The sequence below is a fragment of the Amycolatopsis sp. NPDC057786 genome, from assembly GCF_042797905.1.
In the GTDB taxonomy this organism is placed as follows: Bacteria; Actinomycetota; Actinomycetes; order Mycobacteriales; family Pseudonocardiaceae; genus Amycolatopsis.
This window is the reverse complement of record NZ_JBHVKW010000035.1, coordinates 1-56,240: the sequence shown is the minus strand read 5'-3', so window position 1 is coordinate 56,240 and position 56,240 is coordinate 1. Positions and strand designations below refer to the sequence as shown.

The window sequence follows — 56,240 nt, the reverse complement described above, 5'->3', positions numbered from 1 at the left end:
CCAGAGCTTGTAGAAGTCGAACGGGCAGTCCGCCACGCCCTTGTCGCCTTCGTCCGCGTCCTGCACGCCGGTGTAGCCGCGGTGCAGCAGCTTGAAGATGTGGTTCTGCGACTGGTCGTAGGTGCGCGCGTCGCGGATCGCCGAAACCGACAGTTGCGCGTATTGGATCCCGTATTCCTCTTCGCCGGTTTCGCCGAGGGTGCGGCCGTCGAAGCCGATGATCGCGGAATGGCCGAAGTACGAGTACACGCCGTCGAACCCGGCGGCGTTGGCCACGGCGACGTAGCAGTTGTTGGCCCACGCCATCGCCTTGGCCATCAGGATCTGCTGCTCCTTGGCCGGGTACATGTAGCCCTGGCAGCGCACGATCAGCTCGGCGCCCTTCATCGCGCAGTCGCGCCAAATCTCGGGGTAGTTCCCGTCGTCGCAGATGATCAGCGAGATCTTCATGCCCTTCGGGCCGTCGCTGACGTAGGTGTCCTCGCCCGGGTACCAGCCTTCGATCGGGCACCACGGCAGGATCTTGCGGTACTTCTGGACGATCTCGCCGCGGTCGTTGATGAGCACGAGCGTGTTGTACGGCGGTTTGTCCGGGTGATCCTCGTGTCGCTCGCCGGTGATCGAGAAGACGCCCCAGGTCTGGGCTTCCCGGCACGCGGCCGCGAAGATCTCGGTCTCCTCACCGGGAATCGTCGCCGCGGTCTCGTACATTTCCTTCGGGTCGTACATGATGCCCTGCGTCGAATACTCGGGGAACACCACGAGATCCATGCCGGGGAGCCCGGACTTCATGCCCACCACCATTTCGGCGATCTTGCGGGCGTTGTCGAGCACCTCGGCCTTGGTGTGCAGTCGCGGCATCTTGTAGTTGACCACCGCGACACCGACCGTGTCCGGGCTGGCGGAAATGTCACCGTGTCGCATGAAGACTCCTTTTCTCCGAACGGTTTTTCAGGACGTCGAGGGATCCGGCGGCCGCGACCAGCGCCACCGCGATCGCGGCCGCCAGCAGTGCGGTGCCGCCGTCGCTGCGGTAGGCGCCGGTGAGGCCGAGGAAGGCGGGCACAGTGCACGTCGGCTGGCTGAGCAGCAGGACGGTCCAGCCGGTGAAGCGCGTCAGATGGTCTTTGCCGAGGCCGAGCACCAGGAAGAACAACGTCCACAGCAACGCCCAGGACAGCCAGATGACCCCGAACACCGGGTCGTTGCCGTGCCAGAAGGCGATTCCCGCGTACACCACGGCCGCGCCCGCCACGAACAGCGAGAACCAGCCGATGCCTTCGGGCTCCAGGCCGGCGAGGTTCGCGATGCCGACGTACAGATACGTGAAACCGAACAGGTACAGGCCGGACGCGGCGAGGATCGCGTCCGGATTCCCGTTCGCCTGGACGATCAGCACGGTCGGGGTGACGCACTGCAGCGCGCCGACGAACAGGTTCAGCACCGCCGCCGAACGCGGAGGTATCCGGCCGAGCAACATCAGGCCGTTGATCATCAAGGCGGCGCCGACGTAGAGCAGGCCCACGTTGCCCATGCTCACCTCCGCGAAACGTGCGTCACATGGAATAATTTCAAATGAAAGTAAGTGGTGTGCCGGGGCGAGTCAAGAGGGTGAAGTTCAGAGCCGGGTGAGGACTTCGAAGTCGTAGCCGTCGGCGATCGCGAGATGGACGTGCTGATCGGCCTGCCGCCCGCGGAACTCGATCGTGCCGCGCGGTCCGTGATAGGCGACGCCGTCGATCGCCGCGTTGAGCGCGGGGAGCTCCGACGTTCCCGCCCTGCCGACGAGTTCGGCCAGCGTGTGCAGTCCCTCGTAACAGGATTCGGCGGCGTTGTTCAAGGCCGGGGCGCCGGGGCCGTTGCGGCCCACGTAGCGGCCGAGGAGGTCCATCGCGTCGGCCGTGACCATCGACCGGAAGTAGGCGGCGGAGACGTAGAGGTTGCCGGTGGCGTTCGCGCCACTGGCGAGCAGCATGTTCTCCTCCATCAGCGGACTGAAGCGGACCAGCCGGTCGCTGAGCCCGTGTGCGGCGAAGGCCCGGTTGAACCGCACCGCGTCCTGTCCGACCAGCAACATGAGTACACCGTCGCTTGTGGACTGTTCCACCTTGCGGACCACAGTGGACATATCGCCCGCGCCGAGCCCGACGAACGCCTCGCCGGTGACGCGCAGATCGAGATCCTTGGCGTACTGGTGGATCGCGCGGGTCGACCGGTGCGGCCAGACGTAGTCGTCGCCGACGACGAACCAGCGCCGGGCGCCGAGGTGATCGCGCAGCCAGCGCAGTGCCGGCTCGATCTGGCAGCGCGGCGTCTCGCCCGTGCAGAAGATGCCCGAGCGGCGCTCGCCGCCTTCGTAGAGCGAGGTGTACACGTACGGCACCCTGTCGGCCACCACCGGCGCGAGCGCGTGCCGGATCGACGAGATATGCCAGCCGCTCACGGCGTCGACCCGCCCGTCGGCGACCAGGCGCCGCACTTCGTCGGCCACTCGCGCGGGAGTTCCGCCGCCGTCGACCACCTCGGCCTCGACCTGCCTGCCGAGGATGCCGCCGGATTCGTTGAGCTCGTGGACGGCCAGCTCCGTGATCGCCTCGCACGACGGGCCGAACAGTCCGGCCGGTCCCTGCAATGGGACCACCATGGCCACACGCCAGGTGTCGTCGCGGGGCCGGGTGGCGAGGCGTGGGGGCATGGCGCTCCGTGCGGTGGCCCGGTAAGGTCAAAGTGCTTTCACCTGGAAGTATTGCGAGGGTGTCCGGTTTTGGCAAGGGGACGGGATATGGGGACACGCGGCGTCACGACCGCCGGAACGTCGCTCACCGGCTCGCTCACCCGCGCCGCTCGTGCCGTCGCCGCCAGGGTGGAGCAGGTGCTCGCCAAGGAAGGTCTCACCCTGGACCAATGGCTGGTGCTGGACACGCTGAGCGGCAAGGGCGGCCTCGCCATGGCCGACCTCGCCGACCGGACGCTCGCCACCGCCCCGACGTTGACGAGGGTGGTCGACAAACTCGTGACCACCGCGCAGGCCTACCGCGAGGTCGACGCCGCCGACAGACGCCGCGTCCTCGTCCACCTCAGCGCCCGTGGCCGGGCGACGCACCGGCGCGTGGCCGCGAAGGTGGCGGACGTGGAAGCCCGGCTCGACGTGCCGGACGATGTGCTCGCGGCGCTGCAGGAGCTCGGCGACTGAAGATCAGGCGTGTTTCGGCCTGGCCAGCGCGACGATGCCGATGACCCCGGCGACGACTAGCGCGACGAACACGAACAGCGCGGCCACCACGAACACCACACGAAAGCCGGTGGCGTCCGAGAGCAGCCCGCCGAGAACCGGTGCGGCCACCAGTGCGAGGACGCCGAGGCCCGCCGTCACCCCGGTCGCGACGCCGCGACCGGTTCTGAGGCGCCGGATCAGCGCGACGGTCACGCCGAGGACGGCGCCCGCGCCGAGTCCGTTGAGCACCCGCCCGACCAGGAGCAGACCGCTGCTGGGCCCGAAGGCGACCACCAGCACGCCGAGGAGCATCAGGACGATCGCGGGCACGGTCACCGACGTCGGGAAGCGCGTGCCGAGCAGCAGCCCTGCCGGGAAGGCGATGGCGGCCGCGACGACGTACGCCACGAGACCGTTCAGCAGCAGCGACTGGCCGGACATGCCCAGATCGATCCGCAAGGCCGACTCACCGTCGAACCGGTAGATCACGGTGACCAGGAACAGGCCGATGAGCGCGGCGAACCCGGGCCCGATGACGAGCCACCAGGGAGGCGCGGCGGTCGGCTGCGAGTCGCGTTGCGTCGGCGTCGGCACGTACATGCGGACAACCTATAGCGCACGGCGAGGTGGACGGATCACTTCACGAAGACTTGCCGGTGTGACAGTGACCAACAACAGGGGCAAGATGTCACGGACCGCCACCGCTGGGGCATCCGGAGAGGCCCCAGCGGTGCGGAACGCTCGAACCTCGCGCGGATCCAAAGTGATCCGTTTGTGATCCTCGGACCGAACTGCGTTCGAGTTGCCTGGTCACACAGTGCGTGTGACCAGGCGCGACGTGCCCCCGGCAGGACTTGAACCTGCGACCTAGAGATTAGAAGGCTCTTGCTCTATCCAGCTGAGCTACGAGGGCCGACGTCGGCGACGTTGGGTGTCGCCCAGCATCGGCAGCTTAGCCGTCGCCAACCTGTCGATCGTTCGACACCGCCAGATCGTTTCAGGTCGAGCCCACCCTTTTTTGGAACGCCCGTGAGCGCGCCACGACGCGGGGTGACGCGCTCACGGGCCGGGGCCGCTTCGGGGGAGCGGCCCCTGGGTTCGCGCAGGTCGCGAGTCGACTCTCCCGCGAGCGACCGGCGCGAACCGTCGGGGTGGTCAGTCCCAGATCTTGAGGGCGCGGATCACGAACGGGCCCTGGGGTACGTAGGTGCCGCCACCCGGATAGGTGATGAAATCTCCCTCCGTGGTGCATTCCTCGCTCTGGTAAATCGTCACGTCCCTGCTGAGCCGGTTGACGAACGAATGCCCGTCGAAGCCTTCGGGTAAGGGAATGCATTCGTCGGGATTGGCGGTGCGCAGGTCGAATTTGTGCACCGCGCCGCCGTACGAATCCTCGCCCCAGACGCAGAACTCGCCCTTCTGGCAGGCGGGTTCGGGCGGCGCGGTGGTGGCGCTCGCGACTCCGGCGCTGGTCAGCAGGCCGGCCATGGCGAGCAGGAGCACGTGCGGGAGGCGGGCGCGCAGGTTCGTCAAACGTCGTTGCATGGCTGGGTTCTCCCCCGTGAATCGGCGGCTCGATCGCCGTCGGTGAATGTGTGATTCCACGATGGCGCGCGGGGAAGAGTTTGTCTGCCCGCATTTCTACTTCTGTGGATAAGTAGTTGTGCGCCGCTCGATCGGGGCGAGTTGTCCACATATCACCGGGGCGCCTTGCGCGTGCCGGAACCGGCTGCTACACGGGCGCGGTGGAATCCCGGACGACCAGTTCGGCCGGTACTTCGGCGGGCGCGGGGACCTTCTCCCCGCGCAGCAGGGCCAGCACCAGTTCGCCGGCCGCCCGTCCCTTGGCGGCCAGGTCCTGCCGGACCGTCGTCAGCGGTGGTTCGGACCATCGGGCGGGCGGGACGTCGTCGTAACCCACGACCGAAAGGTCGCCGGGGACCGACAGGCCGAGCTGTCTGGCGGCCGAAATCGCCGCCAGTGCCAGGAGATCCGACATGCACAGCAGCGCCGTCGGCCGTGGTCGCCGGTCAAGCAGGCCGAAAGCGCTCGGGAGGGCTCCTTCGACCGAGAGCCCGGACGCCTCCCAGATCGGCACGTCCGCCGCCGGGATCCCCGCCTCGGCCAGCGTCTCCAGGTAGCCGGCCATCCGTTCGCGGTTGTCGTGGAACCGGCTGTTCCCGGCCTCGACCACGCTCAGTTCGCCACCACGCGGCGCCGAGAGGCACTGCGCCGAGAAGATCCCGATCCGCCGGTGCCCGAGTTCCACCAGGTGCCGGGCCGCGGCGGCCGCCCCCGCCCGGTCCGCGACACCGATTCTCGCCGTACCGCGGATATGCGGCTGGTCGATCACCACCAGCGGCAGGCCCCGATCCCGGACCGCGGTCAGCGCCGGCGCGCCGTCGGCCAGCGAATACGCCACCGCGATGTCGGCCTGCGCGGTCAGGACCCGCTCCGCGCGCGGACCGCCGCTCTCGCCGTCGCCGGGCAGCAGCAGAAGGGCGTGGCCCTCGGGATCGACGACGGTCGAGAGCGCGTCGAGGGTGACCGACAACGCGGGATCCGAGAACGCCGTCGAAAGATTCGTGTCGAGCAGGACGGCGATCGCGCCGTTGCGGCTGGTGGCGAGGCTGCGGGCGGTCGGGTTCGGCCCCGCGTACCCGATCTTCTTGGCCGCGCGAAGGACCTCTTCCCGCAGCTGGGCGGACAGCTGGTCGGGCCGGTTGTAGGCGTTGGAGACGGTCGCGCGCGACACCCCGACGGCGTCGGCGACATCGTCCAACGTCGGCCTTCGTCGTCGGGTGCTGGTCACCGCGGCAGTCTAGTCCCGGCAAGGGCCGGTGGACTTTCTGAAGCGCTTAAGTCATTCTGGGCGAAGAGGAATCGAAAGGAGACTGGGGTCTATGCGTGACCGTACGGCCGTTTTCGTCGTGTTCGCGCTCAACGGGGCCGCGCTCGGCTCGTGGGCGCCGCGGACTCCGGCGTTGTCGGAACGAGTGGACGCCTCTCCGGGTGTCTTCGGGCTGGCCCTGCTGGGCGCCAGCGTCGGCATGCTGATCGCGGCGTCGGTGTCGGGGCGGCTGATCGAGCGGTACGGCGCCCGCGCGGTGGTCGCGGGCAGCACGGTCATCGCCTGCGCGGCGTTGCCGATGATCGGCTTCTCGACGTCGGTCGCCCTGCTCGCCGGGGCGTTGTTCGTGCTCGGGGCGAGTGTCGGCGCGCTCGACGTGGCGATGAACGTCGCCGGAGTCGAGGTGGAGCGCCGGTCCGGACGCGCGATCATGCCGATCCTGCACGCCGGGTTCAGCTTCGGGGCGTTGGCGGGCTCCGTCGCCGCGGGGTTCGCCGCGTCGCACCAGTGGTCGCCGGGGAGGCATCTCACGGTCGCCGCGCTGGCCGCTCTGGTGGTGCTCGCCTTCGTGATCGCCGCCGTACCCGGCGCTCGACCCGAACACGCCGAACCCGTCGAGAAGCCGCGAGTGGCGCCGATCAAACGTCCCGTTCTCTGGCTGCTCGCCGCCATCGCGCTGTTTTCGGCGATCGCGGAAGGAGCGAGTTCGGACTGGTCCGCCCTGCTGATGACGTCCGTGCACGGGGTCGGCGACGGCGCCGCCGCCTTCGCGTACTCGGGATTCGCCCTGGCCATGGCGCTCGCCAGGCTCGCGGGCGCCTGGCTTCAGAACCGTTTCGGTGCGACGCGGGCGCTCGCGGTGGGTGCAGGGATCGCCGCCGCCGGTCTCGTGCTCGCCGCGCTGGCCCCCGTTCCGGTGTTCGGGTTCGTCGGCTTCGCGCTGGCGGGTGCCGGGCTCGCCGCGGCCTTCCCGATCGCGTTGAGCCTCGCGGGCGCGTCGGGCAAACGCGCCGACGGGACGGGAGGCGAGCGCGAACTGGCCTTCGTCACGGCGATCGCCTACACCGGCTTCCTCGCGGGGCCGCCGCTGATCGGCGGGATCGCGCAGGTGACGTCGCTTTCGGTGTCGTTCCTGTTCGTCGGGCTGACCGCCGCGCTGATCGTGCCGTCCGCGGTGGCGGCGGCGCGGGCGGGGAAACGGGAGGCGGTGGCCCAACCCGTCGCCCGTTGACACCTCGGTAAACTGAAATGAATGCGCTTCGGTCGCTTTTTCAGTGAGGCTAATCCGGGAGGACGCTGATGCTCGGGAGCGGCAGAGGTATCCCGGCGCGGTTGGTGCGGACCACGTTGCCCTGGCTGGTGCTGGTCCCGGTGGCGTTCCGGCTGGCGATGCTGGCGCAGGCGCTGTGGGTGGCGGGCCCTGGGACGTCGGTGCTGTGGACGTTCGTGGCGCTGCAGCTGGTGTCCAACGTCGTCGCGGCCGTCTGGATCTTCCGCTGGTCCGCGGCCGGGACGCGGCTGGTTCCGTTGGTGGACAGCGCGTTCGCCGTGCTCTTCTGCGTCGGGGCCGCGCCGTTCGCGCAAAACACCGCGATCACGTCGATCACCTGGACCCACCTGATGGGCACGGTGATGATCTGGGCACTGCTGCGCGGCGCGACGGCCGGGGTACTGGCCATCGGGGCCGCGGTCGTACCGCACGTCCTGCTGGATCCGGCCTCCTCACCCGGTCTCCTGTTCACGCTCGTGACGGCGCTGGTGGTGTCGGTCGCGGTCGTCGGCCTGGTCGGCGCGTCGATGCGGTTCGCGGTCGGGTTCGGAGAGCAACAGGGCCGGGCCGCGAAACGCGAACGGCATCGCCGCGACGTCCATGACACCGTCCTGCAGGTGATGGAGTCGTTCGCGATCCCCGCGCCCGCCGACGAACTCGACCCGGCGGCCAGCCTCGACCGTGTCCGCCGCACCGCTCGCGCCCAGGCGATGCGCATCCGGATCAGCCTCGAACACGAATCCAGCGAAGGAATCGGACTGCATCAGCGGCTGCGGCTGCTCGCCGCCGAAATGGCCGCGGAAGGGCTGCGCGTCGAGGTCGTCGTCCAGGACGACGCCGCGCCGGAGCTTTCGGAGGAGGCGGCCATGGCGCTGCACGACTCCGCGAGGGAAGCCTTGCGCAACACGTTGAAGCACTCCGGGACAAGGCGGGCCGTCGTGAACATCGAAGAGATCGGCGGTGGGGTTTCCTTGACGGTGCGCGATCACGGCGCCGGTTTCGAGGTCGGGGCCCGGCGGCGCGGCTTCGGCCTCGAGAACTCGATCATCGCGCGGATGGCGGAGATCGGCGGATTCGCGCGGATCGAATCCAGCCCGGGGCTGGGAACGAGGGTGGTGCTCCTCGCTCCTTCAATCCTGAGTCTCCCCGTCGGGTGAGTCCCGCCACTGGCCGAACGGGCGGTCCAGCGTCCACTTGCCGTCCACCCGCTCCACGACGCGGTATTCGCACGTCTTCGGGTTGGACAGGGACTCGAACAGCTCGATGCTCCAGCCGAAGAGCCGTCGGCACAGCAAGCGGATGGTGAGCCCGTGTGAGACGACCAGCACGGTTTCGGGGTGATCTTCGCCGCACGCCGCCAGCTCGCTGAGGAACGCCGCGACCCGGTCGTCGACGTCCGCCCCGGACTCGCCGAACGGGAGCCGGTAGAAGAAGTGGCCGAACTCGTGGCGACGTTGTTTCTGGACCTCCTGCTCCAGCGGGTCCTGGAGGTTGCCCCAGTCCTGTTCCCGCAGCCTCGGCTCCGGCACGATCCGCTCGCAGGCGTCCCGGATGTCCAGCAGCCGCAACGTTTCCCGCGTCCGCAGATAGGGGCTGACGTAGACCGCCGTCCGCCGCCCGCCGAGGACCTCCTCGATCTCCGGCCCCGCCAGCTTCGCCTGCTCACGACCGGTGTCGGTCAGCGGCAGGGCGTGGTCGGGGATCCGGGTGTAGGCGAGTTCGTCGACGTTGCCGAGTGACTCGGCGTGCCTCAGCAGGATGATCCGCACGCCGCCATCTTGCCGGTTGCGCGTTCGGCATACCCTCGTGACGTGCCTTCAGACCCCGAGACGAAACCGGCCCCACCCGCGCGGAAGGCCGGTGTCCTGCCGCTGGTGTCGATCGGGGCGCTCCTGGCCGCGGTGGTGGCCGTCGGCCTCGTCGCGCTGACCGGTGGCGCCGGTTACGTCATCGCCGGACTCCCGGACCCGGGCCTGGTGACCCGCTACGGCATCACCGTCGTTCGAGTGCTGGCCGAGACGGCTTCGGTGCTTTGTGTGGGGTCGCTGCTGCTCGCCGCGTTCCTCGTCCCGCCGCAGAAATCCGGCACGCTCGCGGCCGACGGTTACGCGGCCATCCGTGTCGCCGGCGTCGCGGCGTGGGTCTGGTTCTTCGCGGCCGTCGCGTCGGTCTTCTTCTCCGCGGCCGACGGCGCGGGCCGCCCGTTCACCGAGGTGCTGTCGCCGCAGGTGCTGGTCGATCTCGTCGACGCCATCGAACAGCCGAAGGCCTGGCTGTTCACCGCGTTGATCGCGTTGCTGGTCGCGCTCGGCTGCCGTCTCGCGCTGACCTGGGGCTGGACGACGGTGGTCTTCTTCCTGTCCGTCGGCGGCCTGGTCCCGGTCGCGGTCACCGGGCACTCCGCGAGCGGCGGCTCGCACGACATGGCGACCAACAGCCTGCTGTACCACCTCGTCGCCGCCGCGTTGTGGGTCGGTGGGCTGGTGGCATTGCTGGCGCTCGGCTGGCGCCGCGGTGGGAACCTCAAGCTGGCCGCGACGCGGTTTTCCAAGCTGGCGCTGGTGTGCTGGATCGTGATGGCGGTCTCCGGCATCGTGAACGCGCTGGTGCGGATCAGGATCGCCGACCTGTTCACCACCGACTACGGCCTGCTGGTGGTCGCGAAGGTCGTCGCGCTGCTGCTGCTCGGTGTCTTCGGCCATCAGCAACGGCAGAAGGGCGTCGCCGGGCTGGTGAACGGCGCGGGCGGTGGTCAGCTGCTGCGGCTCGCCGCGGTCGAGGTGCTGATCATGTTCGTCACGATCGGCATCGCCACCGGGCTCGCGAAGACCCCGCCGCCGCAGGAATCGCTGACCCAGCCGTCGACGACGGAATTGCTGATCGGGTACGACCTCTACGGTCCGCCGACCGTCGTCCGGCTGCTCACGGACTGGCGGTTCGACCTCGTCTACGGCACTCTCGCGCTCGTTCTCGCCGGGCTGTACCTCGCCGGGGTGCGGCGGTTGCGGCGCCGCGGCGACACCTGGGCCACCGGCCGGACGGTCGCGTGGCTCGCGGGCTGTTTCGTCCTGCTGATCGCGACGTCGTCCGGTATCGGCCGGTACGCGCCCGCGATGTTCAGCGTGCACATGGGCAACCACATGTTGCTGTCCATGGTGGCTCCGGTGCTGTTCGTGCTCGGCGGGCCCGTGACGCTCGCGCTGCGCGCGCTGCCCACGGCTGGCAAGGATGCCCCGCCCGGACCGCGTGAATGGCTGCTCGCCTTCGTGCACTCGCCGCTGTCGCGGTTCCTGACGCATCCGATCGTCGCGCTGCTGCTGTTCGTCGGTTCCTTCTACGGCCTGTACTTCTCCGGCCTGTTCGATTCGGCGCTGAACTACCACTGGGCGCATCTGGCGATGAACGCGCACTTCCTGCTCGCCGGGTACGTCTTCTACTGGCCGGTGATCGGTGTCGACCCGGCGCCGCGACGGCTCCCGCCGCTGGGACGGCTGGGGATGATGTTCGCCGCCATGCCCTTCCACGCGTTCTTCGGGATCGCGCTGATGAGCATGCAGACCGTGCTCGGACAGGACTTCTACCGCGGGCTGAAACTGCCGTGGGTCACCGATCTCCTCACCGATCAGCGGCTCGGCGGCGGGATCGCGTGGGCGTCCGGTGAGCTGCCGGTGCTGTTGGTGCTCGTCGCGCTGCTGGTGCAGTGGGCGCGGCAGGACGAGCGGGAGGCGCGGCGACGGGACCGCCGCGAGGAGGCCTCCGGTGACGCGGATCTGAACGCCTACAACGCGATGCTGAAGAAACTCGCCGATCAGGGGCGGGGGCCGGATTCCGGCTCGTAGCGTTTTGGCCGCAACCGGACAACGGGGCGGCGGCGCGCGCCACGGTGGGAACCTGGGTTTCAGTGGCATCCGCGCCGTGCTCGACCACGCTCGTTACAGCGACATCCTGCGTTCCGTCGAACGGTCGTCGGGCGGTGTCACGAAGACCTACACCGCCGTGGTGGATCCGGGGCACGCCGAATGGCTCGGCACCCTCGAGGAACCGGCGGGCATCACCCAGCTCGGCAACGGCAAGGGTCCGGTTGACCGAGGCCGCGGTCGTGTATCTGCGGAATCCGCCGTCGCCGCTGTCGCTCTATGTCCAGGTGCAGGGCGACGAGCTGGTGGTCGATCTGGTGCCCTACAAACTGACACGCGATCGGTAGGGCCTCTACCACGCCTCGCCGACAAAGCACGGCCTTCCGGCCCGAGTTGTCCACAGGAAGCCCACACCGTCCGGAGTTGTCCACAGATCCGGTTTTCGTCCCTTTCCGCCCTTGAGGCCGAGGCACGCTGTGATCAAGGGAAACGCCGGGAAGGTCCCGGGACGAGGAGAAGGGCGAGTGTGATGGCGATGGGCGAAACGTGGGTGACCATGATCGGCAACCTGACCAGCGAACCGGTCCACCATCCGGAGCGGGGGCACGGGCACGACGTCGTGTCGTTCGGCTTGCGGAGTGTCGAACGCCGGTACGACAAGGAAAGAGGGGAGTGGGGCGAGGGACGGCAGCTCGCGGTCAAGGTCACCTGCTGGCGCAAGCTGGCGATGGCGGCGTTCTCCTGCCTGAGCAAGGGTGATCCGGTGATCGTGGCCGGGCGGCTGCGCGGCGCCGAGACCGCGGAGGAGATCCCGGCACCTCTGGGTCTACCTGAGCTTGAGGCCTTCTCCATCGGTCCCAACCTGGCGCGGTGCTCGGCCGAAATCCACCGGATGGGACGTGACCGGCCCAGAGCGATCCCGTCGGTGCCGCCGCCCACCGGGAATCCCATGGTCACCGCGCTGGAGGAGGCGCCGGTGGGCTGAGGTTCCGATGCTCGGTCAGTGATATCGGGCTGACTGTCGGTAGCTCGGTGGTGACCGCCGTCAAGGCCGCGATCGCCTCGCTCTACGATCGTTTGCATGGCCGAGTTCATCTACACCATGAAGAAGGTGCGCAAGACCGTCGGGGACAAGGTCATCCTCGACGACGTCAGCACCGCGTTCTACCCCGGCGCCAAGATCGGCGTGGTGGGGCCGAACGGCGCGGGTAAGTCCACCGTTCTGAAGATCATGGCGGGGATCGAGCAGGCCAGCAACGGCGAAGCCTTCCTCCAGCCTGGCGCCAGCGTCGGCATCCTCATGCAGGAGCCGGAGCTCAACGAGGAAAAGACCGTCCGCGAAAACGTCGAAGAGGGCCTTGGTGACATCAAGGTCAAGCTCAACCGCTTCAACGAGGTCGCCGAGCTCATGGCGACCGACTACAGCGACGAGCTGATGGAGGAGATGGGCAAGCTCCAGGAGGACCTCGACCACGCCGACGCGTGGGAGATCGACTCCGCGGTGGAGCAGGCGATGGACGCCCTGCGTTGCCCGCCGCCGGAAGAGCCGGTCACCCACCTCTCCGGTGGTGAGCGCCGCCGGGTCGCGCTGTGCAAGCTGCTCCTGTCCGCGCCCGACCTGCTGCTCCTCGACGAGCCCACCAACCATCTGGACGCCGAAAGCGTGCTGTGGCTGGAGCAGTTCCTGGCCAACTACGCCGGCGCCGTCCTCGCCGTCACCCACGACCGGTACTTCCTGGACAACGTCGCCGAGTGGATCATGGAGCTCGACCGCGGCCGCGTCGTCGGCTACGAGGGCAACTACTCGACGTACCTGGAGAAGAAGCGCGAGCGTCTCGAGGTCCAGGGCAAGAAGGACGCCAAGCTCGCCAAGCGGCTGAAGTCCGAACTCGAATGGGTCCGGTCCAACGCCAAGGCGCGCCAGACCAAGTCGCGGTCCCGGCTCGACCGCTACGAGGAGATGGCCGCGGAGGCGGACAAGCACCGCAAGCTCGACTTCGAAGAGATCCAGATCCCGCCGGGGCCCCGGCTGGGCAGCGTGGTCGTCGAGGTCGAGAAGCTGCGCAAGGGTTTCGACGACCGGGTGCTGATCGACGGGCTGTCGTTCGACCTGCCGCGCAACGGCATCGTCGGCGTGATCGGGCCGAACGGTGTCGGCAAGACGACCCTGTTCAAGACGATCGTCGGGCTCGAGGAGCCGGACGACGGCCGGGTCAAGATCGGCGAGACGGTCAAACTGTCCTATGTGGACCAGAACCGCGGCGGGATCGACCCGAAGAAGACGGTATGGGAGGTGGTTTCGGACAAGCTGGACTACATCCACGTCGGGCAGACCGAAATGCCCTCGCGTGCCTACGTCAGCGCGTTCGGTTTCAAGGGGCCGGACCAGCAGAAGCCGGCGGGCGTGCTCTCCGGTGGTGAGCGCAACCGGCTGAACCTGGCGCTGACCCTCAAGCAGGGCGGGAACCTGATCCTGCTCGACGAGCCGACGAACGACCTGGACGTCGAGACCCTGGGTTCGCTGGAGAACGCTCTCGAGCAGTTCCCCGGCTGTGCCGTGGTCATCTCGCACGACCGGTGGTTCCTCGACCGGGTCGCGACGCACATCCTCGCCTGGGAAGGCACGGACGAGAACCCCTCGCAATGGTTCTGGTTCGAAGGTAACTTCGAGGGCTACGAGAAGAACAAGGTCGAACGCCTCGGTGCCGAGGCGGCTCGTCCGCACCGCGTCACCCATCGCAAGCTGACCCGCGACTGAGGGCCGGGGGTTCCCCGTGGAAGCCAGCAAGCGCCAACGGCCGGGCTCGCCCACCACCATGGTGGGTGGGCGGACGGCTGCCACCGGGGGAACCCTGTCCGCTGTCGGCAGGCTGATCGAACGCGCGGACGCCCTGCACCTGAGGGCGCCCGAGCTCGCACTGGTCCTCGGGGAGCGCGCGGCCGCGCTCGCCGAGGCCGCCGGTGCCGACGAGCAGTGGATCCGCGCGGAGAGCCTGGTCGTGAGCGCCCGGGTACGGCTCGGTGGCCGTCCCCGGACGGTCGGCCGGGCCGTGGCCGCCCTGCGCGCCGCGGAACACGCGGGCTACGGCGACATCGCCGCCCGGCTGAGGATCGACCTGGCGGTCTGCGCGCGCAGCGTGGGCATCCCGCTGACGGGCCTGGCCGCGCTGCGTCCGCTGCTGGCGGATCCGGCGGTCTCGCCCGCGCACCGGGCGGAGGCGTTGTGTCACCTCGTGGGCTGTTTGGCGCAGTTCGGCCGCAAGGCGGAACTGGACCGGGTGCTCGCCGAGGCGGACAAGCTCGTGCTCGGTGACGGCTCGATGACCGCGGACTCCCAGTTGCTGATCCGCGCGCTGCTGCGGGTCGGGGTGTCGGCGCACCGTCGACGGCACGGTGACCTGACGTCGGCCGCCGACGCCGCGCGGACCGGGCTCGGCATGCTCGAAAAGCTCGGAAACCCGGACGACGGAGGTCTCGTCCGGATCCGGCTGATCCTGCAACTCGTCTGCACGTTGCTGGACCGGGGCGACACGGAGATGGCGCTGGAGGTCGCGCAGCCGATCCTCGACGCGCCCGTCCGTGCCGCCGGGATCGCGCCCGCCGCGTGGCTGCGGCTGGCGGTGGCCACTCGTGTCCTGTTGCCCGCGGGGTCAGGAGAAGCCGCGGGAATGCTCGTCCGTGAGGCGGTCGCCGGAGCCGAGGACCACAACCTGCACGCCGTCACGGCACGGCTGTGGCTGGAACTCGCGCAGATCGAGGAACGGCTCGGCCGCGCCGAGGAGGCCATCGGCTGCCTGCACCGTTCGCGTGCGGCCGAACATCTGCACGCCCGCGCGCGCAGGCAGGCGTGCAACGTCCTGGTCGGCGAATTCGGCGCGGCCGAGAACGCCGCCGTCGACCTCGACGACGTCCTGCGTGCCGTCGCCACGCGGCCGACCGCCGCCGCGGCGCCGGTGCCCGCGCCGGAACCGGCCGAGGTGACGGCCGTGATCCCGGCGATCGCCGCGGCGCCCCCGAAGCGGGCCGCTGCCGAGGCGCCGGTTCGTCGTGAGCCGCCGCGGCCCGCGCGGCAGAGCAGGCATGCGGAACCCGCCCCTGCGCGGCACACACCGGCCGAGCCTCCGCGCCCAGCCGTGGAGCGCCCGGTGGAACCTGCCGTGGCGCCGGTCGCGGCTCCGGTGGCAGAAAAGAGCGAAGCGCCGGTGCTGAAGCCGCCGTCCCGCCCCGAGCCAGTGAGGGAAGCGGTGGCGTCCGACAGCGACTGGCGCCGTCGGGTGCCCAAGAAGACCAAGCCGTCGATCAAGTTCGAGCCCAAGGCCGAACCCGTCGCGCCGAAACTGCTGCCGCCGCCGAAGCCGGAGCCCGCGCCGCGTCCTGAACCGGTGTCGCACGCCGAACCGGTGTCGCGTCCGGAACCGGAGCCCGGGCGCCGTCGCCGTCAGGAGGAGCCCGCGGCGCGCGAGCCCGTCGCTCCCGAACCCGCGATCGTCCTGCCGGAAGCCCCGGCTCCGGCCGCGCGGCGCCGGGCCGAGGAACCGGTGCCCGTGGCGGCGTCGGAAACCGTTCTGCCGGAACTGCTTCTCGCTCCCGAGCCCGCCGCCGAACCACGGCCGCGCGTGGCGGCGGAGACCCGTCCGCCGGGTACCGCCGCGCCGTTGTGGGAGAGCGACGAGTGGGCGGCCGAAGAGCGGGCGCGCCGGTCCTCGGCGCCGGTCTCGCGCAAGACCAGGCACGACGCCGAACACGGTTCGGTGGCGGCGAAATCGGTACTGGACCGGCTCGGGATCTCGAGCACGGGCGGGCAGGGCGGTGGCCGCCGTCGCGCGGACGGCGCCGCGGATCCGGTGCGCCCCGATGCCCTCACCGAAGAACGCGCCGACACCGGCCGTGCCCGCCGGGAGCAACCTCCGGTCGAGTACAGCGAACCCGCCGTCCCGCTCGCGCCGCCGCCTCGGGAGGACCCGGCGCCGTCGCCGGGAACCGGGACGGGGGAAACTCCTCGCCCGAGCGCCAAGGAAGAGGTCGCGGATCCGTGGCTGCCGCGATTGCGGATGCCGCCCGCGCTGGACCCGCTGACCGACACCGGCTCCTGGCGGCCGATCACGCCGTTCCCGGAGAGCTACGCCCGCGCGATCGCGGAGGACGAACCGCCGCCGGACGCCGGTCTCGCCGACTTGCTCGCCCGCGCGCTCGCGGAGCACCAGGCGGGCACGGCCAGTGCCGCCGCGCTCGTGAAACAGCTCGGCTCCCAGGACTCGGGAAAGCGCCCCGTCAACGGTCACGACCGCCACCGCGCCAACGGCAGCGACTGAGCCAGGGCGGTAGCAAAGGTCCCTTGCTCCCACCTCGGTGGAAGCTGACGTCGGCTTGAACGATTCAGCCAGCCCGCTGAGGTCGCCCGAAGCGGCACCGCGCGGCAATGGGTGCTGGTCACCCCGGTGCGGCGGGTCGCGGCAGGGCCCGGACAGACCGCCGATGTGACCCGCGAGTAGCTGAACCGATCACGGCGATTCCGGTATCTGAGCAGGGAAATCTTCGACGGCCGGGAAGGACCCGGCCTTGTGGAGCCGACTGTCCGGAGCTGTAGGTTGGGTCTGGGCCGGTACAGAGTCGTGCCGGTCGCGGTGTCAATCTCGCTACAGTGGAGAGTTGCCTCAATGAGCTCGACGGGAGTCTCGTCCCCGCCCGGAAAAGATGTCGGCACCGAGGATGGCGCCCGGCGCCGGTCGGCGAACCCGGAGCAGATCCGGGACGACCTGATCGACGCCGCCGCGGCATACGCCCCGGAGATCGGCGACTTGATCCGCTTGTACTACCGGCACATCCCCGCTGAAGAGATTCTCGGTGACGACCCGGTCGACCTGGTCGGCGCCGTCCGCTCGCATCTGCAGCTCGCGAAGGACCGGATGCCCGGCCGTCCCGCGGTGCGGCTGCTGAACCCGACGGGCCCCGAAGACGGCTGGACGCGCGAGGCCACCGTCGTGCAGGTCGTCACGGACGACATGCCGTACCTGGTGGATTCCGTCGCGGCCGAGTTCGCGCGGGACGGGGTGCAGGTGCAGCGCATCGTGCACCCGATCGTCGTGGTGAGCCGGGATCTGACCGGTGAGCTGCTGGAGGTCCACCCGGACGCCGACCCGGCGGAGCCGCCGTCGAATTCGGCGGCCGAGTCGTGGATGTACATCGAGATCGACCTGGTGACGGACCCGAACCGCGCCCGTGAGCTGGACAACCGGCTGTCGTCGGTGCTGGGTGACGTGCGCGAGGTCGTCGAAGACACCGACAGGATGGCGGAGACGGCGCGCCGTCTCGCCGACGAGCTGGACGGCAACCCGCCGCGGCTGCCGGCGCACGAGGTCGCGGAGGGCGCCCGGCTGCTGCGCTGGCTCGCCGACGGCCACTTCACCTTCCTCGGTTACCGCCGCTACGAGCTGGTCGACAACCCGCACCCGGACAGCGACGAGCCCGCCCTGCGCGCGGTGCTCGCGACCGGCCTTGGCGTGCTGCGCCAGGACAGCCTGGCCGCGCGCAGCCTCACCGCCGGTCCGGACACGGCGGCGTCCGCGCTCGCGCCGACGCTGCTGGTGCTGACCCAGGCGAGCGCGCCGTCCACGGTGCACCGCCCGGTGTATCCGTACTACGTCGGCGTGAAAACGTTCGACGACAAGGGGAACGTCACCGGCGAGCACCGGTTCCTCGGCATGTTCACCACCACCGCCCTGCACGAGAACGTGCTGGACATCCCGGTGGTCTGCAACCGGGTCCGCGAGGTCATCCACCGCGCGGGCTTCCCGATGGAGTCCTTCTCCGGCCAGCGGATGCTCGAAGTGCTGCAGAACTGGCCGCGCGCGGACCTGTTCTCGGCCGACACCGATTCCCTCTACTCGACGACGACGGGCGCGATCACGCTTTCGGATCGCAGACGGCTGCGCCTGTTCCTGCGCCGTGACCCGTACGGCCGTTTCTACTCGTGCCTCGTGTACCTCCCGCGTGACCGCTACACGACCCGTTCGCGGCTCGCGATGCAGGAGGTCCTGCTCGAAGAACTCGAAGGCACGCAACTGGAGTACAGCGCGCGTATCGGCGAGACCGTACTCGCGCAGGTGCACTTCATCGTGCACACCGATCCGACGCAGCGGTCCGAACCGGACACCCTCCGCATCCAGGAACGGCTCAACGAAGCCGTGCGCAGCTGGGACGACCGGATGGTCGAGGCGATCCTCGCCGAACGCCGCGGCCGCGCCGGGGACGGCGGCGCCGCGATCGGCCTGATGGGCGAAGAGTCCGCCGGTGAGCAGGGACAGCGGTTCGCCGCGGTGTTCCCCGAGGGCTACAAGGAGGACTTCACCGCGCTCGAGGCGCTCGCCGACCTCCGTGCCCTGGAGTCACTGACCGATGAGGGCGACCTGTCGATGTCGTTCTACCTGCCCGCCGACGCGGAGGCGGGGGAGCGGCGCTTCAAGCTGTACCTGCGTGGTGAGGGCGTCACCCTCTCCCAGGTGCTCCCGGTCCTGCAGCGGATGGGTGTCGAGGTCGTCGACGAGCGGCCCTACGAACTGCGCCGCGAGGACGGCGGCCGGTCGTGGATCTACGACTTCGGCCTGCGGATCGACCCGCAGGTCCTCGATCACGCGGACAGCGACCTCCGCACCCGCTTCCAGGACGCCTTCCACGCCGCCTGGCGCGGCGACTGCGAGGTCGACGGCTTCAACGGCCTCGTCCTGCGCGCCGGCCTCACCTGGCGCCAGGCGGCCATCCTGCGGGCCTATTCGCGGTACCTGCGCCAGACGAAGATCCCGTTCTCGCAGGAGTACATCGAGAACACCGTCCTCGCGCACACCGACATCGCCACCGCGCTGGTGCGGCTGTTCGAGACCCGCTTCGACCTCGCGCTCGGCGACGAGGCCCGCGCGTCGCAGGCCGAGCAGCTCACCACCGAGATCGGCAAGCTGGTCGACGAGGTGACGAGCCTCGACGAGGACCGGATCCTGCGACAGCTGATGTCGGTCATCCTCGCCACGCTGCGCACGAACTACCACGTCACCGACGAGGACGGGAACTCCCGCCCGTACCTGGCGCTCAAGCTCGACCCGAGCGCCGTGCCCGAACTGCCCGAGCCGCGGCCGAAGTACGAGATCTTCGTGTACTCGCCGCGGATCGAGGGTGTGCACCTGCGCTTCGGCGACGTCGCGCGAGGTGGCCTGCGGTGGTCCGACCGCCGGGAGGACTTCCGCACGGAGATCCTCGGCCTGGTCAAGGCGCAGGCGGTCAAGAACGCGGTCATCGTGCCGGTCGGCGCGAAGGGCGGCTTCGTCGTGAAGCGCCCGCCGACGGCCACCGGTGACCCGGGTCTGGACCGCGACGCCCAGCTGAACGAGGGCATCGCCTGCTACCGGATGTTCATCTCCGGCCTGCTGGACGTGACCGACAACCGCGTCGAGGGCAAGACCGTCCCGGCGCCGCGGGTGGTCCGCCACGACGGCGATGACAGCTACCTCGTGGTCGCGGCGGACAAGGGGACCGCGAAGTTCTCCGACATCGCGAACGAGGTCTCGGCGAACTACGGGTTCTGGCTCGGCGACGCCTTCGCGTCCGGTGGCTCGGTCGGCTACGACCACAAGGCCATGGGCATCACCGCGAAGGGTGCTTGGGAGAGCGTCAAACGCAACTTCCGCGAGCTGGGCAAGGACACCCAGACCGAGGACTTCACCGTCGTCGGCATCGGCGACATGATGGGCGACGTCTTCGGCAACGGCATGCTGCTCTCGGAGCACATCCGGCTGGTGGCCGCCTTCAACCACATGCACATCTTCCTCGACCCGAACCCCGATTCGGCGACGTCGTTCGCCGAGCGGCGCAGGCTGTTCGACCTGCCGCGGTCGTCGTGGGAGGACTACGACCGCTCGCTGATCAGCGAGGGCGGCGGGATCTACTCGCGGGCCGCGAAGACGATCCCGATCAGCCCGCAGGTCCGCGAGGCGCTCGGGCTCGCGGAGGACGTCACCGCGCTGGCGCCGAACGAGCTGATGCAGGCGATCCTGCTGGCCCCCGTCGAACTGTTGTGGAACGGCGGCATCGGCACCTACGTCAAGGCCGAGACCGAGTCCCACGCGGACGCGGGCGACAAGGCCAACGACGCCCTGCGTGTCAACGGGAAGCAGCTCCGCGTCAAGGTCGTCGGCGAGGGCGGCAACCTGGGCCTGACCCAGCTCGGCCGGATCGAGTTCGCCCGCGCGGGCGGCAAGATCAACACCGACGCGCTCGACAACTCGGCGGGCGTCGACTGCTCTGACCACGAGGTCAACATCAAGATCCTGCTGGATCACCTGATCGCGACCGGATCGCTGGACGCCGAGCAGCGCAACGAACTGCTGGAGCAGATGACCGACGAGGTCGGTGAGCTGGTGCTGGCCGACAACTACCGGCAGAACGCCGTGCTCGGGGTCAGCCGGGCGCACGCCGGGCCGATGGTCTCGGTGCACCAGCGGCTCGTCGCGGCGCTGGTCGCGAAGGGCGCTTTCGACCGCAAGCTCGAAGCGCTGCCGAGCTCGGCGGAGTTCCGCGCGCTGGAGAAGGCCGGCGAAGGCCTCACCTCGCCGGAGCTGGCGACGCTGCTCGCGCACGTCAAGCTCGACCTGAAGGACGAGCTGCTGGCGAGCGAGCTGCCGGACTCCGAGGTGTTCTCGCGTCGTCTGCCCGAGTACTTCCCGAAGCCGCTTCGGGAGCGCTTCGGCGACGCGATCTTCCAGCACCCGCTGAAGCGCGAGATCATCACGACGATGGTGGCCAACGAGGTCGTCGACGGCGCCGGGATCTCGTACGTCTTCCGCCTGATGGAGGAGATGAACGCGACCGCGACCGACGCCGTCCGCGCGTACGCCGTGGTCACCCACGTGTACGACCTCCCGTCGCTGTGGGCCCAGATCGACGCGCTGGACAACGTCGTGCCGACCGAGGTCGCGGACGAGATGATGCTGGAGACCCGCAGGCTGCTCGACCGGGCCGCCCGCTGGTTCCTCACCAACCGGCCGCAGCCGCTGGCCCCGCTCGCCGAGATCAACCGGTTCGGCCGCGTCGTCGGCGAGCTGGCCCCGCGGGCGCACGACCTGCTTCGCGGTGTCGAGCGCGCTTCGGTGGACGCGAACACCGAGCGCCTGATCGAGAAGGGCGTCCCGGCGGAACTCGCCGGACGGGTGGCGCTGCTGCTGCACACCTACGGCCTGCTCGACGTCACCGACGTCGCGGAGCTGGCCGAGCAGCAGGTGGGGATCGACGCGGTGCACACCCCGGCGGAGACCGCGGGCCTGTACTACGCGCTTTCCGACCACCTCGGCATCGACAAGATGCTGACGTCGATCAGTGGTCTCGAACGCGGCAACCGCTGGCACGCGCTCGCGCGGCTGGCGCTGCGGGACGACGTCTACGGTTCCTTGCGGACGATCACGCTGGACGCGTTGCGGCACAGCGATTCGGGAACCGACCCGGACGAGAAGATCGCCCACTGGGAGAAGACGAACGCCTCACGGTTGCAGCGGGCTCGCGTCGCACTGGACGAGATCAGCAAGTCCGGCAAGCTCGACCTGGCGACGCTGTCGGTGGCGGCGAGGCAGATCCGGAGCACGGTGAGGTAGTGGCGTACATTTCCCTCGTCCGGCCACGCTGGTCGGATATGGACGTCTACGGGCACGTCAACCACGCGAATCTGGTGACCCTGCTCGAAGAGGCACGGATCCCCTTGCTGTTCGGGGACGCCGTCCGCGCGGGGCTCACCGAACTGCCCAAGGGCATCGTGGTGGTGAAGCTGGCCGTCCATTACCGTTCGCCGATCGTGGTGTCCGATCAGGACATCCGGGTGGAGATCTCGTTGAAGGACTTGAAGCACGCCAGCTTCACCCTCGGTTACCGGGTGCACGGCGGCCCGGCCGAGGCCGACAAGGTCGCGGTCACCGCCGAGACGGTGCTCGCGCCGTTCGACACCGCGTCGGAGCGGCCCCGGCGGCTGACCGAGGACGAACGTGCCTTCCTGGAGAAAGGGTTCGCGGATGCCTGAACTCGTCATCCCGGACGCGGGCGACCGCGAAACGCTCGGCGCGTTCGTGGCCAGGGCGGTCCGGCTCGACCAGAACACGCTGGTGCGGTTGCGGCAGCGCGGTGACGGCGTCGTCGAGGCGTGGACCACGACCCCGTTCGAGGTCCTCGCCACCAGGGCGGTCGCCGGCGACATCACGCCGTCGGACGTCACCGTGTCGGGGAACGAGCTGCTCGCCGCGCTGACCGTGGCAGGCGGCGAGCGGATGGATCCGGGCCCGGCCCGCGACCTGATGTGGCATTCCGAGCTGCCCGCCCCCGGCCGCTGGCAGCTGGTGGACGAGCTGCCGGCGACGGTGATCTCGGAGCTGGCCGATCGGGGCGTCACACTGGCCCGCGACAACGTCGGCCCGCACGGCAACCCGCCCGCCTCGCTGATGGACCAGACGGTGCTCACCGTTTCGGGCAACGAGCAGGAGATCAAGGTCCAGATGCGGTGCCTGTTCGCCCTGTCGGGAATGGGTTTCGTGGACTCGTCGATCGACGGCGACGTCGTCCGGGTGACCGCGACGGATTCGTGGATGCGCATCGACGCGCGGTACGGCGCGGTCCTCAAACGCCGTCACGCGCTCCTGCCGCTGCTGTTCTGACGGCTTTCTTACCGCTTCGCGCCGCGGGTGGCTTAAGGCCGCCCGCGGTGTCAGGCTGTCTCCATGAGCGACAAGGACGGGGAAGACCCGACGGCGGATTTCCTCGCCGAAGTCCGGCCGGAGGAGACCCCGTGGCGGACCGAGCGCCCGCCGGGTGAGGAGGCGCCGGAACGCGCCGAACGTCCGGAGAAGTGGGGCCGCGCCAAATCCGCCGGACGGGCCGCGGCGAAGGCCGCGCCCTACGTCCAGGCCGCCGCGCTGGCGACCTGGATCGTCTCGGGCACCCTCGACGACTCAGCCGACTCCGACGACGCCGGGTTCGACATGGGCTCCTCCGGCGACGCCTGACCCGCGAGGGATCAGAGCTTTCCGCGCATGGTCTTCATCCGCTCGATCTCGGCGGACTGCCCGGTGATGACCTCCTGCGCCATCTCCTGCGCCTTGATCTCCACACCCTTGCCGAGCTGGGCTTCGGCCATGGTCAGCGCGCCTTGGTGGTGCGCGATCATCAGGTCGAGGAACAGCTTTTCGAACGCCACCCCGTTCGCCGCGCGCAGGTCCGCGAGCTGGGCCTCGGTCGCCATACCCGGCATGAGCGCGTGGTCGTGCCCGCCGTGGCCCGCGTGTCCTTCGCCCGGCACCGGCTTGCCGCGGTCGGACAGCCAGGTCTTCATCATCGTGACCTCGCCGTCCTGCGCGACCGAGATCCGCCCGGCGATCGCCCGGATCTGCTCGTTCGCGGTCTTGCCCGGCACCAGCTCGGTCATCACCTTCGCCTGCTGGTGGTGGGGGATCATCATCGTCATGTACTCGACGTCGGCCTCGTTCGGCTGATCGCGGTTCACGGGGGCGGGGGAGCCGGTGCCCGCCTGCTCGCCGGGCTTTCCCGGCACGATCACCGGAGCACTTTGGGCCGGTTGCGCCGGGGTTTCGTCGCCCGTGCAGCCCGAGACTACGAAAGCAGCGGCGACCAGTGCCGATGTCAAACTATTTCTCATCCTGGGAGTTCCTCCGTTGGTCGGTATCTGTTGAGCCTAAATAAGGAATAAGGTGCGCGTAAAGCTGGGTGGAAGGAGAGCCATATCGTGCTGCAGCCTGGGCTGAAACGCCGCTTGACCAGGGTCTTCGTGTCGGCGGCCGCAGTCGCCGCCCTCGGGGCCTCCAGCGCGCTCGCCGCGCCGGCCGTCATCGCCGAACCGTCGGCGACCGCGATTCCCGGCGTGGACGAGATCGTCCACAGCCCCAACCTCCGGTCGATCGCGAACGTCCCGCAGCAGGGACCGTTCACCAAGGACTCGACCGGCACCGACATCGCGTTCACCAAGGGCCACGCGATCGTCGGCACCTACGACGGTTTCAACGTCTTCGACGTCCGCAACCCGTACCGCCCGAAGATCGTCAGCCAGGTCCTGTGCCCCGGCGGGCAGAACGACGTGTCGGTCTCCGGTGACCTGCTCTTCCTGTCGACCGACTCGTCGCGCAGCGACAACTCGTGCACCAGTGTCTCGAAGCCCGCCTCGGACAAGACGTCGTGGGAGGGCATCAAGATCTTCGACATCTCGAACCTCGCGGCGCCCAAGTACGTCGCGGCGATCGAGACGGACTGCGGTTCGCACACCAACACCCTGGTGCCGGACAAGCGCGGCAAGGACGTCTACATCTACGTCTCGTCGTACGCGCCGGCGGCCAACCTGCCCGACTGCCAGCCGCCGCACGACAAGCTGTCGATCATCAAGGTCCCCGTGAAGGACCCGGCGAAGGCTTCGCTCGTCGCGACGCCGGTGATGTTCCCGGCCGCCGACGGCGGCGGCAACCCCGGCGGTCCGAACCCCGACGGCACCCGCCGGTCGGAGACCACCGGCTGCCACGACCTGACGGCGCTGCCGGAGAAGGATCTGATGGCCGGTGCCTGCATGGGCGACGGTGTCCTGATCGACATCTCCGACCCGATCAAGCCGCGGGTCATCAACCGCGTGCAGGACAACGTGAACTTCGCGTTCTGGCACAGCGCCACCTTCAACAACGACGCCACCAAGGTCGTCTTCACCGACGAGCTCGGCGGCGGCGGGATGGCGACCTGCCTGGAGAAGTTCGGCCCCACTCGCGGCGCCAACGGCATCTACCAGATCACCGGCCGCGGCGACGACCGCAAGCTGGAGTTCATCAGCTACTACAAGATCCCGCGTCTGCAGTCCGAGACCGAGAACTGCGTGGCGCACAACGGTTCGCTGATCCCGGTGCCGGGCAAGGACATCATGGTCCAGTCCTGGTACCAGGGCGGCATCTCGGTGTGGGACTTCACCGACGCGAAGAACCCGAAGGAGATCGCGTTCTGGGAGCGTGGCCCGCTCTCGAACGAGAAGCTCGTCGGCGGCGGGACGTGGTCGGCGTACTGGTACAACGGCCACATCTACTCGTCCGACATCGTGAAGGGCCTGGACGTCCTGGACCTCAACGACCGGCGGACCTTCCCGGCGAAGCTCGTCCGGCAGAACGAGTTCAACGCCCAGACGCAGTACAAGCTGCACCCGGGCTTCAACAAGTGATCCACTAGCGTGAGATGAAAGGTCCTTTCCTTGCAAAATTTGCAAGGAAAGGACCTTTCATTGCGTTCGTGAGAGCGCTCAGACGAGCCAGGCGGCCGCGTCCGGCGGCAGTTTCCCGTTCACCAGCGGGACGCTCGACAGCAGCACCTCGCCCGGCGGCAGCGCGATCGGGCTCGCCGACGTGTTCAGCGCGCACACCAGCCCGCCGCCGCGCCGCCGGAACGCGAAACACCCCGCTGGCGCGCCGTACCATTCGAGGTCGTCGCCGCTGAAGGCCTTGTGCGACTTGCGGATCTCGATCGCCCGCCGGTACAGCGACAGCGTCGACGCCGGATCCTCCAGCTGTGCCTCCACGGTCACTGATGCCCACGAAGCGGGCATCGGCAGCCACGTGCGCGGATTGCGCGAGAACCCGAACGGCGGCAGGTCACCTTCCCACGGCAGCGGCACCCGTGACGCGTCTCGGCCGAACTCGGCGCCGGAGGTCTTGGCGCGCGGGTCCGCGAGTGCTTCCGGCGGGAGGTCGACGTTGCCGAGCCCCAGTTCTTCGCCGTTGTACAGGTAGACCGCCCCTGGCAGCGCGAGCTCGACGAGCGCCATCGCCCGCGCGCGCCGGACGCCGCGTTCACCGTCGCCGTAGCGGCTGACCTGCCGCCAGACGTCATGGTTGCCCAACGTCCAGGTGGCGGGCGCTCCGGCGGACTTCGGCACCGCCAGCGACCGCTCGATGGCCGTCCGCAGCGCGTCCGCGTCGAAATGCGTGAGCACGAGCCGGAAGTTGAATGCCAGGTGCAGTTCGTCGGGCCGCAGGTAGCGCGCGAGACGTTCTTCGTCGGTCACCCAGATCTCGCCGACGGCCATGGTGCCCGGGTACTCGTCGAGCACCTTGCGGATCATCTGGTGGATCTCGTGGACGCGGTCGTTGTCGAACCGCGGATCGTAGAACTCGCTCGGCCCGAGCGCGTTCACCCGAGGGTCCATATCCGGCAGGCCAGGCGGTTTCGCCATGCCGTGCGCGACGTCGACGCGGAAGCCGTCCACGCCGTGGTCCAGCCAGAACCGCAGGGTCCGCTCCAGATCGGCGGCGACTTCGTGGTTGGTCCAGTTCAGATCCGGTTGCTGGGGCGAGAACAGATGCAGGTACCACTGGCCGTCCGGGACCCGCGTCCACGCCGGGCCGCCGAACGCGCTGACCCAGTTGTTCGGCGGCTGGTCGCCGCGTGGGCCGAGCCCGTCACGGAAGATGTAGCGATCCCGTTCCGGGCTGCCCGGCGGCGCCGCCATCGCCGATTTGAACCAGGCGTGGGTGTTGCTGGTGTGGTTGGGGACGACGTCGACGGTGACCTTGATCCCGCGTTTGTGCGCCTCGGTCAGCAGGACGTCGAAATCGCCGAGGGTGCCGAACATCGGGTCGACGTCGCGCGGGTCGGCGATGTCGTACCCGTGGTCGGCCATGGGGGAGCGGTAGAACGGTGTCAGCCACAGCGCGTCGACTCCGAGCAGCTCCAGATACCCGAGCTTGCCGCGGATGCCTTCGAGGTCACCGACGCCGTCCCCGTCCGAATCGGCGAACGAGCGTACGTAAACCTGGTAGAAGACCGCTTTGGCCCACCAAGCCACGTCGCGTTCCATCACACGAAGCTGTTCATCATGCTGTTGGCGGCCATCTCCAGGTACGCCCACAGCTGCGAGCGGTACGGCTCCTCGATGTTCTCCTCGTCGACCGCGATCTTGATGCAGCGCAGCCAGGCGTCGCGTTCGATCGGGCCGATCTTGAACGGAGCGTGCCGCATCCGCAGCCGCGGGTGGCCGCGCTGGTCCGAGTAGGTGTGCGGGCCGCCCCAGTACTGCATGAGGAACAGCCGGAAACGCTCCTCGGCCGGGCCGAGGTCCTCCTCGGGGTACAGCGGGCGAAGCACCTCGTCGACCGCCACTTCGGCGTAGAACCGCGCGACGATCCGGGTGAAGACCGGTTCACCGCCGATCGCTTCGTACAGGGTGGTGGGGTCAGGTTCGGTCACGGACACAGCTCCATTCTGCCCTTGTCCTACTGGGCCGCGGGGCCGGACGACATAAAGCGCCCCAGTGGCGGCTCGAAGCCGGCTTCGTCGAGCGCGGCGAGCAGATGCGCACGCAGCGCGCGCTGCACGGCCCACTGCTTGCCGGGCCGGACCTTCACCGTCAGGCGGAGCTTGATGCTCTCGGGGGTGACGGTCTCCACGCCGAGCATCTCCGGCGGCTCCAGCACGTTCGGTGCGAGCCCTTCGCTCTCCAGGAGCGTCTTCGCCTTGTCGGCCATCAGCTCGGTGGCCTTCTCGACGTCGGCCGAGTAGCTGAGCGGGACGTCGACGACGGCCACCGCGAAGCCCTGGCTCGAGTTGCCGACCCGCAGCACCTCGCCGTTGCGGACGTACCAGACGGTGCCGTTGATGTCACGCAAGGTGGTGATCCGGAGGCCGACGGCCTCGACGGTGCCGGACGCCTCGCCGACGTCGACGACGTCACCGACGCCGTACTGGTCCTCGATCATCATGAACATGCCGGACAGGAAGTCCTTGACCAGGTTCTGCGCGCCGAATCCGAGCGCCACGCCGACGATGCCCGCCGAAGCGATGATCGGCGCCAGGTCGATGCCCAGTTCGCCGAGCACCAGGATGAACGCGAGGCCGTAGATCAGGAACGTCGCCATCGACTTGAGCACCGAGCCGATGGTGGCGGCGCGCTGACGGCGCCGTTCCATCACCGCCGACCCGAGCACCTCGGGAGCCTTCTCCCGCAGCGGTCTCAACAGGGCGGGCAACTTCGAGGAACCACCGTTCGGCATCCGCGTCACGCGGTTGATCAGGCGTCGCACCAGATACCGCAGCAGGAACGCCACGGCGACGATCATCAGGATCCTCAGCGGCTTCGTCAGCAGCCAGCCCGCCGACGCGGAGAGCCATTCGTTCTTTGTGACCTGGAACACCTGGTAGCACAGGCTGCCGGCCTCGCGGGTGCAGGCCGGGGGTTCGGTGGGCAGCAGGTTCACGGAGAGGAAATGTCCTTTCGTACTCGGCGGGGACCGGTCACGCCGCTCGTCCCCGGCGGATGCGAATCGGCCAACATCATGTGGCCGCCGGGTCGCGTGCATGTGACACGTCCAGTAACACACGTGCACTTTGGGGCTGATCTGTGGTCGACTATGCCTGCACCGGTGGAGGTGGTCGAGTGCCAGACCGACAACCCATCCCCCTCGGCGTCCCGAGCCAAGCCTTGGCCGGACAGGCGCCGGAGGTCGTGTTGCGCGCCCATCCGGGAGGTGCCCCCTCGCACGGGGCTCCACCGGGCGGGCCGGGAACGCGGCCAGGGGGTGTTGCCCGCCCGCCCGGACAGCGTAGAGGGCGGGACCCGTCGACCACGGCGGCACCCACCACGAATTCGTGGGGCCGCAGACGGGTATTGCTGTTGAACGCCACGTTCGAACCGCTCACGGCGCTGCCGTTGCGGCGGGCGGTGGTCCTCGTGATGTGCGGCAAGGCCGAGGTGGTGCACGGCGACCCGGCGGGGCTCGAACTGCACGCCGCCACGGTCTCGTTGCCCGTGCCTTCGGTGATCCGGCTGAGCACCTACGTGCGCGTGCCCTACCGCGCGCAGGTGCCGCTGACCCGGGCCGGGCTGATGCACCGCGATCGGTACCGCTGCGCCTACTGCGGAGGGCGGGCCGAGACGATCGACCATGTCGTCCCGCGCAGTCGCGGTGGCCCCCACAGCTGGACGAACTGCGTGGCCTGTTGCGCCAAGTGCAACCACCGGAAGGCGGACAAGCTGCTTTCCGAGATCGGCTGGCGCCTGCGCGTCGTGCCGAGGGCCCCACACGGGCCGCACTGGCGGCTGCTCGCGCATTCGAAGGAGGCCGACCCGTTGTGGCGGCCGTACCTGGGAACCGCGGCCTGATCAAATCGTGAACACGTCGGCGCCCCGGCTGCCTTTCGGCGGCCGGGGCGGGCCGATGATGCCGTGGTGGAGCTCGTTACGAGTACGCCGTCCCCTACTTAGCCGGTCGTGCTCGAGCTCAGGCGGCGAGCGAGAAGTCGCTCTGGCAGGTGACGCGGGTGCCACGGGTGACACGGGTGCCGCGAGTGACACGCGTGCCGCAGGTGACGCGCGTTCCGGCGGTCACGCGGGTGCCGCGCGTGACGCGGGTTCCACGGGTGACACGGGTGCCGGCGGTGACCCGGGTGCCTCGGGTGACGCGCGTTCCGCGGGTGACGCGGGTGCCGGCGGTGACCCGCGTACCGCGAGTGACACGAGTACCGCGCGTAACCCGTGTGCCCGCCGTCACACGCGTACCGGGGACGAATTCAATTTCGAAGAGTGACGAAATGTCGTCGGTGATCGCCTGGCCGGGTGTCTGGGTGCTCTGCATGACATGTCCTCCTGCGACCGGTGCGTTACCTGCTGGGGTGGGGGAGCTGGGCGCAAGGCCCGTACAGGTGAAAAAGCTACGAGGATTTCAAGGCGGCGACAAGGCGACAGCGCCGGGTGCGGCCGCCCGTACGTTGAGTTGCAACCTTTCGGCCTTGCGGGCTTCGCCCCAACGTGGGAGCGCTTTCGCGGCAAGCGGCGGACGGCCCCCTCCGGACGACGAGCGGTAGGTGCCGTGCGAGCGGGTGCGGTCGCGCGCCATCGGATACGCTCACGCGCGTGAACCTTGTCGAGACGATCCTGGTCTTCGCGGTGATCCCCTTGGTCATCTACGCGCTTTGCGGGGTGGCCACGCTGCGGTCGAAGGGCGCGGGCGTCGCCCGGTACCGGCCGGGGCAGCCGTGGGAGTACCCGGCCATGTGGTGGAGCGCCAACCCCGACGGAGTCGGCGCCAGGCATTCGCACGCGGGCGGCGCGACCGCCGTCGGTGCGGCGGACGGAACTTCGGTGACGGGAGGCGCTCGTGGCAACTGGTGAACTGACCCATTCGTCCACCGCTGTTGACGAAGAGCCCGGTTACGGCGCCGCCGTTACTTCGAGCGGCCGGATTTCCGCCGCCAAGATGTACGAACCGGCTGGTCCGAACAGCCCATTCACGACCCAGCAGCTTGCCCGGCTGGACGAGGCGCTGACCCTGGCCAGCCGCGAGACCGGCCTGGACTTCAGCGTGTACCTCGGCGACCTCGGCGAGGACACCCGCGTCACCGCCGAAGGCCTGCTGAGCTCGACCGACAACCCGGCCGACGGCGTGATCGTCGCCGTTTCGCCCGGTCAGCGCGTCATCGAGATCGTGACGGGCTCGCAGGCCCGGTACCGCCTGCCTGACCGCGGCGCGAAGCTCGCCGTGGCCAGCATGGTCGCTTCCTTCAAGGAAGGCGACCTCATCGGTGGGCTCGTGAACGCCCTCCGCATGCTGAGCGACCAGGCGGGCGCTCCGCAGCACTGACGCTCTCAAGTGCTATGAAAGGTCCTTTCCTTGCAAATTTTGCAAGGAAAGGACCTTTCATAGCGTTACGGGACTAGACCCCGGCCTGCGAGTCGAACTCACGGGCGGCCAGCGCCCGCACGATCCCGGCCCGGCCCTCCGACACGAGACGGCGCAGCGCCGCCGGGTGCTCCCCGGCCAGCCACTCGTCCGAGGCCTCCACCGTCGACGGCTCGACGGCCCACGACGGGTACAGCCCGACGACGGTCGGCTGCGCCCGCTCGCTCGAGCGCCGCTGCCACACCTCGTCGATGACCTCGAAGTAGCGCTTCACGTAGCCGCCGAGCAGGTGCTTCTGACCCGGGTGGGAGAAGCCGGTGATGAGCGAGTCGCTGACCGCGTTGGGCAGCTCGTCGTCGTACACCGCCCGCTGCCACGCGTCGGCCTTCGCCTCCTCGGTCGGCCGCAGCGCCCGCGAGCGCTCGGCCTGACGCCGTCCGGCCGCCGTGTCGTCCTTGGTGAGTTCCGCGTCGATCTCGGGATTCTCCGCCTTGCCGTGCGCGACCAGCGCGTGCAGCAGGCGCCAGCGCAGGTCGGTGTCGACGGTCAGGCCCTCCAGCGGCGCCGTGCCGTCGAGCCAGCCCGCGATGATCGCCAGCGTCTTGTCGTCGAGCACGCAGCCGGCGAGCGAGTTCACGAACGCCAGCTGGTGGTCCGAGCCTGCCTCGGCGCCCTGCGCCAGCTCCAGCAGCCGCGAGGAGAACTCCGGCCAGCCCTTGTCCGCCGCCCACGCCGGGCTCGCGTACGAGTTCAGCGCCGTCTGCGCCTGCAGCAGCAGCCGCTGCACCACGCCGACCTCGGTCTCGGTGTGCACGCCGCGCTGCACCAGGGTGACGAAGTCGCGTGCCTTGAGCTCGGCCTCGCGCGTCATCTCCCACGCCGCCGACCAGCACAGCGTGCGGGGCAGCGGTTCGGTGATGTCGGCGATGCGGTCGATCAGCGTGGTCAGCGACGCCGGGTCGAGCCGCATCGTGCAGTAGGTCAGGTCGTCGTCGTTGACCAGCACGAGCTTGCCCGCCGGGAGACCGATCAGCCCCGGCACCTCGGTGCGCTCACCGTCGACGTCGAGTTCGACGCGGTGCTTGCGGACGATCTTGCCGTCCTCGTCCTCGTCGTAGACGCCGACCGCGACCCGGTGCGTGCGCAGCTCACCGGCACCCGGCTTGGCGCCGGTCTGGGTGACGGCGAACGAGGTGTACGTGCCGTCGGCGCCGACCTCGTAGCGCGGGCTCAGCGAGTTGAGACCGGTGGTCTCCAGCCACTGCGCGCTCCACCACGACAGGTCGCGGCCCGAGGCCTCTTCCAGCGCGCCCAGCAGGTCCGCCAGGGTCGCGTTGCCCCAGGCGTGCTTGCCGAAGTAGACCTTGAGGCCTTCGAGGAAGTACTCGACCCCGACGTAGGCGACGAGCTGCTTGAGCACGCTCGCGCCCTTGGCGTAGGTGATGCCGTCGAAGTTCACCTCGACCGCGTGCAGGTCGACGATGTCCGCGGCGATCGGATGCGTCGAGGGCAGCTGGTCCTGCCGGTACGCCCACGACTTCTCGATGTTCGCGAAGCTGGTCCACGCGTTCTTGTACTCGGTCGCCTCGGCCTGTGCCAGCACGCTCGCGAAGGTCGCGAACGACTCGTTCAGCCACAGGTCGTCCCACCAGCGCATGGTGACCAGGTCGCCGAACCACATGTGCGCCATCTCGTGCAGCAGCGTCTCGGCGCGGCGCTCGTAGGCGTAGCGGGTGACGCGGCTGCGGAAGACGTAGTCCTCCAGGAACGTGACCGCGCCGGCGTTCTCCATCGCTCCCGCGTTGAACTCCGGCACGAACAGCTGGTCGTACTTGGAGAACGGGTACGGGGTGGCGAACTTCTCGTGGTAGAAGGCGAAACCCTGCTTGGTCTCGGTGAACAGCTTGTCCGCGTCCATATGCTCGGCGAGCGAGGCGCGGCAGTAGATGCCCAGCGGGATGGTGCGGTGCTCGTCGGTGAATTCGTCGCGCCACTCGCTGTACGGGCCCGCGATCAGCGCGACCAGGTAGGTCGAGATCCGCTCGGACACCTTGAACACGGTGCGGACGGCCCCTTCCGGGGTCTCCTCGGCCGACTCGACCAGCGCGTTCGAAATGACCTTCCAGTCCTTCGGCGCGATCACGGTGAGCCGGTACACCGACTTGAGGTCGGGCTGGTCGAAGCAGGCGAACATACGCTTCGCGTCCGCGGTCTCGAACTGCGTGTAGAGGTAGACGCCATCGTCGACCGGGTCGACGAACCGGTGCAGGCCCTCGCCGGTGTTCATGTACCGGCAGACCGCGTCCACGACGAGCTCGTTCGACCCGGCGAGCGCGGGCAGCTCGACGCCCTTGTCCTCGACGTACCCGCTGACGTCGAGTTCCGTCCCGTTGAGGACGGCCGACTCGATCCCCTCGGCGACGATGTCGACCCACGACGTCTCGCCGCTTCTGGCGCTGGCGAACTTGATCGTCGTCTTCGACGTGAAGGTCTTCTCACCGGGACCGCCGCGGCCGTCGGTCAGATCCAGCTCGATGTCGTAGGACTCGACGTCGAGCAGCTCCGCGCGCAGCTTGGCTTGGTCTCGGGTCAGGTTGGGGGCGGGCACTGGCACCTCTGGTCATCGGTATCGGTTTTGGTTTCCAACTACAGGCATCCAATCATGTCGGGGCCCGTGCTGACGACGGGAACAACGCCGACGGCCGCGATGTTGGCTCGCTGTGTAGCACCCTGTGTGCGTACCGGCCCACCCAAGACGATGGCACTGGGAGAACCTGATGACCGCCCCGTCCGAGAAGACCAAGGTCGACTTCTACTTCGATCCGATCTGCCCCTTCGCCTGGATCAGCTCGCGCTGGATCCTCGAAGTGGAGAAGCACCGCGACCTCGACCTGAGGTTCCGGATCATGAGCCTGTCCGAGCTCAACAGCGGCCGTGAGGACCTGCCTGAGCAGTACAAGGAGCTCCTGGACCGCGGCTGGGGCCCCGTCCGCGTCGCCACCGCGCTCGCCCAGAAGAACGGCGAGGAGGCGCTGCGCGACTTCTACACGGAGTTCGGCACGCGCCACCACAACCAGGGCGACAAGGACATCCCGAAGGTCATCAAGGAGACCCTCGAAGCCATCGGCGCCCCGGCCGAACTGGCCGAGGCCGCGGAGTCGGCCGAGTACGACGAAGCGCTGAAAAAGAGTCACTACGAAGGTATGAATCCGGTCGGAATGGACGTCGGCACCCCGACCATCCACATCGACGGCGTCGCCTTCTTCGGCCCGGTGCTCAGCTCGATCCCGCGTGGCGAGGACGCCGTCAAGGTCTTCGACGGCGCCCGCGCGCTGGCGAGCTACCCGGACTTCTTCGAGCTGAAGCGCACCCGGTCCGGTGAGCTGAACTTCGACTAAGGCGTTTCCAGGGCGGCCTTGGTGACATCGCCGGGGTAGGGGGACCTCGCGACGGCTTCGTCCGTCGTGAGGTCCCTCGCCGCGATCCCGGTTTTGAGCGCGACGAGTTCACGTAACCCGTCGCGGTGCTTCTCGATGAACGCGGTGTCGACGGGGTCCCCGTGCCCGGCCACGATGATCTTCGGCTCCAGCGCGAGGATCGCGTCCATCACGCTGGGCCACTCGGCCAGGAAACTGCCGTCGTTGAACGAGAACGCGCTGAAGCCCGCTTCGGCGTTCTCGACGGCGTCGCCCGCGTAGACGACTCCCGCGTCGGGCACGTGTACGAACAGGTCGTGATCGGTGTGCGCCCGGCCGAGGAACCGCAGCACGGCGGTGCGGCCGCCGAGGTCGATTTCGGCGCTCTCGGTGACCGGCTTGTCCGGCAGGGTGATCTCGGTGCGCTCCAGCGCCTCCGCCATCTCCGGGCGATTCTCGCCGAGATAGTGCTGGATCCACTTATGCCGCGCGCCCTCGCCGTAGGTGGTCAGCTCGGTCAAGCACCCTTCGTGCGCCCAGACGTCGCACGGCAGGAACGCCGTCGTGCCGAAGGCGTGATCGAAATGCGCGTGGGTGTAGACGACCGACCACGGCAGCGGCGTGATCTCCCGTACCGCCGCGGCCAGCTCGGCGCCCTGGTCGACGTCGCCGCGGACGTCGACGACCAGGCAGCGCTCACTGCCCACGACGAGGCCGACGGTCAGGTCCAGCTCCTCGTAACGGCGGGCGTACACGCCGTCCGCGAGTTCGAGCCAAGTCACGAATCCTCCAGAATTCCGTTGCGCAGCACCGGAACCGTGCCGCTCGTGTCTCGCATCGCGGCGAGTGTCACGTCGTTCGCGTGCCCGGCCGCGGCGAGCTCGCGTCCTGAAGAACACTCTGTCAGTGCTTCGGCGATGTCGATCGCTTTTGCCGCGGCGGCGGCGAGACGGGCTTCGGCGGACAGGCGGCCGTAGCCGTCCAGCGCCGCGACGATCGCACCCGCGCCGAGCTGGTCCTCGACGCATGGCCTCAGCGGCCCGAACGTCGTGGCTTCGGGGTGGATGTCGATGCCCCAGCGTTCGCCTGCCGGGATGACGCCGATCGGGCGCCCGTTCGCCAGCTCCGCCGCGCGGGCGGCGACGGCGGTCGCGTTGCGCAGGCATCCCGCCAGCACGACGGCACCGGTCGTGGCGGCGGCGTCGCACAGCGTGGCGCCGTTGGGTGAGGGGAGCGCCAGGAGCGTGCCGGAAGGGATTTCCGTCACAGACGAAGGTCGCAAGGACCAGTGTTTTTCACCCGCGAGGATGGCGCCTCGCGCCTTCGCGGTCTCTTCGCCGCGCTGATCGCGCCAGCGGACCGGCAGCACGCGGCCGCCGTTGCCGAGCACGAGATCCGTTGTGGTGCAGAAGGAAAGCACGTCGACGATGACGAGAACGGCACAGTCCGCGCCCAGGGCGGTGACACCCTCGCTTCCCCATTCGAGTCCGATGTCCACCCCCACAGCATGCTCGCCCCGGAACGTGATGGCAGACTCCGCGCTGTGCGTGTTTACCTTGGCTCTGACCATGCCGGTTTCGAACTGAAGAACCACCTCGTGGCCCACCTCAAGGAGCAGGGCCACGACGTCGAGGACGTCGGTCCCTTCGTCTACGACGCGGCCGACGACTACCCCGCTTTCTGCATCGAGGCGGCCCGCCGCGTCGTCGCGGACGAGGGCAGCCTCGGCATCGTCGTCGGCGGCTCCGGCAACGGCGAGCAGATCGCGGCCAACAAGGTGAAGGGCGCTCGCGCCGGCCTCGCGTGGAGCGTCGAGACCGCGAAGCTCACCCGCGAGCACAACCACGCCCAGCTGATCGGCGTCGGCGCGCGGATGCACACCACCGAAGAGGCCACGGAGATCGTCGAGGCGTTCCTCGCGACCCCGCCGAGCCCGGACGAGCGCCACGGCCGCCGCGTCCAGCAGATCCTGGACTACGAGAACACCGGCTGGCCGCCGCCGCTGCCCGAGCACTGACATGCCCGAGGGGCACACGCTCCATCGCTTGGCACGTCTGCACAAACGCCGTTTCGCCGGTCGCCCGGTCGGGGTGAGCAGCCCGCAAGGACGGTTCGCCACCGAAGCGTCCCGTTTGGACGGCCGGGTGCTGGTGAAGGCCGAGGCGTACGGGAAGCACCTGTTCCACGACTACGGTCCACACGGGACGGTGCACGTCCACCTCGGCCTCTACGGCACGTTCTCCGACGTGCCGCTGCCCGCGCTGGAACCGGTGGGGCAGGTGCGGATGCGGCTGATCGGCCTGACACATTCGGCCGACCTGCGCGGCCCGAACCAGTGCGAACTCCTGGACGGGCCCCAGGTCGACGCGATCAAGGCGCGGCTGGGGCCGGATCCGCTGCGCCGTGACGCGAAGCCGGACAAGGCGTGGGAGCGGATCTCGCGGTCGAAGACGTCGATCGCGGCATTGCTGATGGACCAGTCGGTGCTGGCGGGCGTCGGCAACGTGTATCGCGCCGAAGTGTTGTTCCGGCACGGTGTCGCCCCGCTCGTCCCCGGCCGCGCGCTCGATCGCGGGCTGTGGGAAGACATGTGGGCGGATCTCGTGACGCTGATGCGGCACGGTGTCCGGGTGGGACGGATCGACACGGTCGCGCCGGAGCATCTGCCCGAGGTCACGGGCCGCGCGCCGCGGCAGGATCGGCACGGGGGCGAGGTGTACGTCTACCGGCGCGAGGGGATGCCTTGTCTCGTGTGCGGGACGGCGGTGCTGCGGAGCGATCTGGCGGCGCGGAACCTCTTCTGGTGCCCGACCTGTCAGCCCGCCTGACGAGCCACCGCCCCCGCCGCTCATCAACGTTGCGAAAGCCACTTTCGCGACGTTGAAGGTTGTGAAAGTGGCTTTCGCGACATCTTTGGGTTCGGCCCGGCGAGCGCACTCTCGACGGTGCCCGAACGCCATGAAAGGTCCTTTCCTTGCAAATTTTGCAAGGAAAGGACCTTTCATGGCGCTTGAGGGACGAGCAGCGGGGCTAGAAGTCGAAGCCTCCGCCGTCGAACCCGCCGCCATCGAAGCCGCCGCCGTCGAACCCACCGGCGTCCCCGCCCATGTCTCCGCCCGCGTCGCCGCCGGCGTCACCGGCACCGGCGTCCTCCTGCCCCGCGTCATAGCCCGACTCCCAGGCCGACGCGCTCGCGATCCCCGCCATACCGGAGAACATCGCGCTGAACAGCAGCATCGAACCGAGGCCCCAGGCACCGGCGACGAGCGCGGGCTTCCACCACGGCTCGCTGTACCAGCCCTGCGGCACCGGACGGCCTGCCACGCGACCGCCGGGGTAGTAGTGCGGCGTCCGCTGGCTCGGGTCCGGCGAAGCCTCGTAGTGCTCGCCTTCGACGTCGACCGAGCGGTACTCGGTGACCTTGCCCGCCCGGTCGCGCTCTTCGCTGCCGGGCAGGTCCGGACCGGGGTCCATGCCCATCGCGAGGCGGGCCGCGCGGACGTAGTAGAGCCCTTCGATGGCGGTCTCGCGCACCAGCCGGGCCTGTTCGATGGTCTGCGCCTGCTCCATCTGGGAGCCGGCCGCGGTGAAGCGTTCGGACGCGTCCGCCATCGCCTGCTGGGAGGCGGTGTCCGTGCCGGTGAGGTTCATGACCTGACCGCCGAGCCGCTCGACGAGGCGCCGCGCGTCGGCCTTCGCGTCGTCCAGCCGGCGCTTCTTGGCCGCCGCCTGGGATTTCGCGAAGTAGATGCCGCCGCCGACCACGACGACGAGGAGCACGATCAGGAAGATCGCGGTGCCCATGGGTTCACTCCAGGAATCGTTCGGCCTTTGCCCGGATCAACGCCGAGCGCCCGCCGGTGGTTCCCGTGGACACTGGCGGGGGAAACTAGAACACGTTATAGTTCGGCTCCATGAAGTTCACCCTGTCGATCGCGATGAACCCGCTCGATCAGCTGGGCGAGCTCGCCCGTGCGGCCGAAGAGGCGGGTTTCTCCTCGATCGCGCTCCCCGATTCCCTGTTCTATTCCGAAACGGTCTCCGCCGACTACCCGTACACGCCCGACGGCAGCCGCTTCTGGACCGAGGAGACGCCCTGGGCGGATCCACTGATCGCGGCCGCGTCGATGGGCGCGGTCACCGAGAGGCTCACGTTCTACACGTCCGTGCTCAAACTCGGCTCCCGCAATCCGGTCCTGCTCGCCCGCCAGGTCAACTCGGTCGCCGCGCTGACCGGCGGCCGCTTCGGACTCGGGCTCGGCGTCGGCTGGTCGCCGGAGGAGTTCCGCTGGTGCGGCGCGCCGTACGAGCAGCGCGGCAAGCGTGTGGACGAGGCCATCGAGGTGCTGCGCCTGATCCTCGACGGCGGGATGGTCGAGTTCCACGGCGAATTCTTCGACTTCGACAAGCTCCGCATGAGCCCGACGCCGCCGTCGCGGGTGCCGTTCTACATCGGCGGGCATACCGACGTGGCGCTGCGCCGGGCCGCACGCGTCGCCGACGGCTGGTCGTCGGCGATGATGAAGTTCGACGACCTCCGCGACACGATCGCCAAACTGCGCGGGCTGCTGGCCGACCAGGGCCGCGCCGGCGATCCCTTCGAGTACCAGGCCGTCTGCATCGACAAGTTCGGTCTCGACGGCTACCGCGAGCAGGGCGACATCGGCGTCACCGACATCATCACCATGCCGTGGGTGTTCGACGGCCTCGGTTTCGACGCCGAAGTCGGCCCCAAGCTCGATTCCATCAAGAAGTTCGGCGACGAGATCATCGCGAAGATCGGAGACTGAACCATGGGTGTCGACGTCTGCTGGGATCCGGCCGCCGCGCAGCCGCCCGCGCGCCAGGCCGCGTTCCGCTCGATGACCGCCGTCACCGCCGGGGACAAGGCCGCCTGGCTCGCGCTTTTCGCGGGAGACGCAGTCGTCGAGGATCCGGTCGGCCCGTCGATGTTCGACGAGGAGGGCAAAGGACATCACGGCCAGGACGGGATCAGCGCGTTCTGGGACAAGACGATCGCGAACGTCGAACGCTTCCGGTTCACCATCCGCGATTCGCACGCGGCCGGTGACGAGGTCGCGAACGTCGGCACGATCACGACGTACCTGCCCGGCGGCTACCGCGTCGACACCGACGGCGTGTTCGTCTACCGGGTACGCGAAGACGGGCTGATCGTGTCGATGCGCGCGTTCTGGGAAACCGAGCGCGCCATGGCCACCGCCCGGAAGGCCGAGGAGTGACCCGCGGGTAGGTTCCACGCCATGCGGATCGGCGTGGTCAAGGTCGTGGTCCTGGTGGTGGGGTTCTACGCCTTGGGCACGCTGATCTTCCTCCTGCTCGCCTTCGGTGGCGGCTTCCTGCTGGCCGGGATCGACAACGTCCCGCTGTTCATCCTCGCCGGGCTCAGCCTCGGCTTGCTGTTCGGAACCGGGGTCGCGGCGCTCCTGCCGTTGCGCCCGGCGCCTTTCGTGCCGAAGGGGGTTCCGCTCTATCGCGACGACGCCCCTGAGTTGTGGGCGACCCTCACCGAACTGGCGGAGGCGATCGGCACCCGGCTGCCGGACCAGGTCTGGCTCACCGCCGGGCCGGGGGCATCGGTCGTCGAGGAAGCGCGGCTGTTCGGGCTGAAACCCGGTCGCCGGTTCCTGTCGGTCGGCCTTCCGACGCTCCAAGCGTTCACCCGTGCCCAGGCTCGCGCCGTGCTGGCGCACGAGTTCGCCCACTACGGGCAGCTCGACGGCCGGACCAGCGTGACCGGTTATCGCTCCCACGTCGCCGTCGCGCGGATGCTCGACCGCTTTCCCCGAAGCACGATCAACCCGCTGGCGTGGCTGTTCCGCGGCTACGCGCGACTGTTCGTCCTCACCCAGCGGGTGGCGAGCCGCCGTCGTGAATACGGGGCCGACCAGGTCATGGGCCAGCTCGCAGGGCGGGCCTCCGCGCACTCGGCGTTGCGGCTGCACGCGCGGCTCGACGGGGAATGGACGCGGTATCTCGGCGTCCAGGTCGAACCCGGGGCGGCGGTCGAGATGGCCCCAGACGACGTCTACGGCGGTTTCGCCAGAATGCTCGAAGCGCGGCGCGAATGGTTGGCCACCGTCGACGAGCCCCTTCGGCTCCCCTCGCGCTGGGACACCCACCCGCCGACGTCGGAACGGCTGTGGGCCTTGGAAACCGCGCCCGACAAGTCCGATGTGGACGAACGGCCGGCACTGGGCCTGCTCGCCGACCCCGTCCGGGCCGCCGCCCGGCTCGAAGAGGCATCGTTCGACTTCGGTGGGCGCCGTCGTCTCCCCTGGGACACCTACCCGCGCGAGGCGGCCTTGGCGCGGCTGAAGGTCGAAGCCGAGGCCGCGTACCGGGCCATCGCCCGGGCGTCGGGGCAGCCAGGCGGCAGCCTCGAAGCGCTTCTCACGTTGTCCGGGGAGGATGTCCCGGAAGACGGGGTCATGGCCGCCGTCGTCCTGGCGGCCCTGGACGCGGGCACGATGCGCTTCGTGCATCGGTGGGACGACGAACCGGATTTCGTCCTCGCCGACGGCTCTTTCCTGGACTTCGATCTCGTCGAGGATCTGCTGATCGGCGAACCCGACCAGGTCGCGCGTGCCCGCGCGGCTTTGGCGAAGCTGGGCATCGACCCGGCGGCCGCGAACGGCGGGACGGAACGGCTCTCGCCGGGGGAGGCGCCGGTGCTCGGCGGGCTCGCGAACGTGAACTTCGACGATTCGCCCGGCCATCTGGTCATCACCGAACGCGGCCTGATCTACTCGCCCGACCCGGAGGCCGAGTCCGGCTCCGGGAAGGACGCACTGCTCGCGCTGATGGCACAGGCCCCGTTCGCGGTCGCCGCCAGGGCCGGCGCGGTATGGCTGCCGTACGAGGAGTTCTCACGCGTGGAGAAGCAGCGTGACATCCCGCTCAAGGCGACCGTGACCCTCTACGACGGTACCGAGCACCGGATCCACGCCGTCTACACCGGCTACGTTCACGAGAAGTCGCACGAAACGATCCTCCGGGTGCTCAGGTGAGCCGCTCCGCGCGCCGCGTCAGGTACTGCTTCTCGGGTTCGCTCGCGGTCTTGCCGGCGGCCCGGAGGTAGGCCTCGCGCGCGGCGCCGGTGTCGCCTGCCAGCTCCAGCAGATGCCCTCGCACGGATTCGAGCCGGTGGGTCTGGCTCATCCGGCTGTCGTCGTCGAGCGTGGTCAGCAGTTCGAGGCCCGCTTCCGGCCCGTTGACCTCGGCGACCGCGACGGCGCGGTTGAGCGTGACGACCGGGCCGGGCGACACCTTCTCGAGCACGTCGTAGAGCGCGAGGATCTGCGACCAGTCCGTGTCGGCCGCGGTGGGCGCCTCGTCGTGGACGGCGGCGATCGCGGCCTGCACCTGGTACGGCCCGACCGGGCCCGCCTCCAAGGCCTCGCTCACCAGCGACACCCCTTCGGCGATCATTTCCGCGTTCCAGCGCGAACGGTCCTGCTCGGCGAGGGGGACGAGCGAGCCGTCCTCGCCGGCGCGGGCGGCGCGGCGGGCGTCGGTCAGCACCATGAGCGCGAGCAGGCCGGTGACCTCGTCCTCGTCCGGCATGAGCCGCCGGAGCAGCCGGGTCAGCCGGATCGCCTCGGCGGTCAGGTCCGCGCGGTGCAGGTCGGGGCCGCCGCTGGTCGTGTAGCCCTCGTTGAAGATCAGGTACAGGACCTGGAGGACGACTCGGAGCCGTTCGGCCAGTTCCCCGGCGGGTGGCAGGACGAACTCGGCGCCCGCCTTCTTGATGGTCTGTTTCGCCCGGCTGATCCGCTGGGCCAGCGTCGATTCCGGGACGAGGAAAGCGTTCGCGATCTCGCCCGTGGTCAGGCCGCCGACGGCGCGCAGGGTGAGCGCCAGTTGTGACGGCGGGGACAGGGAAGGGTGACAGCACAGGAAAAGGATGGTGAGCGTATCGTCCGAAGTGGACGGTTCGCCCGGCCCGGCCAGGTCCATCAGCGCGTTGTTCTCCTCGCGCCGCCGTCGCGCGCTCTCGCTGCGCCACTCGTCCACCAGCCGCCGTGAGGCGACCGTCGCGAGCCACGACTTCGGGCTGTCCGGGATGCCCTGCTCCGGCCATTGCTGCGCGGCGGAGAGCAGAGCTTCCTGTACGGCGTCCTCACAGGCGTCGAACTGCCCGTGTTTGCGTACCAGCAACCCGATGACCTGCGGGGCCAGCTCCCGCAGGAGCGCTTCCACCTGACGATCGTCCTTCACGACGCCAGTCTTACCTCATTCAGTCCTCTGGATGCGTGGTCAGGCCTTCAATCGCCGGATGAACCGGGCGCTGCGCTCGCAATGGTCCTCGTAGCCCCGCGCGCGATAGAAGGCGTGCGCGGCGGTCCGGTGGCGGGAACTGGTGACCTCCATGGTGTCGCAACCCAGGCGTCGCGCCTCCGCCTCGGCGGCCGCGACCAGCTCGCGTCCAATGCCCGACCCTCGGCGGGTTTCGTCCACCACCAAGGCCACGATCCGCCCGCCGGAGCCCGGCCGCTCCAGCAGCGGGATCGCGACCACCGCGACGACGCCGACCACCGTGCCGTCCGCCTCGGCGACGAACGCGGCACCCTCGGGATGGCGGGCCCACCGCTCGAGTCGGCCGCGTACGTCCTCCACGTCGTTGTCCGGGTAACCCAGCTCGGTGAGGAGCGCGGTCACGGCGGGGGCGTCGGCGCTGAGGGCGTGGCGGATCTCCATGATCGCCATTAAAGCGGAGGGTCACGGAGTGATCGGCCGCTGACTCGGAGTGAGGGGTGTGTGGAAATAGGGACGCTGAGTGTCCCTATTTCCACACACGTGTCGTGATCGGCCCGGTCGCGCGGATCTCGGGTCATCCAACGCTACAAAATCCACACACTCGACCTTGATCAGGTCCATCGTGGCCTCGTCGAGTGACAACCGGCGCCCGCGAGGCAAACGAAACCGTCGAAGCGGAGGGTCGCTGAGCGCATCGCCGACCCTCGAACCGGCACGGCCAAGCCGAACACCGGTGAACTCGCAGGTCGAAGACCTTGAGTCGGGCTGACAGGATTTGAACCTGCGACCCTCCGCTCCCAAAGCGGATGCGCTACCAAGCTGCGCCACAGCCCGTGGCTTCCCCGATCTCCCGGGGGGTGTGCGCACAGCCTAGCGGGTCACGCTAAGCTGTTTTCGCACCCGGTACTCCGGGGGCACGCGGGTGTAGCTCAATGGTAGAGCCCTAGTCTTCCAAACTAGCTACGCGGGTTCGATTCCCGTCACCCGCTCCACAGCTCCGCATCCGAACCCGCAGGCGCCTGGCCTGCGGGTTCTTTCGTGTCCTGCGAAGCATCGGCGCTTTCGCGTGACTGGATGGACGACACACGTGACTGGACGACGACTCGCGGCGGAACCCGGGCCGCGGTCGTGTCGTCCATCCAGACACGCGTGTCGTCCGCTGGATCACGTGTGTCGTCCAATCGGTCACGCGAAAGGCAACGACCACATGGACCGAAGGCTCAGTCCGCGCCGACGTCCGAGGAGTCCGACGGCGCCACGGCCTGCGAGAGGCCACTGGAGGCGGCGTCCGCCTCGAGGTGCGCGGCGATCAGGTCCAGCAGCTTGTCCGTGTCGACCGGCTTGGTCACGTAGTCGTCCGCGCCCGAAGCGAGCGTCCGCGCCTTGTCCTCCGCGGTCGCTTTCGCCGTGACGGCGATCACGGGCAGGTCTTCGTGCGCGGCCTCGGCGCGGATCGCGGTGATCGTGGCGTTGCCGTCCAGTTCGGGCATCATCACGTCCATCAGGACGAGCGCGGTGTCCTCGTGGCGTTCCAGTGCCCGGATTCCGGCGACGCCGGTCTCGGCGTAGATGACCTCCAGCCCGTTGCGCTCCAACACGGCGGCCAACGCGAAGACGTTCCGGAGGTCGTCGTCGACGATCAGGATCTTCTCGCCGTGGAACCGCTGTGACGGCGCGGAGGGGGCCACCTGCGGCACGGCCATGATCAGCGGGACGCCGCCTCCCGCGGCGGTGGTCGGGACCACCAGGTTCGCGGCGCTCACCGGCAGGTACAGCGTGAACGTGCTGCCCTTGCCGGGTTCGCTGCGGACGCGGAGTTCGCCGCCGAGCAGTTCCGTCAGCTGCTGGCTGATCGAGAGCCCCAGCCCGGTGCCGCCGTACTTGCGGCTGGTGGTGCCGTCGGCCTGGCGGAACGCGTCGAAGATGATCGCGAGCTTGTCCGGTGCGATGCCGATCCCGGTGTCCTCGACGGCGAACGCGAGGACGCCGGGGGCGTTGCGGAGCGAGTCGGCTTCGACCTCGCCCGGATCGGCCATCCGGATGTGCAGGCGCACGCCGCCCTCGTCGGTGAACTTCGCCGCGTTGGACAGCAGGTTCCGCAGCACCTGCTGCACGCGGTGTTCGTCGGTGTGGATCGACGAAGGTACCGGCGGGTCGATCAGGACGGCGAACTCCAGGCCCTTGTCCGAGGTGAGCGGACGGCAGATCGATTCGACGTACTCGACCAGTTCGGGCAGCGTGACGTCGGACATCTGCAGGTCCAGATGACCGGCCTCGACCTTGGCCATGTCGAGGATGTCGTTGATCAGCTGTTGCAGGTCGCTGCCCGCCGAGTAGATCGTCCGCGCGAACTGGACCTGCTTCTCCGTCAGATTCCCGTCCGGGTTCTCGGACAGCAGTTTCGCGAGGATCAGCGCGCTGTTGAGCGGGGTCCGCAGCTCGTGCGACATGTTCGCCATGAACTCGGACTTGTACTGCGACGCCATGGTCAGCTGCCCGGCACGCTCTTCGAGTTCCTGCCGCGCCTGTTCGATCTCGCTGTTCTTGACCTCGATGTCGCGGTTCTGCTGCGCCAGCAGCGCCGCCTTCTCCGCGAGATCCGTGTTGGACCGGCGCAGTTCCCGTTGCTGTGCCTGCAACTGCTCGGACCGGGCGCGCAGTTCCTGTGCCAGGCGCTGGGATTCGGTCAGCAGCGCCTCGGTGCGCGAGTTCGACTGGATGGTGCTGACGTTGACCGCGATGGTCTCCTTCAGCTGCTCCAGCAGGTCGATGTGGACGGTGCTGAAGGCGTTGATGGTCGCCAGTTCCAGCACCCCGAGCACCTCGCCCTGGAACAGCACCGGCAGCACGATCACGTTGACCGGCGCGGCCGAACCCAGTCCCGAGGAGATGAGCGCGTACTCCGGCGGGGCCTCGTGGACCAGTATCGTGCGGCGGTCGACGGCGGCCTGCCCGATGAGCGACTCGCCGGGGGAGAACCGCAGCCCGGTCTGGGATTTCGCCAGCCCGTAGGTCGCGATGCTCTCCAGGACCACCTCTTCCTGTTCGTCCTCACGGGCGAGGAAGAACGCGCCCTGCTGCGCGGACACGAGCGGGGTCAGCTCGGACAGGATCAGCGACGCCACCGACGCGAGGTCCCGGTGGCCCTGCATGAGCGCCGACAGCCTGGCCAGGTTGGTCTTGAGCCAGTCCTGCTCGCGGTTCGCCCGGGTGGTCTCCTTCAGGTTCGCGATCATCTGGTTGATGTTGTCCTTGAGCTCGGCCACCTCCCCGGACGCGTCGACGGTGATGTGCCGGGTCAGATCGCCCGCGGTCACCGCGGTCGCCACCTGCGCGATCGCCCGCACCTGGGTGGTCAGGTTGCCGGCCAGCTGGTTCACGCTTTCGGTGAGCCGCGACCACGTGCCCGCGACACCGGGCACCTCCGCCTGGCCGCCGAGTGTGCCGTCGGTGCCGACCTCGCGGGCGACACGCGTGACCTCGGAGGCGAAGGCCGAGAGCTGGTCGACCATCGTGTTGATGGTGGTCTTGAGTTCGAGGATCTCGCCGCGCGCGTCGATGTCGATCTTCTTCGACAGATCGCCCTGCGCCACCGCGGTGGTCACGGTCGCGATGCTGCGGACCTGGCCGGTCAGGTTGTCGGCCATGACGTTCACGTTGTCCGTCAACGCCTTCCACGTGCCCGCCACGTTCGGCACGCGGGCCTGGCCGCCGAGGATGCCTTCCGTACCCACCTCGCGGGCGACCCGGGTGACCTCGTCGGCGAACGCGCGCAGCGTCTCGACCATGCTGTTGATCGTCTCGGCGAGGACCGCGACCTCGCCCTGCGCGTCGATCGAGATCTTCTTCGACAGGTCGCCGTTCGCCACCGCCGTCGTCACCGTGGCGATGCTCCGCACCTGGTCGGTGAGGTTGGTGGCCATGACGTTGACGTTGTCCGTCAGGTCCTTCCAGGTCCCGGCGACGCCGCGCACCTGCGCCTGGCCGCCGAGCTTGCCCTCGGTGCCGACCTCGCGGGAAACCCGCGTGACTTCGTCGGCGAAGGCCGAGAGCTGGTCGACCATGATGTTGACGGTGTTCTTGAGCTCCAGGATCTCGCCGCGCGCGTCGACGATGATCTTCTGCGTCAGGTCGCCCTTCGCGACGGCGGTGGTCACCTGGGCGATGTTGCGGACCTGGTCGGTCAGGTTCTTCGCCATGAAGTTGACGTTGTCGGTGAGGTCCTTCCAGGTCCCGGCCACGCCGGGCACCTGCGCCTGACCGCCGAGCCTGCCGTCGCTGCCGACCTCGCGGGCGACGCGGGTGACCTCGTCGGCGAACGCCGACAGCTGATCCACCATGGTGTTCAGCGTGTTCTTCAGTTCGAGGATCTCGCCCTTGGCATCGACGGCGATCTTCTGCGAGAGATCGCCCTTCGCCACCGCCGTCGCCACCTGGGCGATGTTGCGGACCTGCGCGGTGAGGTTGTTCGCCATGAAGTTGACCGACCCGGTGAGGTCGCGCCAGGTCCCGGCGACACCCGGCACCTGCGCCTGGCCGCCGAGCTGGCCTTCCGTGCCGACCTCGCGCGCCACCCGCGTGACTTCGTCGGCGAACGACGAGAGCTGGTCGACCATCGTGTTGACGGTCGTCTTCAGTTCGAGGATCTCGCCGCGCGCGTCGACCGTGATCTTCTGCGTCAGGTCGCCCTTCGCCACCGCCGTGGTGACCTGGGCGATGTTGCGGACCTGGTCGGTCAGGTTGTCCGCCATCTGGTTCACCGAGTCGGTGAGCCCGCGCCACGTGCCCGCCACGCCCGGCACGGTCGCCTGACCGCCGAGACGGCCTTCGCTGCCGACCTCGCGCGCCACCCGCGTGACCTCGTCCGCGAACGACGACAGCTGGTCGACCATCGTGTTCAGCGTGTTCTTGAGTTCGAGGATCTCGCCCTTGGCGTCGACGTTGATCTTCTGCGAGAGGTCGCCCTGCGCGACCGCGGTGGCCACCTGGGCGATGTTGCGGACCTGGTCGGTCAGGTTGTCCGCCATCAGGTTCACCGAGTCGGTGAGGTCGCGCCACGTGCCCGCGGCGCCGGGGACCTGCGCCTGGCCGCCGAGACGGCCTTCGCTACCCACCTCGCGGGACACCCTGGTCACTTCGTCGGCGAACGACGAGAGCTGGTCGACCATGATGTTGACGGTGTTCTTGAGCTCCAGGATCTCGCCGCGCGCGTCGACGTTGATCTTCTGGGTCAGGTCGCCCCGTGCCACCGCGGTGGTCACCTGGGCGATGTTGCGCACCTGGTCGGTCAGGTTGCTGGCCATGACGTTGACGTTGTCGGTGAGATCACGCCAGGTGCCCGCCACACCGGGGACCTCGGCCTGGCCGCCGAGCCGTCCTTCGGTGGCGATCTCGCGGGCCACCCTGGTGACCTCGGTCGCGAACCGCGAAAGCTGCTTGATCAGGCCGTTGACCGTCTTCGCGACCTCGGCGAACTGACCCTGCAGCGGCCGCCCGCCGACTTCCAGCGGCATCGGCTCGGACAGATCGCCCTCGGCGACCGCCCCGAGGACGCGGTTGAGCTCGGCCGTGGGCCTGCTCACGTCCTCGATCAGCCCGTTGACGACGTCGACCGCGGTGGCCCAGCCGCCGGGGCCGATCTCGGCCGCCACCCGCTCGGTCAGCCTGCCTTCCTTGCCGACCGCCTCGCGGACGCGCAGGAGTTCGGTCACCAGCCGCTGGTTCCGTTCGGCGATGTCGTTGAAGGCGCCCGCGAGCTGGGCCGCGAGCCCGTCCCCGTGCGCCACCAGCCGCCGCCGGAAGTTGCCGTCCCCGAGGTCACGAGCCGCCGCGAGCAGGCGTTCCAGGGACGCTTCGTCCACCTGGCCGCCACCACCTTCCACGGGGATCCGGTCCCTTTGGGAGTGCTGTGTCATCTGTGTCGACCCTCTCCACCACGCATGCCAAGCCATGGTCGTCGCATCAGCGTGCCATGATTCGACCTACACTTCGAGCCAGTCCGCCCGCTCACACTGCGCTACCCGCAAGGCAGGAGGAGGTCCGGGAATGGTGTCACGGCCCGCCCCGGCCTCGACGTCGCTCCCCTCGGAGTCGTCGCCCCCGACGAGCGAGGGAGCCCTGCCCGAATCCGGGCGGTTCTGGCGTGAGCTGCTCGAAGACGTCCGTGACGCGGTGCTCGTGCAGGACGTCGGCGGCGCGCTGCGCTGGTCGAATCCCGCCGCTCGTGAGCTGTTCGGCGGCGGCCGCCCGGTGCTCACCGCTGAAGGCCCCGACGTCGGGCATGTCGAGCACACCGGCCGCCGGTTCCCGGCCCGGATCCGGACGTTGCCCGGCGGCTGGCACGCGTGGACGGTGACGTCCGCGGTCGCGGCCGACGGCCCGCGCGTGGACGGTTTTCTCGCCGCTTCGGCGCCCCGGCTCGCCTCCGCGCGGGGCCGTCACGGGACGGCGAAGGTGATCGCCGAGGTCGCCGCGGCCGAACTCGCCGACTGTGTCTTCGTGCTGCTGCCGACCACTCGCGGCCGGTGGGAGTGGTGGAGCTGCGATCACCGCACCACCCACGGGCACGGCCGGATCAGGCGCGTCCCCGCCCAACTGGCGCCGGTGCTCGCCGGCACCTTCGCCTCCACGGACGAACTAGAGGCGAAGGCGGTCCCGGAGGAGGAGATCGCGACCCTGCCCGCGATCGTCGCGGAACGGCTCGCCGTCCATTCGTCGGTGACCGTGGTCTCACTGGGCTTCGACGGCGGAGCCGGGGTCACCGGCGCGGTGGTGCTCGGCAGGCGCGGCGCGCCCGCGTTCGGCGAGGACCACCCGCGAGCGGTGACCGAGTTCGCCCGCGCCGCCGGGACGGCACTGGCGAACGCGCACCGCTACGCCCGCCAGGAAGAGGCCACCCGCGGCCTGGAGACCACGCTGCGCCCGACGCCGCCCCCGGACGTCGACGGCGCCAAGTTCGACGTCTGGTACGAGCCCTCGGGTGGCCTGCTCGACGTCGGCGGTGACTTCTACGATGTCCTGCCGCGGGAAGGCGGCGGCGCGATGGTCGTCCTCGGCGACGTCTGCGGCAAGGGTGCCGAGGCGGCCGCCCTCACCGGCCGGGTCCGGCAGACCCTCGCCGCGCTCGACCTCGTCGAGCACGACAACACGACGTTGCTGAGCCTGCTGAACTCCCTGCTCATCACCGGCGGCAGCGGCCGGTTCGCCACGCTGGTGCTCGGTTCGGTGCTGGCGGGCGAAGACGGTCTCGGCGTGACCTTGGCCTCCGGCGGGCATCCCGCGCCGCTGGTGGTGCGCCGCCGCGGCGGGGTCGACGAGATCACCCTGCCCGGCACACTCGTCGGGATCTCCCCGCAGGCCCGGTTCGCCGAGACGGCCATCCGGCTGGCCGAGGGCGACGTCTGCCTGCTCTACACCGACGGGATCACCGAAGCGCGGCACCACGAGCGGCCGTCGGACCTGTTCGGGGACGAACGGCTGCGCGACCTGCTGTCCGGGTGCCAGGGGCTGTCCGGCCGCGAGGTCGTCGCGCGGATCCGTTCCGCGGTGCGGGAATGGCTCGGCAGCGGGGCGCACGACGACATCGCCGTCCTCGCCATCGAAGCCTCACGACCCGTTCAGTAGCCGCACCACCGCCCGCTCCACGATGGCGCGGGCTTCGTCGGGGTCGGTCGCTTTCGCGGCCCGCCGTACCGCTCGTTCGACGGTCCGGTCCCGCCGGTACGCCTCGATCACCCGTGGGTCCACATAGGACCGTCGAGCCACGACAGGTGTATTCCCCAGCCCTTCGGCGACTTCCGCCATCACGGCCTTCTCGACCCGCTTCAACCCTCGTTCGCTGGAAGGCTTTTCGGTGTCCGCGAAGGCCGAAGCGGCCAGGACGGTGGCGTTCCAGGTGCGCAGATCCTTGGCGGTGAAACCGTCGCCGACGATTTCCCGGAGCCGGTCGTTGATGTCGTCGGCCTTCACCTCGTGCCAGCCGTCACCGTTGCGGTAGGCGAGCAGGCGCACGTCGCCGCCCCTCGCTCGGCGGAGGGAGCGGACCAGCCGCGCCAGTGCCTCGTCCCGCAGCCGGACCTTCCGCTGGATGCCGTGCTTCGCGGGGTAGTCGCACACCAGGCATTCACCGCGGAGTTCGACGTGCTCGCACAGCAACGTCGCCACCCCGTGGGTGCCGTGCTCGTCGGCGTAGCTCTCGCCGCCGGTGCGGAAGACCCCGAGATCGATCATGCGCAGGGCGCCGGCGAGCACGCGTTCCCGCTTCAGGCCGCGCGAGCCGAGGTCCTCCCGGACCGCTTCGCGCAGCTTGGGCAGCTTTCGCGCCAGTGCGAGGACACGCTCGTGTTTCTCCTCGTCCCTGGTCCGTCGCCATTCGGGGTGATAGAGGTACTGCTTCCGCCCGGCGTCGTCGATCCCGACCGCCTGGATGTGGGCGTTCTCGTGCGGGGAGATCCACACGCGCCGCCACGCGGGCGGTATCGCGAGCGCGTTGATCCGCTCGATGGTCTCCCCGTCCTTCAGCGGCTCGCCTTCCGGGGTCAGATAGCCGAAGCCGCGACCTCTGCGCCGCCTCCGGATACCGGGGGACGCCAGGTCCGCTCGCCGAAGTCGCATGCGGGCAGATACCCGCCGCGGCGGGAGTTCATACCCATGGTTCGGCGGTCGCGGTCCGGGGTAGTCCGAAAGCGACTACGACCTCAGGAGGGAACCCGATGGCGACATCGCTGAACGGACGCCGCGTGGCCATTCTCGCCGCGGACGGCGTGGAACAGGTCGAACTGGTCGAGCCGCGCAAGGCGGTCACCGACGCCGGGGCGACGGCCGAAGTCGTCTCGCTGGAGCCCGGCGAGATCCAGGCCATGAACGGCGACATCGACAAGGCGGAGAAGTTCACCGTCGACCGGGTCGTCAAGGACGTCACGGTCGCCGACTTCGACGCGCTCGTGCTGCCCGGCGGCACGATGAACCCGGACAACCTGCGGGCCGACGAGGACGCGGTCCGCTTCGTGCGCGACTTCGTGAACAGCGGCAAACCCGTCGGCGTGATCTGCCACGGGCCGTGGACGCTGGTCGAGGCCGACGTCGTCCGCGGCCGCACGCTCACGTCGTACCCCAGTGTGCGCACCGACATCCGCAACGCCGGCGGCACCGTCGTCGACCAGGAGGTCGTCGTCGACGGCAACCTGACGTCGAGCCGCAATCCGGACGATCTGCCCGCGTTCTGCGCCGCGATCGTTGCCGGATTCGCCGGGTAAACGAGTGGCGCGCGTCACAGAACTGAGGGATCGTGGGTGACGGAGGAGGAGGTGCCGCCATGACCGTGCATGCCAGACGCTACGGCCGTTGGTGCCGTGAGCATTTCGAGACCGAGCACGAGCCGGAACGCCCGCGGCCCGCGGAGACCACGGCCGCCCCGGAGGTCACCGACGCCCAGGCCGAGCAGGCCCAGGCGGGTGACGCCCCGGAGGGGGAGCCGGGCTCGCTCAACTGAGTGATCGCCGGTACCAGACCCGCTTCGGGCCGGGGAGGCCGATCCGCGAGACCAGGTCGGTCACCACGCCGCCGATGATCAGCCACAGCAACGCGGCGAGACCGTCGTTGAACAGGGTGCGGAGTTTGAGGCCCTCGGGGGTGAACAGGTTCCGCAGTCCGAGCGAGACGGCGCGCGACCACTGGTCGATCAGCTGCGCGAAGCCGTTGCGCGGATTGGCCTCGCCGAACACGAGCAGGATGTGCACGATCAGCACCAGTGCGAAGATCCAGCACACCGCGTGGACGACGGCGTTGACGACACGCACGACGCGGATCCTGGCGGGTGTCTGTTCGACGATCTCTTCCTGCGGCTCTCGCGGGTCGTTGATGTAGGTCATCGCCGTCTCCCATCATCGTCCACAGTGGACACCCTGCTGCGCGGGTCGCTCAGCCGGGCGGCCCTGGCCTGCTGGTCTTCGTCGGCGGGCCGGGCCGGGTCTTGCTCGGCTTACCCGAGGTGCTCTGCCGGTCGCCGGCGGCGGTCGTATCCCTCAGCGCCGAGGTGGCCTCGGTGTTTTCGGTGGTGCCGGTCGGATCCGCGCCGGACGCCGGCACCGCTTCGGTGACCACGACCGTGTCGTTGCTCGCCTTCGGACCGCTGGTCGGCACTTCGACGGCCTCCGAAGACTGCACGCCCCGGCCGACCACCGGGGTGGACGAGCCGGTCACCACCGGGGGAAGCATCCCCTCGGGCTGGACCGGCGCGGGCGCCCCCGTCTGGTTGGCCGCCAGCAGGACACCGATGGTGATCGCGGCGGCGGGCGCGCTGATGGCGGCGACCACGGCCGCCCGTTTGCGGGCGGCCGGTGCCAGACGCACGACCTTCGTCCCGGTGGAATCCTCCAGCAGGATCCGCGAGATCGCCGCTGCCGTCGGCCGCTGCGACGGCTTCCGCGCGGTCATCCCGCGCAACAAGGTCGTCATGGTCACCGACAGTCCAGCGGGGATCCGGGGCGGACGGTGCAGCCGCCCGACCGCTGCCTCGACCGGTGTCCCGGTGTACTCCCGCTCCCCGGACAGGCATTCGAGCAGAACGAGGCCGAGTGAATAGATGTCGGCCGGCGGGCCGACGTTCTCGCCGCGGACCTGTTCGGGCGCCATGTACGCCGCCGTGCCGACGACGCCGCCGGTCTCGGTCACCCTGGTCGCGTCGAAGGCGTGTGCCACGCCGAAGTCACCGATCAACGGGCCGTCGTCGGCGATCAGGATGTTCGCCGGTTTCAGGTCACGGTGGGTGATGCCGTGCGCGTGCACGTGGGCGAGCGCGTCGGTCAGCCGGGCGGCCAGTTCGACGACCTCGTCCTGGGGGAGCGGGCCCGAGCGCAGGTGCTGGGCCAGGTTCGGGCCTTCGACCAGGCGCATCGTGAGGTAGGTGTAGCCGTCGTCGGAGCCCGCGTCGTACAGCGGGACGAGCCCGGGGTGGCGGACCGCGCTGAGGGTCTGGATCTCCTGCTCCCGGCGGCGCTCGTCCCTGGCCATCGTGTCCGCGTGGAACAGTTTCAGCGCGACTTCGCGTCCTTCGCGCAGGTCCCAGGCGCGGAACACGCGCGCGGTCGCGCCGCGGCCGAGCAGCTCCCCGACCTCGTACCGGCCGGCGAGTTTGCGCGGCAGATGGTCCGGGTCGTGGACGTTCAGGCTGAACCGGCGCTGAGTGGTGCCGGGGTCCTCTTCCTCATCACCACCCGCACGCGCAGCCGCGTCGTCCATCGGTGCTACCTCCGTCTCACCGGCCGAACGCCGTATACCCGGTCCGGCCCCGGGTGAAACAAGGCTTGCGAGCGTACCGGAGATGAACAGGGGGTTCACCTCGAACGACGGGCAACCCCGGCGGGGTCCGGACGTCTCGTGGTCATGAAGCCGAACCGGTGGGCCGCGCTCGCCACCACCGCACTGACCGTCCTGGCCGCCTTCGCCCCGCCCGCCGCCGCCGATTCGGCTGTGCCCCAGGGTTTCGCCCCCGCATCGACGAGCTGGACCGGGCCGCTGCGCGGCTTCGTCCTCGGTTTTTCCCCGTGTGGCAAGCCGGGATGGTGCGCGTCCCTGCTGTCGACGACCGACGGCGGGCAGCGGTGGCGCCGCGTGGGCGAGCCGCCGATTTCCTTGCCGGACAACCACAATCAGGTCAAACTCACGGTGACCGACGAACGCGACGCGTTCCTCACCGACGGCACCAGGCTGCTCGCCAGCCACGACGGCGGCGTCAAGTGGTCCGAGGTCCGCCTCGCCGGGGTCCGGGAACCGTTCCATCTTTCGAAGATCACCGAATCGGGACCGCGTGTGTTCGCGATGGTCACCGGATTCGGCACGCCGTCGACGACGACGCTGTACGCCGGTATCTCCGGCACGCGGACGCTCCTGCCGGTCCCGGGATTCTCCGTGACCGGTTCCTCGACCTACGGCGACATCGCCACCAGCGGCGGGGTCCAGGTTTCGATGGGGGCGGATTACCGCGTCCAGCGGTACTGGACGTCTTCGGACGGTCTGACCTTCGCGGCCGCGCCCGCGCCTTGCCCGGCGGACAGTTCGGCTTCGCTGAGCGGAGTCCGGCGGGGGCAGGTGCTGGCGCTGTGCAGCGGGGGGCCGGGCACGCCGCAGCCGGGGTCGACCGTCCGGCGGCTGTGGCGCGCGCCGAAGCTCGGCGGGCACTTCACCGCGACGGCGCAGGCGCCCACCCTCGGGATCAACCAGAGCTTCAGCGCGGCTTCGCCCTCGGCGGCGACGGTCGCGGCGGAAGGCGGCGGCACCGGATTCCTGCACAGTACCGCCGACGGCGGATCGACCTGGAAGACGACCGTGCTCAGCGGCCGCGGCGTCTGCCTCAACGATCTGGACTTCCCGGACGAGCGGGTCGGCGTGGTCGTGGACGGCCTGCCCGACGCCGAAGGCGGATCGGCCGTGTACCGCACCACCGATGGCGGAGTCACGTGGCGTGAGCTCGTCTTCGGGTGATCGTCGCAGGTGGGCAAGGCCCTTGGGGAGGTTCACTTGAATGCACGCCATGTCGTAATCTGTGTACGGTCCGTCGATGTCGAGGGAGCCGTGGGCGCGTTCGCGCGGCCCGTGCGCGGCTGAAGGGTGGAACGTGTCCATGACTTCGGACGAGGTCCGGTCTGTGCCGAGGCGCCCGCTTCCCCTCGACTACAGCAAGCCCAACCTCGCCCGGATGAAGGACGTCCTTCTCGGCGGGCACGACCACTACGAGGTCGACAGGCGGGCGGTCGAGGACCTGCTCGCCCTCGCCCCCGACGCCGCGGCGATGGCCAAGGAATTCCGCTCCTGGGCGAACCGGGTGGTCCGCTTCCTCGCCGGCGCCCGCGGCATCGACCAGTTCCTCGACCTCGGCTCCGGCCTGCCCACCTCGGAGAACACGCATCAGGCGGCGCAGCGGTACAACCCGGACGCGCTGGTCGTCTACGTCGACCACGACCCGGTCGTCCAGGCGCACGGGCTGGCGCTGCTGGAGGACCTCCTCGTCCACGTGAGCGGCGCGGATCTGACCGATCCGGCGCGGACCCTCGCCGATCCGGTGGTCGCCGGGCATATCGAGTTCGACCGCCCGGTCGCGGTGATCCTGAACTCGGTGCTGCACCACATCGAAGACCTCGGCCGGGCACAGGCCGTCGTCCGCGCCTACGTCGACGCGATCGCGCCGGGCTCCTACGTGCTGATCACCCACGACTTCACCCCGGGCGAGGGCGCGCGCGGGGCGCTCGCCAGGAAGCTCGACGACCTCATGGCGAGCACCGGGCACCGCACCGTGCACCGCGGCCGCGCCGAGATCGAGTCGCTGTTCGACGGGCTGGAGATCCTCGAGCCGGGCGTCGTCCACCTGCACGAATGGTGGCCGGAGGGCCCGCGGCTCGCCCCGCTGACCGAGCTGAACCACCTGAGCCTCGGCGGTGTGGGGATCAAGCCTTAGGGCGTTGTCGGGGCTCGCCACTGGCCCGCGTGTCGCGAAAGCCACTTTCGGGACATCAGACGTCGCGAACGTGGCTTTCGCGACGTGCGTGAAGGGCCGTCCCCCCCGGGAGGGGTGCGACGGTCGGCGCAGGCTTGCCACTTGCGGTTGTGTTGCGAAAGCCACTTTCGCAACCTTCAACGTTGCGAAAGTGGCTTTCGCAACGGGCGTGAAGGTGGGCCCGACACAAAAC

General features: G+C 69.4%; 49 protein-coding genes and 3 tRNA genes (1 of these 52 running past the window's edge). 28 read left to right on the top strand and 24 right to left on the bottom strand.

Annotation, left to right across the window (positions count from 1 at the left end):
• The 3 genes from ACFVM3_RS19715 to ACFVM3_RS19705 form a co-directional block, all read right to left on the bottom strand.
• Positions 1–924 carry the 5' portion of an aliphatic amidase gene (locus tag ACFVM3_RS19715; RefSeq protein ID WP_378440484.1) on the bottom strand. 75 nt of this gene lie to the left of the window's left edge, so the window shows 924 of its 999 coding nt (coding positions 1–924); its start codon is at positions 922–924; the stop codon falls past the left edge of the window.
• Entirely contained in the window at positions 911–1,534 is a 624-nt protein-coding gene (locus ACFVM3_RS19710; RefSeq protein ID WP_378440482.1) for an AmiS/UreI family transporter, read from the bottom strand. The genes ACFVM3_RS19715 and ACFVM3_RS19710 overlap by 14 nt, the downstream gene beginning before the upstream one ends.
• 84 nt (positions 1,535–1,618) lie before the next feature.
• Entirely contained in the window at positions 1,619–2,695 is a 1,077-nt protein-coding gene (locus tag ACFVM3_RS19705; RefSeq protein ID WP_378440480.1) for a substrate-binding domain-containing protein, read from the bottom strand.
• Between the two features lie 87 nt (positions 2,696–2,782).
• Here ACFVM3_RS19705 and ACFVM3_RS19700 point away from each other — a divergent pair, with 87 nt between their 5' ends.
• Positions 2,783–3,193: a MarR family transcriptional regulator gene (locus ACFVM3_RS19700; RefSeq protein WP_378440478.1), complete on the top strand. Its 411-nt coding sequence runs from the start codon at positions 2,783–2,785 to the stop codon at positions 3,191–3,193.
• A gap of 3 nt (positions 3,194–3,196) precedes the next feature.
• On the opposite strand, the gene ACFVM3_RS19695 is transcribed toward ACFVM3_RS19700, so the two are convergent.
• The 4 genes from ACFVM3_RS19695 to ACFVM3_RS19680 form a co-directional block, all read right to left on the bottom strand.
• Positions 3,197–3,814, bottom strand: coding sequence for an MFS transporter (locus ACFVM3_RS19695; RefSeq protein ID WP_378440476.1), 618 nt, complete (start codon positions 3,812–3,814; stop codon positions 3,197–3,199).
• 239 nt (positions 3,815–4,053) lie between these two features.
• Positions 4,054–4,127, bottom strand: a tRNA-Arg gene (locus ACFVM3_RS19690).
• 242 nt (positions 4,128–4,369) lie between these two features.
• Positions 4,370–4,759, bottom strand: coding sequence for a peptidase inhibitor family I36 protein (locus ACFVM3_RS19685; protein ID WP_378440474.1), 390 nt, complete (start codon positions 4,757–4,759; stop codon positions 4,370–4,372).
• 187 nt (positions 4,760–4,946) lie between these two features.
• Positions 4,947–5,996 (bottom strand): LacI family DNA-binding transcriptional regulator, encoded by a 1,050-nt coding sequence (locus ACFVM3_RS19680; RefSeq protein WP_378440511.1) that lies wholly within the window; start codon positions 5,994–5,996, stop codon positions 4,947–4,949.
• A 121-nt stretch (positions 5,997–6,117) separates the two neighbouring features.
• Between ACFVM3_RS19680 and ACFVM3_RS19675 the strand changes: the two genes are divergently transcribed.
• Both ACFVM3_RS19675 and ACFVM3_RS19670 read left to right on the top strand, forming a co-directional pair.
• Positions 6,118–7,296 carry an MFS transporter gene (locus tag ACFVM3_RS19675; protein ID WP_378440472.1) on the top strand — a complete coding sequence of 393 codons (1,179 nt, stop codon included), beginning with the start codon at positions 6,118–6,120 and terminating at the stop codon, positions 7,294–7,296.
• Between the two features lie 68 nt (positions 7,297–7,364).
• Positions 7,365–8,492 carry a sensor histidine kinase gene (locus ACFVM3_RS19670; RefSeq protein WP_378440470.1) on the top strand — a complete coding sequence of 376 codons (1,128 nt, stop codon included), beginning with the start codon at positions 7,365–7,367 and terminating at the stop codon, positions 8,490–8,492.
• On the opposite strand, the gene ACFVM3_RS19665 is transcribed toward ACFVM3_RS19670, so the two are convergent.
• Positions 8,466–9,104: a histidine phosphatase family protein gene (locus ACFVM3_RS19665; RefSeq protein WP_378440468.1), complete on the bottom strand. Its 639-nt coding sequence runs from the start codon at positions 9,102–9,104 to the stop codon at positions 8,466–8,468. The genes ACFVM3_RS19670 and ACFVM3_RS19665 overlap by 27 nt on opposite strands.
• Positions 9,105–9,146: 42 nt before the next feature.
• Here ACFVM3_RS19665 and ACFVM3_RS19660 point away from each other — a divergent pair, with 42 nt between their 5' ends.
• The 9 genes from ACFVM3_RS19660 (at position 9,147) to ACFVM3_RS19620 (ending at position 23,218) form a co-directional block, all read left to right on the top strand.
• The gene (locus ACFVM3_RS19660; protein WP_378440466.1) at positions 9,147–11,174 is read left to right on the top strand and encodes a cytochrome c oxidase assembly protein; all 2,028 of its coding nucleotides are present in this window, start codon (positions 9,147–9,149) and stop codon (positions 11,172–11,174) included.
• Positions 11,175–11,416: 242 nt separating this feature from the next.
• Positions 11,417–11,539, top strand: coding sequence for a hypothetical protein (locus ACFVM3_RS19655; protein ID WP_378440464.1), 123 nt, complete (start codon positions 11,417–11,419; stop codon positions 11,537–11,539).
• A gap of 188 nt (positions 11,540–11,727) precedes the next feature.
• Positions 11,728–12,177, top strand: coding sequence for a single-stranded DNA-binding protein (locus tag ACFVM3_RS19650; RefSeq protein ID WP_378440462.1), 450 nt, complete (start codon positions 11,728–11,730; stop codon positions 12,175–12,177).
• 96 nt (positions 12,178–12,273) lie between these two features.
• The gene (gene ettA, locus ACFVM3_RS19645; protein WP_378440460.1) at positions 12,274–13,950 is read left to right on the top strand and encodes an energy-dependent translational throttle protein EttA; all 1,677 of its coding nucleotides are present in this window, start codon (positions 12,274–12,276) and stop codon (positions 13,948–13,950) included.
• 16 nt (positions 13,951–13,966) lie between these two features.
• Positions 13,967–16,504 carry a hypothetical protein gene (locus tag ACFVM3_RS19640; protein ID WP_378440459.1) on the top strand — a complete coding sequence of 846 codons (2,538 nt, stop codon included), beginning with the start codon at positions 13,967–13,969 and terminating at the stop codon, positions 16,502–16,504.
• Positions 16,505–16,849: 345 nt separating this feature from the next.
• Positions 16,850–21,823, top strand: a complete 4,974-nt coding sequence (locus ACFVM3_RS19635) for an NAD-glutamate dehydrogenase (RefSeq protein WP_378440457.1) — start codon at positions 16,850–16,852, stop codon at positions 21,821–21,823.
• Entirely contained in the window at positions 21,823–22,242 is a 420-nt protein-coding gene (locus ACFVM3_RS19630; protein WP_378440455.1) for an acyl-CoA thioesterase, read from the top strand. The genes ACFVM3_RS19635 and ACFVM3_RS19630 overlap by 1 nt, the downstream gene beginning before the upstream one ends.
• Positions 22,235–22,870, top strand: coding sequence for a hypothetical protein (locus tag ACFVM3_RS19625; protein WP_257488398.1), 636 nt, complete (start codon positions 22,235–22,237; stop codon positions 22,868–22,870). The genes ACFVM3_RS19630 and ACFVM3_RS19625 overlap by 8 nt, the downstream gene beginning before the upstream one ends.
• Positions 22,871–22,933: 63 nt before the next feature.
• Complete coding sequence (locus ACFVM3_RS19620; protein WP_378440452.1) at positions 22,934–23,218, top strand: hypothetical protein; 285 nt, start codon at positions 22,934–22,936, stop codon at positions 23,216–23,218.
• Positions 23,219–23,229: 11 nt separating this feature from the next.
• Here the strand turns inward: ACFVM3_RS19620 and ACFVM3_RS19615 are convergent, their stop codons facing one another.
• Positions 23,230–23,868 (bottom strand): DUF305 domain-containing protein, encoded by a 639-nt coding sequence (locus ACFVM3_RS19615; protein ID WP_378440450.1) that lies wholly within the window; start codon positions 23,866–23,868, stop codon positions 23,230–23,232.
• A gap of 87 nt (positions 23,869–23,955) precedes the next feature.
• On the opposite strand from ACFVM3_RS19615, the gene ACFVM3_RS19610 reads away from it, so the two are divergent.
• Complete coding sequence (locus ACFVM3_RS19610; RefSeq protein ID WP_378440448.1) at positions 23,956–25,416, top strand: LVIVD repeat-containing protein; 1,461 nt, start codon at positions 23,956–23,958, stop codon at positions 25,414–25,416.
• A 78-nt stretch (positions 25,417–25,494) separates the two neighbouring features.
• Here the strand turns inward: ACFVM3_RS19610 and ACFVM3_RS19605 are convergent, their stop codons facing one another.
• The 3 genes from ACFVM3_RS19605 to ACFVM3_RS19595 are packed head-to-tail and all read right to left on the bottom strand — an operon-like array spanning position 25,495 to position 28,444.
• Positions 25,495–27,048 carry a glycoside hydrolase family 13 protein gene (locus tag ACFVM3_RS19605; RefSeq protein WP_378440446.1) on the bottom strand — a complete coding sequence of 518 codons (1,554 nt, stop codon included), beginning with the start codon at positions 27,046–27,048 and terminating at the stop codon, positions 25,495–25,497.
• Positions 27,048–27,443, bottom strand: coding sequence for a globin (locus tag ACFVM3_RS19600; protein WP_125676391.1), 396 nt, complete (start codon positions 27,441–27,443; stop codon positions 27,048–27,050). The genes ACFVM3_RS19605 and ACFVM3_RS19600 overlap by 1 nt, the downstream gene beginning before the upstream one ends.
• A gap of 20 nt (positions 27,444–27,463) precedes the next feature.
• Entirely contained in the window at positions 27,464–28,444 is a 981-nt protein-coding gene (locus ACFVM3_RS19595) for a mechanosensitive ion channel family protein (protein WP_126729832.1), read from the bottom strand.
• Positions 28,445–28,854: 410 nt separating this feature from the next.
• Between ACFVM3_RS19595 and ACFVM3_RS19590 the strand changes: the two genes are divergently transcribed.
• Positions 28,855–29,349 (top strand): HNH endonuclease, encoded by a 495-nt coding sequence (locus tag ACFVM3_RS19590; RefSeq protein WP_007034711.1) that lies wholly within the window; start codon positions 28,855–28,857, stop codon positions 29,347–29,349.
• A 118-nt stretch (positions 29,350–29,467) separates the two neighbouring features.
• Here ACFVM3_RS19590 and ACFVM3_RS19585 read toward each other — a convergent pair whose 3' ends face one another.
• The gene (locus tag ACFVM3_RS19585; RefSeq protein ID WP_378440444.1) at positions 29,468–29,821 is read right to left on the bottom strand and encodes a hypothetical protein; all 354 of its coding nucleotides are present in this window, start codon (positions 29,819–29,821) and stop codon (positions 29,468–29,470) included.
• A 278-nt stretch (positions 29,822–30,099) separates the two neighbouring features.
• Between ACFVM3_RS19585 and ACFVM3_RS19580 the strand changes: the two genes are divergently transcribed.
• Positions 30,100–30,357 (top strand): hypothetical protein, encoded by a 258-nt coding sequence (locus ACFVM3_RS19580; RefSeq protein ID WP_378440442.1) that lies wholly within the window; start codon positions 30,100–30,102, stop codon positions 30,355–30,357.
• The gene (locus tag ACFVM3_RS19575) at positions 30,344–30,826 is read left to right on the top strand and encodes a DUF5130 family protein (protein WP_125676383.1); all 483 of its coding nucleotides are present in this window, start codon (positions 30,344–30,346) and stop codon (positions 30,824–30,826) included. The genes ACFVM3_RS19580 and ACFVM3_RS19575 overlap by 14 nt, the downstream gene beginning before the upstream one ends.
• A 73-nt stretch (positions 30,827–30,899) precedes the next feature.
• Here ACFVM3_RS19575 and pepN read toward each other — a convergent pair whose 3' ends face one another.
• Entirely contained in the window at positions 30,900–33,473 is a 2,574-nt protein-coding gene (pepN, locus tag ACFVM3_RS19570) for an aminopeptidase N (protein ID WP_378440440.1), read from the bottom strand.
• 169 nt (positions 33,474–33,642) lie between these two features.
• Between pepN and ACFVM3_RS19565 the strand changes: the two genes are divergently transcribed.
• Entirely contained in the window at positions 33,643–34,263 is a 621-nt protein-coding gene (locus ACFVM3_RS19565) for a DSBA oxidoreductase (protein ID WP_034313904.1), read from the top strand.
• Here the strand turns inward: ACFVM3_RS19565 and ACFVM3_RS19560 are convergent.
• Together ACFVM3_RS19560 and ACFVM3_RS19555 are read right to left on the bottom strand one after the other, a co-directional pair.
• Positions 34,260–35,063, bottom strand: a complete 804-nt coding sequence (locus tag ACFVM3_RS19560) for an MBL fold metallo-hydrolase (protein ID WP_378440438.1) — start codon at positions 35,061–35,063, stop codon at positions 34,260–34,262. The two genes, ACFVM3_RS19565 and ACFVM3_RS19560, sit on opposite strands and share 4 nt — an antisense overlap.
• The gene (locus tag ACFVM3_RS19555; protein WP_378440436.1) at positions 35,060–35,779 is read right to left on the bottom strand and encodes a 2-phosphosulfolactate phosphatase; all 720 of its coding nucleotides are present in this window, start codon (positions 35,777–35,779) and stop codon (positions 35,060–35,062) included. Before ACFVM3_RS19555 ends, ACFVM3_RS19560 begins: the two co-directional genes overlap by 4 nt.
• Before the next feature lie 45 nt (positions 35,780–35,824).
• On the opposite strand from ACFVM3_RS19555, the gene ACFVM3_RS19550 reads away from it, so the two are divergent.
• The gene (locus ACFVM3_RS19550; protein WP_007034718.1) at positions 35,825–36,298 is read left to right on the top strand and encodes a ribose-5-phosphate isomerase; all 474 of its coding nucleotides are present in this window, start codon (positions 35,825–35,827) and stop codon (positions 36,296–36,298) included.
• Between the two features lies 1 nt (position 36,299).
• Positions 36,300–37,109, top strand: coding sequence for an Fpg/Nei family DNA glycosylase (locus ACFVM3_RS19545; RefSeq protein ID WP_378440434.1), 810 nt, complete (start codon positions 36,300–36,302; stop codon positions 37,107–37,109).
• Positions 37,110–37,311: 202 nt separating this feature from the next.
• On the opposite strand, the gene ACFVM3_RS19540 is transcribed toward ACFVM3_RS19545, so the two are convergent.
• A complete protein-coding gene (locus tag ACFVM3_RS19540; protein ID WP_378440432.1) occupies positions 37,312–38,085 on the bottom strand; it encodes a hypothetical protein in 774 nt (257 codons plus the stop codon).
• 110 nt (positions 38,086–38,195) lie between these two features.
• Here ACFVM3_RS19540 and ACFVM3_RS19535 point away from each other — a divergent pair, with 110 nt between their 5' ends.
• The 3 genes from ACFVM3_RS19535 to ACFVM3_RS19525 are packed head-to-tail and all read left to right on the top strand — an operon-like array spanning position 38,196 to position 41,309.
• A complete protein-coding gene (locus tag ACFVM3_RS19535; RefSeq protein ID WP_378440430.1) occupies positions 38,196–39,071 on the top strand; it encodes a TIGR03619 family F420-dependent LLM class oxidoreductase in 876 nt (291 codons plus the stop codon).
• Between the two features lie 3 nt (positions 39,072–39,074).
• On the top strand, positions 39,075–39,521 hold the full coding sequence (locus ACFVM3_RS19530; protein ID WP_378440428.1) for a nuclear transport factor 2 family protein: 447 nt from the start codon (positions 39,075–39,077) through the stop codon (positions 39,519–39,521).
• Positions 39,522–39,542: 21 nt separating this feature from the next.
• Positions 39,543–41,309: a M48 family metalloprotease gene (locus tag ACFVM3_RS19525; RefSeq protein WP_378440426.1), complete on the top strand. Its 1,767-nt coding sequence runs from the start codon at positions 39,543–39,545 to the stop codon at positions 41,307–41,309.
• On the opposite strand, the gene ACFVM3_RS19520 is transcribed toward ACFVM3_RS19525, so the two are convergent.
• The 3 genes from ACFVM3_RS19520 to ACFVM3_RS19510 all read right to left on the bottom strand — a co-directional run bounded on the left by ACFVM3_RS19520 (position 41,302) and on the right by ACFVM3_RS19510 (position 43,392).
• On the bottom strand, positions 41,302–42,519 hold the full coding sequence (locus ACFVM3_RS19520; protein WP_378440424.1) for an RNA polymerase sigma factor: 1,218 nt from the start codon (positions 42,517–42,519) through the stop codon (positions 41,302–41,304). The genes ACFVM3_RS19525 and ACFVM3_RS19520 overlap by 8 nt on opposite strands.
• Positions 42,520–42,558: 39 nt before the next feature.
• The gene (locus ACFVM3_RS19515; RefSeq protein ID WP_378440422.1) at positions 42,559–42,999 is read right to left on the bottom strand and encodes a GNAT family N-acetyltransferase; all 441 of its coding nucleotides are present in this window, start codon (positions 42,997–42,999) and stop codon (positions 42,559–42,561) included.
• Between the two features lie 319 nt (positions 43,000–43,318).
• Positions 43,319–43,392, bottom strand: a tRNA-Pro gene (locus tag ACFVM3_RS19510).
• 84 nt (positions 43,393–43,476) lie between these two features.
• Between ACFVM3_RS19510 and ACFVM3_RS19505 the strand changes: the two genes are divergently transcribed.
• Positions 43,477–43,550 (top strand) — tRNA-Gly (locus tag ACFVM3_RS19505).
• A gap of 228 nt (positions 43,551–43,778) precedes the next feature.
• On the opposite strand, the gene ACFVM3_RS19500 is transcribed toward ACFVM3_RS19505, so the two are convergent.
• Entirely contained in the window at positions 43,779–48,473 is a 4,695-nt protein-coding gene (locus ACFVM3_RS19500) for a HAMP domain-containing protein (RefSeq protein ID WP_378440420.1), read from the bottom strand.
• A 130-nt stretch (positions 48,474–48,603) separates the two neighbouring features.
• On the opposite strand from ACFVM3_RS19500, the gene ACFVM3_RS19495 reads away from it, so the two are divergent.
• Entirely contained in the window at positions 48,604–50,181 is a 1,578-nt protein-coding gene (locus ACFVM3_RS19495) for a SpoIIE family protein phosphatase (RefSeq protein WP_378440418.1), read from the top strand.
• Here ACFVM3_RS19495 and ACFVM3_RS19490 read toward each other — a convergent pair.
• Positions 50,164–51,171, bottom strand: coding sequence for a DNA topoisomerase IB (locus ACFVM3_RS19490; RefSeq protein WP_378440416.1), 1,008 nt, complete (start codon positions 51,169–51,171; stop codon positions 50,164–50,166). The genes ACFVM3_RS19495 and ACFVM3_RS19490 overlap by 18 nt on opposite strands.
• A 98-nt stretch (positions 51,172–51,269) precedes the next feature.
• Between ACFVM3_RS19490 and ACFVM3_RS19485 the strand changes: the two genes are divergently transcribed.
• Positions 51,270–51,812: a type 1 glutamine amidotransferase domain-containing protein gene (locus ACFVM3_RS19485; protein ID WP_378440415.1), complete on the top strand. Its 543-nt coding sequence runs from the start codon at positions 51,270–51,272 to the stop codon at positions 51,810–51,812.
• A 59-nt stretch (positions 51,813–51,871) separates the two neighbouring features.
• Complete coding sequence (locus tag ACFVM3_RS19480) at positions 51,872–52,048, top strand: hypothetical protein (protein ID WP_378440413.1); 177 nt, start codon at positions 51,872–51,874, stop codon at positions 52,046–52,048.
• Here ACFVM3_RS19480 and ACFVM3_RS19475 read toward each other — a convergent pair.
• Complete coding sequence (locus ACFVM3_RS19475) at positions 52,041–52,427, bottom strand: hypothetical protein (RefSeq protein ID WP_378440411.1); 387 nt, start codon at positions 52,425–52,427, stop codon at positions 52,041–52,043. The two genes, ACFVM3_RS19480 and ACFVM3_RS19475, sit on opposite strands and share 8 nt — an antisense overlap.
• A gap of 49 nt (positions 52,428–52,476) precedes the next feature.
• Positions 52,477–53,796, bottom strand: a complete 1,320-nt coding sequence (locus ACFVM3_RS19470; RefSeq protein ID WP_378440409.1) for a protein kinase — start codon at positions 53,794–53,796, stop codon at positions 52,477–52,479.
• Positions 53,797–53,940: 144 nt separating this feature from the next.
• On the opposite strand from ACFVM3_RS19470, the gene ACFVM3_RS19465 reads away from it, so the two are divergent.
• Both ACFVM3_RS19465 and ACFVM3_RS19460 read left to right on the top strand, forming a co-directional pair.
• A complete protein-coding gene (locus tag ACFVM3_RS19465) occupies positions 53,941–55,038 on the top strand; it encodes a hypothetical protein (RefSeq protein WP_378440407.1) in 1,098 nt (365 codons plus the stop codon).
• Between the two features lie 139 nt (positions 55,039–55,177).
• Entirely contained in the window at positions 55,178–56,008 is an 831-nt protein-coding gene (locus tag ACFVM3_RS19460) for an SAM-dependent methyltransferase (protein ID WP_378440405.1), read from the top strand.
• Positions 56,009–56,240: the final 232 nt, after the last annotated feature.

What these genes read in the sequence shown, in the direction of transcription:
- ACFVM3_RS19710 (WP_378440482.1), bottom strand. Translation starts at nt 1,534, where the DNA reads ATGGGCAACGTGGGCCTGCTCTACGTCGGCGCCGCCTTGATGATCAAC.
- ACFVM3_RS19705 (WP_378440480.1), bottom strand. Translation starts at nt 2,695, where the DNA reads ATGCCCCCACGCCTCGCCACCCGGCCCCGCGACGACACCTGGCGTGTG.
- ACFVM3_RS19700 (WP_378440478.1), top strand. Translation starts at nt 2,783, where the DNA reads ATGGGGACACGCGGCGTCACGACCGCCGGAACGTCGCTCACCGGCTCG.
- ACFVM3_RS19695 (WP_378440476.1), bottom strand. Translation starts at nt 3,814, where the DNA reads ATGTACGTGCCGACGCCGACGCAACGCGACTCGCAGCCGACCGCCGCG.
- ACFVM3_RS19685 (WP_378440474.1), bottom strand. Translation starts at nt 4,759, where the DNA reads ATGCAACGACGTTTGACGAACCTGCGCGCCCGCCTCCCGCACGTGCTC.
- ACFVM3_RS19675 (WP_378440472.1), top strand. Translation starts at nt 6,118, where the DNA reads ATGCGTGACCGTACGGCCGTTTTCGTCGTGTTCGCGCTCAACGGGGCC.
- ACFVM3_RS19670 (WP_378440470.1), top strand. Translation starts at nt 7,365, where the DNA reads ATGCTCGGGAGCGGCAGAGGTATCCCGGCGCGGTTGGTGCGGACCACG.
- ACFVM3_RS19650 (WP_378440462.1), top strand. Translation starts at nt 11,728, where the DNA reads ATGGGCGAAACGTGGGTGACCATGATCGGCAACCTGACCAGCGAACCG.
- ettA (WP_378440460.1), top strand. Translation starts at nt 12,274, where the DNA reads ATGGCCGAGTTCATCTACACCATGAAGAAGGTGCGCAAGACCGTCGGG.
- ACFVM3_RS19635 (WP_378440457.1), top strand. Translation starts at nt 16,850, where the DNA reads ATGAGCTCGACGGGAGTCTCGTCCCCGCCCGGAAAAGATGTCGGCACC.
- ACFVM3_RS19625 (WP_257488398.1), top strand. Translation starts at nt 22,235, where the DNA reads ATGCCTGAACTCGTCATCCCGGACGCGGGCGACCGCGAAACGCTCGGC.
- ACFVM3_RS19620 (WP_378440452.1), top strand. Translation starts at nt 22,934, where the DNA reads ATGAGCGACAAGGACGGGGAAGACCCGACGGCGGATTTCCTCGCCGAA.
- ACFVM3_RS19615 (WP_378440450.1), bottom strand. Translation starts at nt 23,868, where the DNA reads ATGAGAAATAGTTTGACATCGGCACTGGTCGCCGCTGCTTTCGTAGTC.
- ACFVM3_RS19605 (WP_378440446.1), bottom strand. Translation starts at nt 27,048, where the DNA reads ATGGAACGCGACGTGGCTTGGTGGGCCAAAGCGGTCTTCTACCAGGTT.
- ACFVM3_RS19585 (WP_378440444.1), bottom strand. Translation starts at nt 29,821, where the DNA reads ATGCAGAGCACCCAGACACCCGGCCAGGCGATCACCGACGACATTTCG.
- ACFVM3_RS19565 (WP_034313904.1), top strand. Translation starts at nt 33,643, where the DNA reads ATGACCGCCCCGTCCGAGAAGACCAAGGTCGACTTCTACTTCGATCCG.
- ACFVM3_RS19545 (WP_378440434.1), top strand. Translation starts at nt 36,300, where the DNA reads ATGCCCGAGGGGCACACGCTCCATCGCTTGGCACGTCTGCACAAACGC.
- ACFVM3_RS19540 (WP_378440432.1), bottom strand. Translation starts at nt 38,085, where the DNA reads ATGGGCACCGCGATCTTCCTGATCGTGCTCCTCGTCGTCGTGGTCGGC.
- ACFVM3_RS19535 (WP_378440430.1), top strand. Translation starts at nt 38,196, where the DNA reads ATGAAGTTCACCCTGTCGATCGCGATGAACCCGCTCGATCAGCTGGGC.
- ACFVM3_RS19530 (WP_378440428.1), top strand. Translation starts at nt 39,075, where the DNA reads ATGGGTGTCGACGTCTGCTGGGATCCGGCCGCCGCGCAGCCGCCCGCG.
- ACFVM3_RS19525 (WP_378440426.1), top strand. Translation starts at nt 39,543, where the DNA reads ATGCGGATCGGCGTGGTCAAGGTCGTGGTCCTGGTGGTGGGGTTCTAC.
- ACFVM3_RS19515 (WP_378440422.1), bottom strand. Translation starts at nt 42,999, where the DNA reads ATGGAGATCCGCCACGCCCTCAGCGCCGACGCCCCCGCCGTGACCGCG.
- ACFVM3_RS19500 (WP_378440420.1), bottom strand. Translation starts at nt 48,473, where the DNA reads ATGACACAGCACTCCCAAAGGGACCGGATCCCCGTGGAAGGTGGTGGC.
- ACFVM3_RS19495 (WP_378440418.1), top strand. Translation starts at nt 48,604, where the DNA reads ATGGTGTCACGGCCCGCCCCGGCCTCGACGTCGCTCCCCTCGGAGTCG.
- ACFVM3_RS19490 (WP_378440416.1), bottom strand. Translation starts at nt 51,171, where the DNA reads ATGCGACTTCGGCGAGCGGACCTGGCGTCCCCCGGTATCCGGAGGCGG.
- ACFVM3_RS19485 (WP_378440415.1), top strand. Translation starts at nt 51,270, where the DNA reads ATGGCGACATCGCTGAACGGACGCCGCGTGGCCATTCTCGCCGCGGAC.
- ACFVM3_RS19480 (WP_378440413.1), top strand. Translation starts at nt 51,872, where the DNA reads ATGACCGTGCATGCCAGACGCTACGGCCGTTGGTGCCGTGAGCATTTC.
- ACFVM3_RS19475 (WP_378440411.1), bottom strand. Translation starts at nt 52,427, where the DNA reads ATGACCTACATCAACGACCCGCGAGAGCCGCAGGAAGAGATCGTCGAA.
- ACFVM3_RS19470 (WP_378440409.1), bottom strand. Translation starts at nt 53,796, where the DNA reads ATGGACGACGCGGCTGCGCGTGCGGGTGGTGATGAGGAAGAGGACCCC.
- ACFVM3_RS19465 (WP_378440407.1), top strand. Translation starts at nt 53,941, where the DNA reads ATGAAGCCGAACCGGTGGGCCGCGCTCGCCACCACCGCACTGACCGTC.
- ACFVM3_RS19460 (WP_378440405.1), top strand. Translation starts at nt 55,178, where the DNA reads ATGACTTCGGACGAGGTCCGGTCTGTGCCGAGGCGCCCGCTTCCCCTC.